The organism is Pontivivens ytuae (assembly GCF_015679265.1).
In the GTDB taxonomy this organism is placed as follows: Bacteria; Pseudomonadota; Alphaproteobacteria; order Rhodobacterales; family Rhodobacteraceae; genus Pontivivens; species Pontivivens ytuae.
Genome location: NZ_CP064942.1, coordinates 3,447,602 through 3,503,193, shown reverse-complemented (window position 1 = coordinate 3,503,193; position 55,592 = coordinate 3,447,602). Strand labels below are relative to the sequence as shown.

The window sequence follows — 55,592 nt, the reverse complement described above, 5'->3', positions numbered from 1 at the left end:
GCTGACCTCCGGCTGCCTCTCCGCCAGAGATGGGCGACCGGGGATCTCGGCGAAAGACCCGCGCGGCCTCAGGCCACGGTCAGCGCCACGCGGCCGAGCCCCTCGACCTCCATAACCGCCTCCTGCCCCGCCGCAATGGGCAGAAGCGGCGTATGCGAACCGCAGAGCACCACCTGCCCCTCGCGGAACCGCTCCCCGCGCGCGGCGAAGAGGTTGGCGAGGTAAGCCAGCGCTTCGAGCGGCGGCTGCGGCGCGGTGTCCTCGGCATCGAGCACCACCTCACCGCCGATGGTCACGCGACAGCGCCCGATCCCGGCTCCCGTCGCGGTGCCCAGCACGAGCCCCGCATTGAACACCCCCTGCGCCACGATGGTCGGCCCGTGGGTCGAGGTCACATCGCGCCGGTCCAGAACCTCGAAGGCGGGCACCAGCCGCTCGACGAACGGCGCGACACTTGCCGCATCATGCGGCCCCTCCGGCAGATCGGCGGCGAGGACCGCCGCGATCTCCGGCTCCAGGTTGAGCTGGCGGAACTCGGCGGCCTGCAGCGCGGCGCCATCGCTGCGGATCTGCGAGGCGAGCACGCGCGCCGCACCCGGCGCCTCCACCCCGAATTTTTCCATCAACGCAGGGACATTCCACGCGATCTTCCACCCGCCCGTCTCGCCCTGCAGGGCAGCGAGCCGATCCTGGATCGCGTAGGCCACGTCCATGTCCGGAATGTCGTCATAGGCCACGAAGGGGGTCCGGTCGGCGCGCGCCGCCGCGATCTCCCGCGCTCTGTCGTCAAAGTTCATTCGCCCGCATCCACCTTGAGCCGCGTCTGGTAGGCCGCCGAGATATGGGCCCGCGCCGCGTCATCCGCCGCCGTCCCGTCCCGCGCCTCGATCGCCTTCACGATCGCCTCGTGCTCCGCCATGGCATCGGGGCTGCGGCCCTCCGCAGCAAAGGAGGTAAAGGTCAGCAGCGCCATCGAGCGGCGCACGGACTCAAGCTGCCGGATCAGGAAGCGGTTGTGCGAGGCGAGGTGGATCTGCCGGTGAAACCGCTTGTTTGCCCGGCTGAGCGCCTGCGGATCGTCCATCAGCTTCCGGTCCGCGGCGATCATCTCGTAGAGCACCGCGATCTCCTCGGGTGCTGCGTGCTGCGCAGCGAGGCGCGCCGCCAGCCCCTCCAGCTCCGCCCGCACGGTGTAGAGTTCGCCAAGCTGGTCGTGGTCGAGGGAGGCGACGATCAGGCTGCGCCCGTCGCGCGCCAGCACCCCTTGCGTCTCCAACCGTTGCAGCGCCTCGCGGATCGGGGTGCGCGACATGCCCAGCCGCTCGGCCAGCTCGCTTTCCACCAGCCGGTCGCCGGGGCGGTAGTCGCCAAGGTCGATGGCCGCGAGGATGCGGCCATAGGCGTCGGACGGGGACGGGTCGGTCATCGGGGCGATCTCACGGTATGCCATCGTGAACATATGTGGATGGCGGTATGCGGCCGTGTCAACAGGCCGCACCGTTCGCGATCGCCTCCGGCGGGGATATTTGCCGGCAAGAAGAAGGGTCAGGCGCGCGCCGTCACGATCCAGCCCGCGGTGGGAATGCGCACCGCGCCCTCCCGGACCAGCGGGGCGAAAGCGGCGGCGAGGGCGTCGGCCACGGCCGCCCGCTCCTCCTCCGACCGCTCCCGCAGGCGGGAGGCGAGGATGCCGATGCGCAGGGTGAACGCTGTGGCGCGCGCGACCGGATCGGGGTCGGAGCCGGTGGAAATCGCAGCCTCGCGGTCCACCGGGGTCAGCGCGACATCGGACCAGCCCGCGCCTGTCAGCAGATCGCGGACGTAAGCCTCGTCGGCCCAACCGAAGGGTCCTGCGCCCCCGGCGGGCGGGGCCTGCGTCGCCTCCTCGCCCAGCACCGGGCGGGCGGCGGCCAGCGGGATCGTGACCCAGCCGTTGAGCGATGCCGCGCGCCAGCAGCTCACCGCGAGCTGTCCACCGGGCGTCACCTGCGTGCGCAGATGCGCCCAGCCCGCCGCCGGATCGTCGAAGAACATGGCCCCGCAGCGCGAATGCAGCGCATCGAAGGGCTGTTCGAAGGTCGCGGAGGACGCATCGGCCAGGCGCCAGGTCACCCGCTCCGCCCCAGGCTGCGTTCGCGCGACGGCGAGCAGATCCTCAGACACGTCGACGCCGGTGACCTCCGCCCCGCGCGCGGCCAGGGCCAGCGCCGTATCGCCCGCGCCGCAGCCCAGATCGAGCACCGAGTGCCCCGAAACGGACCCCAGCGCGGCCATCCCCTCCGCCCCGATCGGGCCCAGCAGCCCCTCCATCGCGTCGGCCTTGTCGGCCCACTCCCGGCCCACACGGCCCTTCCAGTCCTCGATGGTTGCCATATATTCGAACTCCTGCGGTGTGCGCTGCAGCAAACCGGCCTTCCGGGGCCGCGACGGCAAGTGAGGCGGATGAAACAGCATTTCAACCATGTGCGCGAGTGGGTCTTCGACCTCGACAACACGCTCTACGCCCCCACGGCCGGGATCTTCGACCAGATGGACGACCTGATGACGCTCTGGATCACGCGCGAGCTGAAGATCGGCGTGGCGGAGGCGGAGGCGCTGCGGGGCCACTACCTCGCCGAATACGGCACGACGCTGGGCGGGCTCATCAAGCATCATGGCATCGATGCCGATGATTTCCTTGAGAAAACCCATGCGCTGGACCTCACGGTGCTCTCCCCCGACCCGATCCTGCGCGAGGGGATCGAGGCGCTGCCCGGCCGCAAGATCGTCTTCACCAACGGCTCCCGCGCCCATGCGGAGCGGGTGGTGCGCGCCCGTGGCCTGGAAGGGGCCTTCGACGTGCTCTATGGCATTGAAGATGCGGGCTATATCTCGAAGCCCGACGGGCGGGCCTTCAAGACCGTGTTCGACGAGGCGCGGCTCGATCCGGACGCGGCGGCGATGTTCGAGGATACGCTGGTGAACCTGCACATCCCGCACCGCCTCGGCATGCGGACGGTGCTGGTCGGCGAGGATGCCCATGACGCGCACGATCACGTGCACCATGCGACCGACGACATCACGGACTTTGTGTCGCGTCTGATCGCGACCGCGCAGGTATAGATAAGCCCCATGGACCAAATAGACGTGATCGTGGCCGGTGGCGGGGTTGCCGGCCTGATGGCCGCCATGGCCTTCGCCCATCGCGGACAATCGGTGCTCTGCGTCGATCCGGTGCCGCCGGTGACCGAACGGGATGCCGAGGGCTCCGACCTGCGCTCCACCGCCTTCCTGATGCCGGCGGTGGAGATGATGCGGGAGGTCGGGCTCTGGGACCGGCTGGCGCCCGAGGCGGCGGAGCTTGCGGTGATGCGGCTCTGCGATTCCGGCGGCGAGATCAACGAGATACGCGAGAGCGCGGATTTCGTGGCGACGGAGATCGGGCAGGATCTCTTCGGCTGGAACGTCCCCAACTACGTGCTGCGGCGCGAGATGACGGCCCACGCGGAGGCGATGGAGGGGCTGGAGCTGCGGCTCGGCACCGGGGTCGCGAACGTGCTGCCGCGGACGGGCCACGCACTGGTCTCGCTCGACGACGGCTCACGCTGGCGCTGCGATCTGCTGGTGGGTGCGGACGGGCGAAATTCCCTTGTGCGCGAGGCACTTGGCATCGATGTGCGCACGGTGCGCTACGGGCAGAAGGCGGTCGTCTTCGCCGTCGGGCACGACCTGCCGCATCAGGGGATCTCGACCGAGCTGCACCGCACGGGCGGGCCGTTTACTTTGGTTCCCCTGCCCGATGACCCCGAGGGGGGCCACCGCTCCGCCGTGGTGTGGATGGAGACCGGGCCGAAGGCGGCGGCGCTGATGGAGATGGACGCCGAGACCTTCGCGGCCGAGGCGACGGCCCGCTCCTGCCACGTGCTCGGGCCCCTGACGCTGGAAAGCCCGCGGCGGGTCTGGCCGATCGTTTCTCAGGAAGCACAAGAGCTTACCGGGCCGCACACGGCGCTGATCGCCGAGGCGGCGCACGTGATGCCCCCGATCGGCGCGCAGGGGCTCAACACCTCCTTCGCCGATATCCGCGCGCTGATCGAGGCGGCGGGTCGCCATGCGCTTGGCTCCGACGAGATGCTGGAGGACTATGCCAAGGCGCGCCGCGCCGACATCGCGCTGCGCGAGCGGGGCGTCGAGCTGCTGAACCGCGCCGCGATGACCGACGTGCAGGCGCTGCGCGATCTGCGGCGGCAGGGGCTTCGGGTTCTCGCGGGACTGGGTCCGGTGAAGCAGGTGGCGATGCGGACCGGGATGGGGCTGTGATGCGTTACAGGTTTTCGGGCGAGGGCTCGAAGCTGTAACATGAAGGTCCCAGCGCGGTGTTTCTGCTTGGGACCACCCCGGACCCGATCCGGGGTCTTTCTCCATTCACGCGACATGTGACAGATTTCGCGCGAAGCCCAAAAATCTGTAACACGTCGATGGGCGAGCGGTCCCGGCTCGGCGGCCGGGACGGTCGTTTCGGGATGCAACCGCCTGCACCCCGGTCCGGGGCGGTTCAGAGCCGCGCAGCGACCTTCGAAACGGACGGCTCCGACACGCGGCCGCCGCTGACCGACGCGCGGCAGCCGGTGGTCCCGGGCGCGGAGGTCGGCAGGCCGCGCAGGACGCGCACCGCGAGATAGGCGAAGGCCTGCGCCTCCAGCATGTCGCCGTCGAGGCCGATAGCCTCCACCGGTTCGACGGGCACGTAGAGCGCTTCGGCGAGGCCCTGCATCATCCGCGTGTTGTGCCGCCCGCCGCCGCAGATCAGCCAGCGCGACGGCAGGCTCGGCAGATGGGGCAAGGACTCGCGGACCGAATGGACGGTGAAGGCGGTGAGGGTCGCCGCCCCGTCGCCGTCGCTCATCGCCTCCACGGCATCGACCAGCCAGCGGAAACCGTTTCGATCCAATGACTTGGGCGGTGACTCGGCGAAGAAAGGTTCGTCATGGGCCGCGATCAGCTCCATGTCCGGCAGGCCGGAAGCGGCCAGCGAGCCGCCGATATCCATGCGCTGCCCGGTCCGCCGCTTGGTGAAATCGTCGATCAGCGCATTCGCAGGCCCGGTGTCGAAGGCGATCATCGCGGCAGGGTCCGCCGGATCCTCGATCCGCGGGTCGAGCCAGGTCACGTTGCCCACGCCGCCGAGATTGAGGAAACACACCGGCTCCTCCAACCCCGCCCACCGGGCGCAGGCGTGGTGGAAGAAGGGGGCGAGCGGCGCGCCCTGCCCGCCCGCCGCGATGTCGTCGGAGCGGAAGTCCCAAACCACCGGCACGCCCGCCGCGGTCGCCAGCCGCGCCCCGTCGCCGAGCTGGTGCGTGCGCCCCTCGCGCGGGGCATGAACCAGCGTCTGCCCGTGAAAGCCAATGACCTCAGCACCTTGCAGGCCCGCCACCGCCTCCGCATGGCCGTGGTGCACGACCTCGGCCGCGGCGGTCAGCACATTGGCATTGCCGCCGGGCCAGAGCCCCTGGGCCGCGGCCAGCACCTCCCGCTCCTCGTCGGAGAAGGCGCGAAAGCCACTCTCGCCGAAACCGAAGATCGTCTCGCCGTCGGTGTCGAGCATCGCGGCGTCCACGCCGTCCATCGACGTGCCGCTCATCAGGCCCAATGCGCGCATGTCACCCTTCCCTTCCCGGATTCCAACGGGCATACATCGCGGGCCTTTTGCGATGCAATGGATGAGAGCGATGACCTACCAGCCCAGAAGCGACTTCCTGCAGGTGATGCTGCAGCGCGGCTTCCTGCAGGACTGCACCGATATGGAGGGCCTCGACGAGGCGCTGCTGGAGGGTGTGGTTCCGGGCTATATCGGCTTCGACTGCACGGCGGACTCCCTGCATGTCGGCTCGCTGATCCAGATCATGATGCTGCGCTGGCTGCAGAAGACCGGGCACAAGCCGATCGCACTGATGGGCGGCGGCACGACGAAGATCGGCGATCCGTCGGGCAAGGACGAGGCGCGGATGCTGCTCACCAGCGAGCAGATCGACGCGAACATGGCCGGGATCCGCAAGGTCTTCGAGAAGTACCTGGCGTTCGGCGAGGGTGCGACCGACGCGCTGATGCCCAACAATGCCGAATGGCTGGACGAGCTGAACTACGTGAGCTTCCTGCGAGATTATGGCCGGCACTTCACGATCAACCGCATGCTGACCTTCGACAGCGTGCGGCTGCGGCTGGATCGGGAGCAACCGCTGACGTTCCTTGAGTTCAACTACATGCTGCTGCAGGCCTATGACTTCATGGAGCTCAACACGCGCTTCGGCGTGGCGCTGCAGATGGGCGGGTCGGACCAGTGGGGCAACATCGTCAACGGGATCGACCTGACGCGGCGGATCAACCAGGCGCAGGTCTTCGGGCTGACGACACCGCTGCTCACGAAGGCGGACGGGTCCAAGATGGGCAAGTCGGCGGCGGGGGCGGTCTGGCTGAACGCGGAGCGGCTCAGCCCCTACGAGTTCTGGCAGTTCTGGCGCAACACGCTGGACGCGGATGTGGAGAAGTTCCTGAAGCTCTTCACCGAGCTGCCCCTGGACGAGTGCGCCCGGCTCGGCGCGCTGGAGGGCTCCGAGATCAACGCGGCCAAGATCCGGCTCGCCAACGAGGTCACGACCCTCTGCCACGGGGCCGAGGCGGCCGCGGCGGCGGAGGCGACGGCGCGCGAGGTGTTCGAGAAGGGCGGCGTCGGCGACGACCTGCCCACGGTGAACCTGCCGGGCGGGGAGATGGGCGTCGTCCAGCTCTTCGTAGCCGCGGGCCTCGCCAAGTCGGGCAAGGAGGCCAAGCGCCTGATCGCGGAGAACGGCGCGCGCATCGACGACACGCCCGTGCGCGATCCCGCGGCGGGCGTGCTGGTCGCGGGCACGCTGAAGCTCTCCGCCGGCAAGAAGCGGCACGTGCTGGTGAAGGCGGAGTAGCGCTTCCACCTTGTCGAAATATCCCCGCCGGAGGCGCCTGCGATCTATCAAGGGAGCCTCCGGCGGGGATACTTTTCGGACAGATGAAAGCCTATTCGCCAAGCATCCACTGGCCCTGGGGGGCGAAGGCGTGGAAGGCGAAGGCGAAGACGACCTCGTGGATCACGTCGGCGCCGGTTTCGGCATCGGTCACCCGGACGAAGCCCACATCGCGGCTGCCCGCGATCGAGCGCGCGTCGAGGGCGGAGGCCATGCCGGGGCGCCATTCGATGCGCAGGCCCGCCTCCTCCACCGGGCCGTCCATCAGGCGCATCAGCGGCCAGGCGCGGTTGCCGACGCGCAGCACGCGGGCGAGCGGTTCGATATCATTGGGCGGCATGTCGCCGGTGAAGAGGAAGGGGCGCGCCGCGCTGTCGTAACTCTCGTAGGGGTTCAGGCCGTAGGGGCGGGCGGCGCGCGGTTCGGCCATGACGAGGCCCTCGGGATGGCGCGCGGCGAAGGCGGAGACGGGCTCCATCCAGCTCACGACCTGGGTGAGCTTCGCGCCGAGGAGCGTGCCGACGATGGCCTCGCCGGTGAACTGCTGCCACAGCGTCTCGGTCTCCCGGTCGTACATCACCATGTCGGAGTGGCGCAGCAGGCCCGAGACGCCGAATTCCAGCACCCGGTCCCCGGCGCGGCGGTCGAAGACGAGGCCGGAGTTGCACAGGGGGCAGTAGGTCACGGCGATGGGGCGGCCTGCGACCGTGTCGTTCACGATCTCATGCCAGGTGAGGTAGCGCAGCGGGTAGGCGCGCGGTTCGGCGCCCGGGAGCTCCACGGTCATCACCGGCTCGTTGCCCGGCAGGTCCGCCGTGCCGACCGGGATCATCTCCGGATCGGTCAGCGCCGGGATGCCGTCGCGGGGCACGCCGCCGGACATGATCTCCTCGACCGGGACGGAGGCCCGCTCGAAATCGGTGTTGGGCCAGGCGTGGCGGAAGGACTGGGCCGCGAGGGGTGTCGCGAGCAGCATGAGGGCGAGGACGAGGGCGCGCATGAAAACCTCCGGGACTGATCGGCCCGAGCCTGCCAGCCCCGTGCACGCCGCGCGAGGGCCGCTCCGCCAACGTGAACGCCTCACACGGCGGCGTGAGCGATTGTCATGATGTTTCAAGGGCTCACGGGGCGCGCGCGCAGCGTCAACCCCGCTTGAGACCCTGCAACATGGGGTGGTTTGCCGCACCCGGCGGCCTTTATCGAAGGGCATCAGACGCGCAACCGACACCCACAGGAGAGACGAGATGACCTTCAAGGACCACCTGCCCGCCCCGACCCTCGACACCGTGGCCACCGTGCTGATCGCCGGGGCCCTGAGCCTCGTGGCCTTCGACTTCTACGGCCAGAGCATCAGCCCGATGCTGGGCCAGGCGACGCTGGCGCCGGTGCCGCTGGCCAATGCCGTGATCTCCACCATTTTCGGCACGGGCTACCGGCCGGGGGCGGAGTTCCTGCACTACTTCGCGGGCATCATCGCCTATCCGCTGGGCTGGCTTCTGGTCGCCCGCCCCATCGCGAAGACGGTCGCCCCCTGGCTCGGCTGGGTCGTGCCGGCGGTGGCCTACGGCGTCGTGCTCTGGATCTTCGCGCTCTACGTGATGGCGCACCTGATCGCGGGCAATCCGCCCTTCCTGGGCTTCACCGGGATCACGTGGGTGGCGCTGTGGGGGCACATCCTCTTCGCCCTCGTCACCGCGGGCGTGGTCGCACAGCGGGAGCGGTCGGGCCAGTTCGTGACCATGGCCGAGGCACAGCCTGCCTGAACGACGACATGGCCGCGCGGGATGACGCGGCGATGGGGAGGGGCCGCCCGAGGGGAACCGGGCGGCCCTTCTGCGTTTACTCGACCGAGGCGCTCTCGATCCGGTCGGGATTGGCGACGGCGCCGGACTGGCCCGCGCCCTTTTCCAGCGCGTTGACCGCATCCATGCCGTCGAGCACCCGGCCCACGACCGTGTACTGGCCGTTCAGGTGCGGGGCGGCCTCCGTCATGATGAAGAACTGGGAGTTCGCGGAGTTCGGATCGGCGGTACGGGCCATGCCCACGACGCCCACCTCGTAGGAGATGTCGGAGAACTCGGCGGGCAGGTCCGGCAGGTCGGAGCCGCCGGTGCCCGCCGGGCAGGTCGCGTCGACCGTGCCGCAGCCCACATCGCCGGTCTGGGCCATGAAGCCCTCGATCACGCGGTGGAAGGCGACGCCGTCGTAGGCGCCCTGCTCCGCAAGCGTGGTGATGCGCTCCACGTGCTGGGGCGCCACTTCGGGCAGGAGCTCTATGCGGACGGCACCTTCGCTGGTGTTGAGCACCAGCGTCGGGTTGTCCTGGGCCGCGAGCGGGGCGGCGAAGAGCGTCAGGGCCAGCGTCAGGCGTTTCATGCGGCATCTCCCATGCGGACGGAAACCATGCGGTCGGGGTCGGTCACGGCGCCGGAGCCGCCGGCCCCGCGCTTGATCTTGTCGACGAGCTCCATCCCGCTCGTCACCTGGCCGAACACGGTGTACTGGCCGTTGAGGTGCGGCGTGGCGCCGAAGCAGATGAAGAACTGCGAGTTGGCGGAGTTCGGGTTCTGCGAGCGGGCCATGCCGAGCGTCCCGCGCTCGAACGGCACCTTGGAGAACTCGGCCTTGAGATCCGGGTAGGAGGAGCCGCCGGTGCCCGCGCGGTTCGGATTGCCGCCTTCCTTGCCGTGCTCCACATCGCCGGTCTGGGCCATGAAGCCGTCGATCACCCGGTGGAAGGCGACGCCGTCGTAGGCGCCCTCCTTCACCAGCGTCTTGATGCGCTCCACATGGCCCGGGGCCACGTCGGGCAGGAGGGCGACCTGCACCTCCCCGTCCTTGAGCGTGATGATCATCGTGTTTTCGGGGCTTGCCTCGGCCATGCGGGCTCCTCTCGCTGAATGGTGAGGGAGATATACGCCGCCGTGACGGCAATGGCCAATGCGCGTTCTAGCCGCCGGTGCGGCGCAGCACCCACTGGTTGGTGCCGGTCTCCAGAAGCAGCGTGTCGAAGCGGACGAGGCAGCCGCGCACCTCCGCCCAGTCGCCGCCGCCGAAGCGCTGGCGCCCGTCGCGGCATTCGTCTTCCGTCGCCGGAAGGCGCAGCACCACGTCGCCCTGCGAGAAGACCGCGGAATCGGCCTGGGTCACGATCCCGATCTCACCGAAGATGCGGATCGCATAGTCGAATTCCGGGTTGCGCCAGTCGCCGTCGAAGACAGGCGTCTCGGCCAGCGCGGGGGTAAGGGAGGCGGACACGAGGAGAGCGGTGAGAAACGCACGCATGGTTCAGATCAACCTGTCTTTCAAAGCCCGCTCCACCGCGGGCGGCACAAATGAGGAAATGTCCCCGCCCAGCCGGCAGATCTCCTTGACGAGGCGGGAGGCGATGGCCTGGTGATGGGCGTCGGCCATGAGGAACACCGTCTCGATCTCGTCCTCCATCGCGCGGTTCATGCCGACCATCTGGAACTCGTATTCGAAGTCGGAGACGGCGCGCAGGCCCCGCACGATCATGGAGGCGCCCACGTCGCGGGCGCACTGGATGAGGAGATTCTCGAACGGATGGACGACCAGCTCGCAGCCCGAGGCATCGGCCAGCGCGCGGGCCTCGCCCTCGATCATCGCCACACGCTCGTCGAGGGAGAAGAGCGGCCCCTTGTCCCGGTTGATCGCCACACCGATCACGAGGCGATCGACCAGCGTCATCGCGCGGCGGATGACATCCATGTGGCCGAGCGTGACCGGGTCGAACGTTCCGGGGTAGAGGGCGGTGCGGAAACGATTGGAGGACATGACGCTCGCAGGGTCGTTAAGGTGCTGCGGAGCCTATCGGATCGGACCCCGCGTACAAGGTCGAAAGTTGCGCATCGGGCACCGGAAACGGCCCTGCGCGGATTGCAGGCCACGGGTTTTCAACCGTAGGCCTGCATGCACTTTGCCAATACCAGCACAGCGAGCACGAGGAGTGCGACCGTGCGGATGGACGGCACCTGTTCAGTAGCCGCGGATCATGTCGGCGAGGGCCGTGTTCTCGCTTTCCACCTCGCCGAGGCGCGCCTTGACCACGTCGCCGATCGAGATGACGCCGATCACCCGCTCGCCATCGGTGACGGGCATGTGGCGGAACCGGCCCTGGGTCATGCGGGTCAGCACCTCGACGGCCTTGTCAGAGGGGCTGCAACTCTGCACCTTGGCCGTCATGATATCGACGACGTTGTCCGAAAGCGCCGCGGCGCCCCGTTGCCCGATCTCGCGGACGATATCCCGCTCCGACAGGATGCCCCGGATCGAGGCCCCGGCATCGTCCGACACGATCAGCGCACCGATCTTGCGATTGGACAGGATCTCCGTGGCTTCCAGCACCGTTGCATCGGTGCCTATTGTCTCCACGGCCGAGCCCTTGCCGGACAGGATGTGTTGTACGAGCATTCCGCGGCCTCCCCTTGGTCCTGCGATCTGGTTAATGTGGGGCCCGGCATGGGCAACCGTCAAGAAACCGTGATCAAAGTGCGACGCATCAACCCGGGATCCAAAGCGCAACATGTGCGTTTGAAAGACATGCGCCCGCTTGGAAGTCTCAAATTTGCACTATTTTTCGCCGTCGCGATGCCCGCCCTGCCCGAGGTGGCAGCGGCGCAGGAGGCCGCGTGCCCGCTGCCGCGGCTGCAGACGAATGGCGGCTGCATCTATCCCGAATTGCTGGGCTTGCATCTTGCGCTCGGCGAGCCGCTGCGGGGCCAGGCGACGCTGCACCCCATCGAGCCCGAGGAGATCGGCCGCGCCGCCCCGCCCGAGGGTCAAGGCTATTTCCGCCTCGCGGCCAGCCGGATGATCCTGCTGGTGGAGGTCGAGAACTACGTCGTCATGGACATCTTCACCGACCCGCGAAACGACCAGTGACCGGCGTCAGCCGCGCTGGAAGCGGATGACATGCGCCATCAGGTCCGGGCTGCGTCCGGCCCGGATCACGCGGCGCACCTTCCCACGTTCCCCCGCCACGCGGTCCAGCATCCGGCAGAGCGGGTCGAGCTCGATCCCGAACGGGTCGAGGACGTTGGCCTGGGCGGACCGGTGCGCCGGCGTGAAGTCGAGGAGCATCGCGCCGCCCGGCCGGAGCTGGTCGATCCAGGTCGAGAAGGCCCGCTCGGGATCGAAGGCGTGGTCCCAGGAATTCGAGTAGACGAAGTCGAAGCGGCCGATCCAGTCGGGGTTCGCGTCGTGGAAATCCCACTGCACGGTCCGGGGAAACTGCGTGGCGCTGTCGGCAATTTCGGTCCCGATGATATCGGGTTCACCGGCCAGATGCTGCGCGAACCAGCCCTGCTCCGCCCCGCGCCGGGTGCCGTGGCAGAGGCCTGAGCTGACCTGCCCGACCCATTTCGGCAGCGCCTGGGCGAGCCAGCGGATATGCGGCTCGGTCACGAACTGGCGGTTGAGCTTGGCGGCGTTGCCGAGGTTCTGGACCTCGCGGTAGAGGTCATAGCGAAAGCCAGTCTCGTCTTCGTAGAGGACGCGGCGGGCGCCGTCCTCCTCCACCACCTTCATGTCGCCCACGGCGTCGCGGTAGGCGCGGTTGGGTCCGTCGAGCTTCGGCGGCGAGCCGGTCATGGCGAGCCCCTGCATGGCCTTCATCCGCCGCGAGCATAGGGCACGCGGCGGTTGAGCGCCATCAGCGCCGCACTACTCCGCCGCGACGCGCCGCTTTCCCAGCATGTCGCGCAGGTAGTGGCCGGTGTGACTGCCCTCGACCTCGGCCACCTGCTCGGGCGTTCCTTCGGCGACGATGGTGCCGCCGCCGTCGCCGCCCTCGGGGCCGATGTCGATGATCCAGTCGGCGCATTTGATGACGTCGAGATTGTGCTCGATCACCACGACGGAGTTGCCCTGGTCGACAAGCTCCTGGATGACCTCCAGCAGCTTTCTCACATCCTCGAAATGCAGGCCGGTGGTCGGCTCGTCGAGGATGTAGAGCGTGCGGCCCGTGGCGCGTTTGGAGAGCTCCTTGGAGAGCTTCACCCGCTGCGCCTCGCCGCCCGAGAGGGTCGTCGCCTGCTGGCCCACCTTGATGTAGCCGAGGCCCACGCGCTTGAGCGTCTCCATCTTGTCGCGGATGGCCGGGACGGCGGCAAAGAACTCGGCGGCGTCCTCGATGGTCATGTCAAGAACGTCGGCTATGCTCTTGCCCTTGAAGAGAACTTCCAAGGTCTCGCGGTTGTAACGCTTGCCCTCACAGGTCTCGCAGGTGACGTAGACATCCGGAAGGAAGTGCATCTCGATCTTGATGACGCCGTCGCCCTGGCACGCCTCGCACCGGCCACCCTTCACGTTGAAGGAGAAGCGGCCGGGCTTGTAGCCGCGGGTCTTCGCCTCCGGCAGGCCGGCGAACCAGTCGCGGATCGGGGTAAAGGCGCCGGTATAGGTCGCGGGGTTGGAGCGCGGGGTGCGCCCGATCGGCGACTGGTCGATGTCGATGACCTTGTCGAGATGCTCCAGCCCCTTGATTGTCTCGCAGGGTGCAGGGGTCTGGCGCGCACCGTTGAGGCGCATGGAGGCCGTCTTGAACAGCGTCTCGATGGTCAGGGTCGACTTGCCGCCGCCGGAGACGCCGGTGACACAGGTCAGCGTGCCGAGCGGGTACTCGGCGGTCACGTTTTTCAGGTTGTTGCCGGTGGCGTTGACCACGGTGACCGCCTTGCCGGTGCCCTTGCGCCGCTCCGCCGGCACCGCGATCTCGCGCTCGCCGGTGAGGTACTGGCCGGTGATCGACTCCTTGGTCGCGGCGATCTGGGCGGGCGGGCCGGAGGCGATGATCTGGCCGCCATGCACGCCCGCGCCGGGGCCGATGTCGAGCACGTAATCGGCCTCGCGGATCGCCTCCTCGTCATGCTCCACGACGATCACGGTGTTGCCCTGGTCGCGCAGGTTCTTGAGCGTGGTCAGCAGCCGGTCGTTGTCGCGCTGGTGCAGGCCGATGGAGGGTTCGTCGAGAACGTAGAGCACGCCGGTGAGGCCGGAGCCGATCTGGGAGGCGAGGCGGATCCGCTGGCTTTCCCCGCCGCTCAGCGTGCCGGAATTGCGGGAAAGCGTCAGGTAGTCGAGACCGACATTCACAAGGAAACCAAGCCGTTCGCGGATTTCCTTGAAGATGGCGCGCGCGATCTCCTGCCGCTGCTTGGTCAGCGTCTCGGGTGCCTTCTCGATCCAGTCGAGGGCGTCGCGGATCGACATCTCCACGATCTCGCCGATATGCTTGCCATCGATCTTGACCGCGAGCGCCTCGGGCTTGAGACGGTAGCCGCCGCAGGCCCCGCAGGCGCGGTTGTTCTGGTAGCGCTCCATCTCCTCGCGGCTCCACGAGGAGTCGGTCTCGCGGTAGCGGCGCTCCATGTTCGGGATCACGCCCTCGAAGATGCGGGAGATCTCGTAGACCCGGCCGCCCTCATCATAGCGGAACTTGATCTTCTCCCCGCCGGAGCCGTGGAGGATCAGTTGCTTGACGTGGGCTGGCAGGTCGCGCCACGGGGCGTTCTTGTCGAACTCGTAATGCTTGGCGAGCGCATCGATGGTCTGGCGGAAATAGGGGCTCTTCGACTTCGACCACGGGGCGACGGCGCCCTTGTAAAGGCTCAGCCCCTCGTCCGGGACCACCAGCCGCTCGTCGAAGAAGAGCTCGATGCCGAGGCCGTCGCAGACCGGACAGGCCCCAAACGGCGCGTTGAAGGAGAAGAGGCGCGGCTCGATCTCCGGAATCGTGAAGCCGGAGACCGGGCAGGCGAAGTTCTCGGAGAAGGTGATGCGCTCGGGCTCCGGCGCGTTGCCGTCATCGTCGGCCTTCGGCGCGGTTTCCAGCACCGCGATGCCGTCCGCGAGGTCGAGGGCGGTGCGGAAGCTGTCGGCGAGCCGCGTCGCGAGCCCGTCCCGCACCACGATCCGGTCCACGACCACGTCGATGTTGTGGCGGAACTTCTTGTCGAGGGTCGGCGGCTCGTCCAGTTCGTAGAACTGCCCGTCGACCTTCACCCGCTGGAAGCCCTGCTTGCGCAGCTCGGCGAATTCCTTGCGGTACTCGCCCTTGCGGTCGCGGATGATGGGGGCGAGGAGGTAGGCGCGGGTCCCCTCCTCCATCGCCATGACGCGATCCACCATCTCGCTCACCTGCTGCGCCTCGATGGGCAGGCCGGTGGCGGGGGAGTACGGGACGCCGACGCGGGCGAACAGCAGGCGCATGTAATCGTAGATCTCGGTCACCGTGCCGACGGTGGAGCGCGGGTTCTTCGACGTCGTCTTCTGCTCGATGGAGATCGCGGGGGAGAGGCCGGTAATGTGGTCCACGTCCGGCTTCTGCATCATGTCGAGGAACTGACGCGCATAGGCCGAGAGCGACTCGACATAGCGGCGCTGCCCCTCGGCATAGATCGTGTCGAAGGCGAGGGAGGACTTGCCGGAGCCCGAGAGGCCCGTGATGACGATCAACTCGTCGCGCGGCAGGTCCACGTCGATGGACTTCAGGTTGTGCTCCCGCGCGCCACGAATGGAAATCGTCTTCAGTTCGGCCATGCCACCCTCCGCCTCGCGCGTTCGTTTGCCCAAGCGCTACATCTAGACATCCGAGGCGGCGTTACCATAGAACATATGCGGAACACTCGCAATCGCGTCGTAAGGTCCCGTTAACCCTGCCCCGGCATCCTGCCGCCTCCTGTCAGAGGCGCTTACGCATGGCAGGCCGAAACGGTTTTGGTTAACGTCCGGCAACGCGAGATTCGGAGGAATGCATGGCAGGCAGCGTCAACAAGGTCATCCTGATCGGCAATCTGGGGCGCGACCCCGAGGTCAGGAGCTTCCAGAACGGGGGCAAGGTCTGCAACCTGCGCATCGCCACGTCCGAAACCTGGCGCGACAAGAACTCCGGCGAGCGGCGGGAGCGGACGGAGTGGCACACTGTCGCCATCTTCTCCGAACCGCTGGTGCGCGTGGCCGAGCAGTACCTACGCAAGGGCTCGAAGGTCTATATCGAAGGCCAGCTCGAGACGCGGAAGTGGCAGGACCAGTCCGGTCAGGACCGCTATTCGACCGAGGTCGTGCTGCGGCCCTACACCTCCACCCTCACCATGCTCGACGGTCGCGGCGAAGGCGGCGGCGGAGGCGGTGACTACGGCGGAGGCGGCGGCTCCTATGGCGGGGGCGGCGGAGGTTCCTACGGCGGCGGCGGCTCCGGCGGAGGCGGCCAGGGCGGCGGCGGAGGCGGCTTCGGCTCCGACATGGACGACGATATCCCGTTCTGATCGGATGGCGCGACCCGATCTCAGACCGGTCGCCAGCCTCTGGATCGGCGACCGGCTGACATGGTTCGAGCGGGTCGCCATCCAGTCCTTCATCGACCACGGCCACCGCTTCATCCTCTACGCCTACGACCCGATCGAGGGCGTTCCGGCGGAGGTCGATCTGCGCCCGGCCGACGAGGTCCTGCCCCGGCCCGAGCGCGACCTGTCGGACCGGGCGCGGCGGGCGATCTTCTCCGACACGTTCCGGATCGAGATGATCCTGAAGACCGACGCGATCTGGGTGGATACGGACGCGCTGTGCGTGGCGCCCTTCGAGCCGGTGGACGACTGCTTCTTCGGGATCGAGAAGCATACCGGCGTCGTCTCCAATGCGATGCTGCGGCTGCCCTCGGACGCAGCGGTGACGCGCGACCTGCACCGTCTGCTGACCGCGAGCGAGCCGATCCTGCCCTGGCTGCGCAAGGCGAAGCGCATCGAGCTACGCCACGCGCGGCACCGGGGCGAGCGCTGGGACATGACGCGGTTCCGCTGGGGCGAGTCCGGTCCGCGTGCGCTGACCTTCTACCTGCGCCATCACGGGCTGCACGGGCGGGCCTTCGCGCGGCACGTGCTCTACCCGCTGAACTTCCCGTTGAACACGGTGCTGTTCGAGCCGTCCTACACCCTGTCGGCGATCGAGCAGCCGGGTTCGCTGAGCGTGCATTTCTATGGCGGGACGAAGCACCGGATGCGCGAGCTCGGCCTGCTCACCCCGCCTGCGGGCAGCTATTTCGAGGCGATCTGCGCGCGGCACGGGATCGACCCGGCGGCACATCCCCTGCCCGCCCTCCCGGCGGAGGAGCGCGCCGCACCCTGACCCGCGGATCTGCGACATAAAGTCGAACCGTTCGCCCTGAGGTTGCGTTGGTGTCCCACGAAGCGGCGCCCGTCCGGTGCGCCGGACATCCGGGAGGTTCAGCCGCGCCATGCCGAAGCCATGATCGAGACGCCCCCGTCCCGCCTGCGCCCGCGCCCGTCCTGGGCGATCGTCGGCATCTTCCTGCTCCTGCTGACCGCCGCCGTGGCGGAGGCGCGGGACTTCCTGATGCCGGTGGTGCTCGCCCTTCTGCTCTCCCTCGTCTTCCGTCCGGTGCGGCGGGGCATGAACAGGGCGGGCGCCGGGGACGGTGTCGCGGCGCTGGTGATCTGCACGGGGCTGGTGCTGGCGGTGACCGCGCTGGTGATGCTGCTCGCCCAACCGGTGAGCACCTGGGTCGAGGACGCGCCGCGCATCGCCTGGCGGATCGAGCAGCGCCTCGCCTCGCTGGAGGGGACGGTGGAGGCGGTGACGCGCGCCGCCGAACAGCTCGACAACCTCGCCGAAGGGGCCGAGGACAGTGCGCGGGCGAGCGCCGCGACGCAGGGCGCCGAGGTCGCGGTCGAGGTCCGGCAGGGCGGCGGGATCCTGGCGCAGGTGGCAGCCGCGGCACCGCTCCTGCTGGGTCAGGCTGTGTTCACGCTGGTCCTGCTCTTCTTCCTGCTCGCCTCCGGCGACATGTTCTACCAGCGCATCGTGGAGGTGACGCCGCGGCTCGGCGACAAGAAGCGGGCGCTGGCCATTGCGCGCGACATCGAACGGCGGCTGGCGCGCTACCTCTTCACCATCACGCTGGTCAATGCGGGGCTCGGCGTGGCGGTGGGGCTCGCCATGTGGGCGATCGGGATGCCGGATCCGCTGATGTTCGGGGTTGCGGCGTTCCTGCTCAACTACATCCCTTACGTGGGGGCGATCGCGGGAACAGTGCTCGCCACCGCGATCGGGATCGTGGCGCTGCCCGAGCTCTGGCTCGCCTTCGCGGCGGGGGCGGCCTACTTCGCGCTCACCTCGCTGGAGGGGCAGGTCGTGACGCCCTATTTCGTGGGCCGCTCGCTGAAGCTCAACACGGTGGTGGTGTTCCTGTCGGTCGCGTTCTGGGCCTGGATGTGGTCGGTCGTCGGCATGATCATCGCGGTGCCGGTGCTGGTCGTCGTCCGCGTCTTCAGCGAGCATATCCCGGCGATGTCCTCCGTCGGCCGGTTCCTCGCCGCAAATGACGCGCCACCGCCCGAAAACCCGTCCGCGGCGGCCTGATACGGCCCGCGCCATTGCACACCCGGTCGCATCCGTCCTATAAGAAATCCACCATATCTGGTGTTTTTCCGCGCAGGACGAGAGACCTTGAACGATACGCCCGAGACCCCTGAGTCCGACGACGACGAACCGCGCCGCCCGGCCTATGACGGCCCGCAGGTGACCATCGAGGAGGAGATGCGCCGCTCCTTTCTCGACTACTCCATGTCGGTCATCATCTCCCGCGCGATCCCGGACGTGCGCGACGGGCTGAAGCCGGTGCATCGCCGGATCCTCTACGCGATGCACGAGACGGGAAACACCTCCGACAAGGCCTACAAGAAGTCGGCCCGCCCGGTCGGCGACGTGATCGGTAAGTATCACCCGCATGGCGACACCGCGATCTACGACGCGCTGGTGCGCATGGCGCAGGACTTCTCCATGCGGCTTCCGCTGCTCGACGGTCAGGGCAATTTCGGCTCGATGGACGGCGATGCGCCCGCGGCGATGCGGTATACCGAGGTTCGGATGGCGCCGCCCGCCGATGCGCTGCTCGCCGATATCGAGCAGGACACGGTTGACTTCCAGCCGAACTACGATGGCAAGGATCAGGAGCCGGTGGTCCTGCCCGCCCGCTTCCCCAACCTCTTGGTGAACGGCACGGAAGGCATCGCGGTCGGCATGGCGACGCGGATCCCGCCGCACAACCTCGGCGAGGTGCTGAACGCCGCCGAGGCGCTGATCGACGAGCCGGACCTGAGCTCCGAGGCGCTGACGGAGTACGTCCCTGCCCCCGACTTCCCGACCGGCGGGATCATCATCGGCCGCGCCGGTGCGAAGAAGGCGTATCTGGAGGGGCGCGGGTCGATCATCATCCGCGCGAAGACCAAGGTGGAGGAGATCCGGAAGGACCGCTTCGCCATCGTCGTCGAGGAAATCCCCTACCAGGTGAACAAGTCCACGATGATCGAGCGGATCGCGGAGCTTGCCCGCGAGAAGAAGATCGAGGGCATCGCCCATGTGCAGGACGAGAGCGACCGCTTCGGCGTGCGCGTGGTCATCGAGCTGCGCCGCGATGCGACGGCGGACGTGGTGCTGAACCAGCTCTACCGCTTCACCCCGATGCAGACGAGCTTCGGCGCCAACATGCTGGCCCTCAACAACGGGCGGCCGGAGCAGCTGACGCTGCGCGGCTTCCTGACGGCCTTCCTCGCCTTCCGGGAGGAGGTCGTGGCGCGCCGTACTGCCTTCCTGCTGATGAAGGCGCGGGAGCGGGCGCACATCCTGTCCGGTCTCGCCGTGGCGGTGGAGAACGTCGACGAGGTGGTCGCCACCATCCGGGCGTCGGCCGACCGGGGCGAAGCGCGCGAAAAGCTGATGACCCGCCGCTGGCCCGCGGCGCAGATCGCGGATTACATCCGGCTGATTGACGATCCGTCGCACACGATGAACGAGGACGGGACCTACAACCTCTCGATCGAGCAGGCGAACGCGATCCTCGAGCTGCGGCTGCAGCGCCTCACCGCCCTCGGCGTCAAGGAGATCACGGACGAGCTGGAAGAGCTCGCGGCCAAGATCACCGACTATCTCGACATCCTGCGCTCCCGCGACCGGATCATGGCGATCATCCGCGCCGAGATCACGGAGGTGCGCGAGAAATACGCCACCCCGCGCCGGTCCGAGATCGCCGATTTCGTCGGCGACATGGAGGACGAGGACCTGATCGAGCCCGCCGAGATGGTCGTGACCATCACCAATGGCGGCTACATCAAGCGCACCCCGCTCGACGAGTTCCGCGCCCAGCGGCGCGGCGGCAAGGGGCTGGGCGGCATGAACATGAAGGATGACGACTTCGTCACCCGCCTGTTCGTGGCCAACACCCACACGCCGATCCTGTTCTTCACAACCGACGGCATGGTCTACCAGCTCAAGACCTGGCGCCTGCCGCAGGGCGGGCGGAACGCGCGGGGCAAGGCGCTGGTCAATATCCTGCCGATCCAGAACGGAACCGGGATCGCGGCCACCATGCCCGTGGACCGGGACGAGGCGGATTGGGGCGACCTGCAGATCGTCTTCGCCACCTCGGCGGGCGACGTGCGGCGCAACCGTCTGTCGGATTTCACCAACATCATGCGCAACGGCAAGATCGCCATGCGCCTGCCCGACGACGGCACGCGGCTGGTGAATGCGCGGATCTGCGGCGAGGACGAGGACGTGATGCTGGTCACGGCACAGGGCCGCGCGATCCGCTTCCCGGTGACGGACGTCCGGGTCTTCGCCGGCCGGAACTCCACCGGCGTGCGCGGCATCCGGCTGGCCCAGGGCGACGAGGTGGTCTCGGCTTCCGTCATCCGGCATTTCGAGGCGGATCCGGCGGAGCGTGCGGCCTACCTCAAGATGCGCCGCGCGGTGGCCGGGCAGACCGAGGATGACAGCGCGGACGAGGACGACGCAGCCCCGGGCTCGATCACCCAGGAACGCTATGCCGAGATGTCGGCGGCCGAGGATCTGATCCTGACGCTGACCGAGATGGGGGCGGGCAAGCTCTCCTCCTCCCACGACTATCCGGTGCGCGGCCGCGGCGGCCAGGGCGTCATGGCGATGGATAAGGCGCTGCGCGGCGGGCGGCTGGTGGCGTCCTTCCCCGTGGAGATCGACGATCAGATCATGCTGGCCACGAATACCGGCCAGTCGATCCGGACGCCGGTCGCCGACATCTCCTTCCGCTCCCGCTCCGCCGGTGGTGTGCGCGTCTTCAACACCCGCAACGGCGAGAAGGTCGTCAGCGTCGCCTGGATCGCCGATCAGGGCGAGGAGGGCGGCGCGGAGGAGTGACGCCGCGCGCTGTGAGCAGTGTTGCCGTTTTGCGTATTTGAAGAGAGTGATGAGGCCGGGCGCGCGCCCGCTCCATCACTCTCGCCCAATACGCCCGCCGGAGGCAGCTACCGCAGTCGGAAGGACGCGGTGGCGCTCAGCGGCCCGTCGGTGGCCACGATCCCGCGCTGATGCAGGTCGATGAGATGGGCGAGCACGTTGCGGGCCGCCGCCGGGTGCAGGCGCGGATCGACATCGGTGTAGATCGCCGCCGTGAGCGCCGCCACTGTGGCCGGGCGGTCGAGGCCGGCGAGGATCTGGGCCTCGCGGCTCTCGCGATGGGCGATGAGCTCGGCCACGCGGGCCTCCCCCTCCTCCACCACGTCGCCGTGGCCGGGCAGCAAGCGGTGGCGCGCGGCCCCGCCCTGCATCCGGCGCAGGGAGCTCATGAAGGCGGTGAGATCGCCGTCGGGCGGTGAGACCAGCGTGCTCGCCCAGCCCATGACGTGATCGCCGGTGAAGGCGACGCCGCCCTCCTCCCACACGAAGCTCAGGTGGTTGGCCATGTGGCCGGGGGTATGGAGCGCGGTGAGGGACCAGCCCTCGCCTGCCACGGTGTCGCCATCGGCGAGGGTCACGTCGGGGGTGAAGTGCGGGTCGACGCCCTCTCCTCCGCCGAGCGCATCGCTCTCAGCCAACTGCCGCATGATCGCGCTGCGCCCCGCCTGCGCGTCACCGAAGGCGTGGACCGGGGCGCGGAGCCGGGGGGCGAGCGGCGTGTGGTCGATATGGGCGTGGGTGATGAGCACATGGCTGATCCGCTCGCCGGGGGTCAGCGCCGCTTCGATGGCCGCGAGGTGGCGCGGATCGTCGGGGCCGGGGTCGATAACGGCGACGGCGCCCTCCCCCACGATGTAGGTCTGCGTCCCGGTGAAGGTCATCGGACCCGGATTGGGCGCGGTGATGCGGCGCACGCCCTTCGCGACGATCTCCATGCCCGGCTCCCTTGCGCGGGGCGGGCGGCTTGCCTACCCCTTTCATCATGTTGAATTTCAGATGGCTCAAACGCTGGATGCCGCGCAACCTGTTTTCGCGTGCGCTCTTGATCCTGCTGGTGCCGGTGGTGGGCATCCAGCTCGTCACCGCCGCGGTCTTCGTCCGGCGGCATATCGAGGGGGTGACCGAGCAGATGGCGCAGGCCGTCGCCTCGGAGCTCAACTACGCCATCACCACCATCGAGACGGCGCCGACGCAGGCCGCGCGGGATGCGCAGATCGAGACGGTGAGCGGGCTCTTGAACCTCACTGTGCTGCTCGATCCCGAGGGGCAGATCGCGGCGGAGGATGATTTCGCGTTTCTCGACATCTCCGGCAATGCGGCCGCCGAGGAGCTGCGCAGCGTGATCCGGCGCGATCTCAGCGTGGACGGGGTGGCCATCGACAAGATGCTGCTGGTCGAGGTGCAGACCTCCGCCGGGGCGCTGACGGCGCTGTTACCACGGCGGCGGCTGATCGCGTCGAACCCGCACCTGCTGCTCACCTGGATGATCTTCGCCGCGGCGATCTTCGCCACCATCTCGACCCTGTTCCTGCGCAACCAGATCCGCCCGATCCGGGAGCTCGCCCGGGTGTCGGAGGCGTTCGGCAAGGGGCGGTCGGAGCCGTTCCGGCCGAAGGGGGCGGAGGAGGTGCGGCGCGCGGGCGCGGCGTTTCTCGCCATGCGGGGGCGGCTCGAGCGGCAGATCGAGCAGCGCACCTCGATGTTGTCAGGGGTCAGCCACGACCTGCGCACGCCGCTCACCCGGATGCGGCTGGCGCTCGCGGTGGCCGAGCCGGGGCCGGAGACGGACGAGCTGGTCCACGACGTGACGGAGATGGAGCGGATGCTCGACGGCTTCCTCGCCTTCGCCCGCGGCGAGGGGACGGAAGAGACGGTGCCGGTGGAGCCGATCACGCTCGCCCGCACGCTGGTCGATCGCGCCCGGCGCGACGGGGCCGACATCAACCTGATCGTGGAGAACGAGACGCCGGACGAGTGCATCGTGCAGGTGCGGGAGATGGCGCTTACGCGGGCGGTTCAGAACCTGCTCTCGAACGCCATCCGCTATGGCGACCGGGTGCGGCTGCGGGTGCGGCTCACGCGGTTGGCGCTGGAGTTCACGGTCGAGGATGACGGCCCCGGCATTCCGGAGGACCAGATGCTCGCGGCCCTCAAGCCGTTCTCCCGCCTCGACAGTGCGCGCAACCAGGACGCGGGCGGCTCGGTCGGGCTGGGCCTGTCGATCGCGGCGGACGTCGCGCGCAGCCACGGCGGCTCGCTCCGGCTGGAGCGGAGTGCGGCGCTCGGCGGGTTGAGCGGGATCCTGAGGATCCCGCGCTAGGCGGGGGCGAGCGGGAAGAGGACGCGGACGGTCAGGCCATCCTCCCGCAGCTCGCGCTCGAGCTCGGCGCTCAGGATGCGGGCGGAGCTGCGCATCAGGACCTCGCCGAAGCCCGCCTCCTCCCCCGCTTCCAGATCGGCGCGGCGGCCCGGTGGCATGGTCTCCGACCAGATCAGGACGGCGCGGCCCTCCCCCTCCCGATCCAGGGTGACGTCCAGGCGGCCGCCGGGGGCGCAGAGCGCGCCGTACTTCGCGGCATTCGTGGCGAGCTCGTAGAGCAGCATGGCGAAGGCGGTGGTGCGGGTGCCGTCGACCATGATGTCCGGGTCGAGATCGGTGCGCAGGTCGAGATCGACGCGGCCATTGGCCCAGGGCGTGAGACCGGCTTCGATGATGCGGGCGAGCGGGACGTCGCCCAGCCGCCCCTCGTCGGCATATTCGAGGGTCAGCGAATGCGCGTCCGACAGGGCGGTGATCTGGCCGCGCAGGAAGCTTGCGAAGCTGCGCACGTCGGTCATGCGACTGCCGACGAGGCGGATGAGGGCCGCGATCATCGCGAAGTTGTTCTTGACGCGGTGGTTCATCTCGCGCGCCATCAGGGCGATGCGCTCGTCGGCGCGCTTGCGCTCGGTGATGTCCCAGTTCACGCCCATCATGCGGACCGGGGCGCCCGCCTCGTCCCGCTCGATGACGCGGCCGCGCCCGGCGATCCAGCGGTGGCTGCCGCCGGGCAGGACGACGCGGAACTCCATCTCGTAGTCCTGATCGCCGATCGTAGCGCGGGAGATCGCGGCCTCCACCTTCGGCCGGTCCTCCGGCAGGATGGTGGAGAGGACCCGGGCGCCGCAGCGCTCCTCCTCCGGCCCGATGCCGAAGAGCGACACAAGCTCGGGATCGCAGGTCAGCACATCGGTCTGCACGTTCCATTCGAAGCTGTGCATGTTGCCCGCGGCCAGCGCGAGCTGTGCGCGGAGCTGATCCGCCGCCAGCCGCGGCGAACGGATGGCGGGCGTGTGTTCGTGGCGCCGGAGCTTGGCGATGAGATCAGCGGTGGAGCCGTCGCCCGCAGCGCGGGCAGCCGGGTTCTGTCCCTCTTCGGGCGGGAGCGGAATCGGCGCGGAATTCGTCATGGTGCAACGCCTTGGTCATGGCACCCTGTTTACGCCGTTCTCACGCCGGTGCCCTGGCCGACGGCTTCCTACCGCCACCTCCTGCGTAGCCCTCGGGGGATTAACAGGAGCTTACCGGCTCGAGATGGTTCCAGAAAAAATGCATCGCGAAGAGATGGCACAAAGAAATTAGGGCCGCGGCCGACCTGGAGGGCGCTTTTGGAACGATTTTGATGGGTCCGCGCCCTGAAGCATTGATGTCGTTAGTTCGACGTCCGAGATCGCCAACGCGCCCTCCGGGGGGAGGTCGGGCGCGGCCCGGCGTGGCCGCCGGGCGGGACAGATGGTCAGTATGAGGACAAAAAATGAGGGGCGGTTGGTTCCGCCCCTCTAGTGCCCCTCGTTTTCAGGCTGTTCGCGGTCTGGTTGACTGCCCGGTTTCTCGCCCGCTGGCCTGAACTCTAGGAACGCCAACTAAAGGCGCTCGAATCTCATTCGGTTTCTAATCTTGGCGCTTGGAACTTTGAACACGTTCGCCAGTCGGCCAACATCACGGCCGTGAAGTGATACTGCCGCCTTCAAAGCGCCATCACCAAAAAACAAGTCTTCGGCAAAGTTCTCAGCCCTTTGTTCGTTCGAATCGTCACTCTCCAAGTACAAAAACGCAGCTTGCTCCGCATCATGTGCATCTCCCATAAGGATGAAATCCGCATCGACACCTTCGAGAAAATGATGACCAAGCTCGTGACCAACGACCCATCGCTTCCAAGCCTCACTTAGATGCCTTCCAACAACGACGGTCGGCACGTAGCCTTTCTCGGTGGAGCGATAGTCTAGATATCCTCTATGACCGTAGGACATGGCTTCTTGAGTAACGCGAACACCAAGACGGTTTGCTAAAACACCAATCCTATTTGGGGGATTCGAGCGGAAACTCACGATCTCTCTGTAAGCTCCTGGAGGCAACAGACGGCGGAATTCACTACGCATCGCACCTTCCTCTGCTTATATTCACTAAACGTGGAGCGAGCCTTGGAACTCGCTCCCTCAATCTCAGCTGCAGCCGCTCGTCGCGCCGCAGGTGTTGCACTTCATGCAGGTGCCGTTGCGCACGAGGGTGAAGTTGCCGCACTCGCCGCACGGGTCGCCCTCGTAGCCCTGCATCTTCGCCTTGGTCCGGTCGTCCATCGTGGTTACGGCGGCGACGGAGGTTTCGGTTTTCGCGACCACCGTCACGCCCGGGGCCGGAGCGGCGGCACCGCCCTGGAGCACGGTCAGTTCCTGGGGCAGCCGCTTGCGCAGGTAGCCGGTGGAGCTGATCTGGCGGATCATGTCGATGGAGCTTGCGGCCGTCTCCTCGTCCGCCTTCCGGATGTTGGAGACACCCTCTTCCACGCCGCGGCCCATGTCGGCGAAGGCCTCGCCGGAGGGCTTCACGTGGGCAAGGTCCGTCCGGTCGAGGTAGCTCACCGCCAGCTCGCGGAAGATGTAGTCGAGGATCGAAGTCGCGTTCTTGATCGAGTCGTTGCCCTGGACCATTCCCGCCGGCTCGAACCGGGTGAAGGTGAAGGCCTCGACGAACTCCTCGAGCGGGACGCCATACTGGAGCCCGACCGACACCGCGATGGCGAAGTTGTTCATCATCGCGCGGAAGGCGGCACCCTCCTTGTGCATGTCGATGAAGATCTCGCCGAGCGAGCCGTCCTCGTACTCGCCGGTGCGCAGGTAGACCTTGTGCCCGCCGACGATGGCCTTCTGGGTGTAGCCTTTGCGGCGCTCGGGCAGCTTCTCACGGCCCTTGGCGACCTCCTTGACGACGATCTTCTCCACGATCTTCTCGGCGAGGATAGTGGCCTTTTCGCCGGCGGCGGCCTCGATCAGCGCCTCCTCCAGATCATCCTCGTCCTCCTCGATCAGCGCGGCCGAGAGCGGCTGGCTGAGCTTGGAGCCGTCGCGGTAGAGGGCGTTCGCCTTCACGCCGAGGGAGTGGGAGAGCTCGTAGGCCTCAAGGCAATCCTCGATCGTCGCGTCGTTCGGCATGTTGATCGTCTTGGAGATCGCGCCGGAGATGAAGCTCTGCGCCGCCGCCATCATGGTGATGTGGCTGTCGACGGAGAGGTAGCGCTTGCCGATCTTCCCGCAGGGGTTAGCGCAGTCGAAGATGCCGTAGTGCTCTTCCTTGAGGTGCGGCGCACCCTCCAGCGTCATGGTCCCGCAGACGTGGTTGTTCGCGGCCTCAATCTGCTCCCGGGTGAAGCCGAGATGGCGCAGCAGGTCGAAGGACGGATCGTTCAGCTTCTCCTCGGGGATGCCAAGGGTGCCGGTGCAGAACTCCGCGCCCAGCGTCCACTGGTTGAAGACGAAGCGGATGTCGAAGGCGGTGGCGAGCGCGCCCTCGATCTTCGCGATCTCCGCCTCGCCGAAGCCGTGGCCGATCAGCGCCGTGTGGTTGATCGCCGGCGCGTTGCCGATGGAGCCGTGGCCGACCGCGTAGGAGGTGATCTCCTCGATCTGGGCAGAGCCGTAGCCGAGCTTCGAGAGGGCCGCCGGAACCGACTGGTTGATGATCTTGAAGTAGCCGCCGCCGGCGAGCTTCTTGAACTTCACCAGCGCGAAGTCCGGCTCGATGCCCGTGGTGTCGCAGTCCATGACGAGGCCGATCGTGCCGGTGGGCGCGATGACGGAGACCTGGGCGTTGCGGAAGCCGTGCTTCTCCCCCTCGCTCAGCGCCTCGTCCCACACGGCGTGGGCCATGTTGATCAGGCGGCCGTCCGGGCAGTTGTCGTGGTCGAGCGGGACGGGCGGGACCGCGAGGCCCTCGTAGCCCTTCGCCTCGCCATAGGCCGCGCGGCGGTGGTTGCGGATGACGCGCAGCATGTGCTCGGCGTTCTTCGCGTAGCCCGGGAAGGCGCCCTGCTCCGCCGCCATCTCGGCCGAGGTCGCGTAAGACACGCCTGTGAGGATCGCGGTCAGCGCACCGCAGAGCGCGCGGCCCTCGTCGCTGTCATAGCCGTAGCCCATGTTCATCAGGAGGCCGCCGATATTGGCGTAGCCGAGGCCCAGCGTACGGAACTCGTAGGAGCGGCGGGCGATCGCCTCAGACGGGAACTGCGCCATGAGCACGCTGATCTCCAGCGTCACGGTCCACAGGCGGGAGGCGTGCACGTAGCCGTCCACGTCGAACTGGCCGTCCTTGAGGAAGGTCAGCAGGTTCATCGAGGCGAGGTTACAGGCCGTGTCATCGAGGAACATGTACTCCGAGCACGGGTTGGAGCCGCGGATCTCACCGTCCTCGGGGCAGGTGTGCCACGCGTTGATCGTGTCGTGGAACTGGATGCCGGGATCGGCGCAGGCCCAGGCGGCGTGGCCGATCTGGTCCCACAGCTCGCGGGCGGACACGGTCTTGGCCACTTTGCCGTCGGTGCGGCGGATGAGCTCCCACGGCTTGTCGTCCTTCGCCGCCTTGAGGAAGGCGTCGGTCACGCGCACCGAGTTGTTGGAGTTCTGGCCCGCGACGGAGTTGTAGGCCTCGCTGTCCCAGTCGGTGTCGTAGGTCGGGAACTCGATGGAGGCGTAGCCCTGCCGTGCGTAGTCGAGCACGCGCTTGACGTAGGTCTCGGGGATCGCGGACTTCTTCGCGCCCTTGATCGCGGTCTTCAGTGCCGGGTTGCGCTTGGGGTCGAAGGCGTCCTGCTCGTAGCCGTCCCATTCGCGGATCGCAGCGAAGATGTCGTTGAGCTTCGCCTCGTGCATCTTGGAGCCCGCGACGAGGGAGGCGACCTTCTGCTCCTCCTTCACCTTCCAGTTGATGAAGGCCTCGATGTCGGGGTGATCCATGTCGCAAATCACCATCTTGGCCGCGCGGCGCGTTGTGCCGCCCGACTTGATGGCGCCCGCGGCCCGATCGCCGATCTTGAGGAACGACATCAGGCCAGAGGAACGGCCGCCGCCGCCCAGCGGCTCATCGGCGGCGCGCAGGGACGAGAAGTTGGTGCCGGTGCCCGAGCCGTACTTGAAGAGGCGCGCCTCGCGCGTCCACAGGTCCATGATCCCGCCCTCGTTCACCAGGTCGTCGGTGACGGACTGGATGAAGCAGGCGTGAGGCTGCGGGTGCTCGTAGGCGGACTTGGACTTGGTGAGCTTGCCGGTCTCGAAATCGACGTAGAAGTGGCCCTGGCTCGGCCCGTCGATGCCATAGGCCCAGTGGAGGCCGGTGTTGAACCACTGCGGGGAATTCGGCGCGGACATCTGCGCGGCGAGCATGTAGCGCATCTCGTCGAAATACGCTTGCGCGTCGGCCTCGGTGGAGAAGTAGCCGCCCTTCCAGCCCCAGTAGGTCCAGGCACCCGCCAGCCGGTCGAAGACCTGCTTGGCGGACGTCTCCCCGCCGAAGCGCTCTTCCTCCGGCAGCTTCTTGAGCGCCGCCTCGTCGGGGATAGAGCGCCACAGGAAGGCGGGCACGCCCTTTTCCTTCACCTTCTTCAGGCGCGCAGGCACACCGGCCTTGCGGAAGTACTTCTGCGCCAGCACGTCGGAGGCGACCTGCGACCAGGCGGCCGGCACCTCGAGGTTGTCGAGCGCGAAAACGACGGAGCCGTCCGGGTTGCGGATCTCGCTCGACGTCGTGCGGAATTCGAGCGCCGCGTAGGCGTCGGCGGCATCGGTGGTGAAGCGGCGGTCGATCTTCATGGGGCCCTGTCCTTCTCGTTGTATCGGGCGCACGGCAAAGGGGGCTCCTCCCTCCCCACGAGGGAAGGCTGCACGCTCGACAGTGGTGGTTCATCTGGACCGGGCGGTTGGTGATGCCTGCGCCGCATCTTGTGTCCGCCCTGGTGACGAAGCCCAAGATGCGGTGGTTCGCTCACCATCGTCAACGAAAAATTCACGAAGGAACACCACATATTGTGCTTGCAATATGGGCCCGCCACAGGAGAGCGGAATTAACAAACGAGTCGTTGCAGGCTCAACCATAACGTGAAGATGACGGCGTTTTTCGAGCGTGTTCAGGGGCTTTCGGAGCGTGCTTTTTGCACCGGCGGAAAGCCGCCGACCCGTAGCGCCCCGCTTCGCCGTCGGACCTGTGACTAAATGTTGTATCTCGCGCGGCGGCAAACACAGCGAATCCCGGCATCCGGAAACGACGCGGGAGGTCGCATTTCCGCACGACTGGCGCGGCATTTGAGCGCGAGAGTGGAGGGGTCAGCGACGGAGGTCCCCATGCTCGATCTGTCCACCCTCGCCCACGATCTCGACGCCGTGCGCCGCCCGGTGGAGGCGGCCCGCGGCCTGCCCTCGGCGCTCTACACCGATCCGGACGCGCTTGTGCTGGAGCGTGCGCGCATCTTCCACGCGGGCTGGACCTGCATCGGCTTCTGCAAGGACGTGCCCGCCCCCGGCGACGCGCGCCCCGTCGACCTGCTGGGGGCGCCGCTCCTGCTGCTGCGCGATCACGCGGGCGCCGTTCAGGTCTTCGAGAACGTGTGCCGCCACCGCGGGATGATCCTGGTGGAGGAGGCGCGCAATTTCGGCGGCGTGATCCGCTGCCCCTATCATTCGTGGTGCTACAGCCTCGACGGCGCGCTGCGCGCCACGCCGCACGTGGGCGGGCCGGGGATCAACCGGAGCGAGGCTCTGGATCCGGCGCAGACGGGGCTGACGCCGGTGCGCAGCGCGGTGTGGATGGACATGGTCTTCGTCAACATCTCGGGCGACGCGCCTGACTTCGCCGACTGGATCGCCCCGCTCGCCGCCCGCTGGGCCGACTTCGCGGACCGGCCGCTTCATGCGGGCCAGGGGTCGAGCTTCACGCTGGAGGTGGGCTGCAACTGGAAGCTGGCGGTGGAGAACTACTGCGAGAGCTACCACCTGCCCTGGGTCCATCCCGGCCTGAACGCCTATTCCCGGCTGGAGGATCACTACCATATCGAGGCGCCCGGCGCCTTTTCCGGTCAGGGGACGGAGGTCTACGCCCCCCGCCTGCACGACACGCTCGCCTTCCCGGATTTCGAGGGCCTGCCCGCGCGCTGGGACCGGGCGGCGGAGTACGTCTCGCTCTATCCCAACGTGATGCTGGGCGTGCACCGCGACCACGTCTTCGCCATCCGGCTCGACCCGGTGGCGGTGGACCGGACGGTGGAGCATGTGGAGATCTGGTACACCACCGAAGCCGCCGCGACCGGGGCGGAGCTGGCCGAGTTGCGGGCGCTCAACGCGGCGCAGTGGAAGGGCGTCTTCGTCGAGGATATCGGCGTGGTCGAGGGGATGCAGCGCGGTCGCCATGCGCCGCATTTCGATGGCGGACGCTTCTCCCCGGTGATGGACAGCCCCACCCACCTCTTCCACGCGTGGGTGGCGGAGCGGCTGGCGTGACGCCGCACGCTCTGGACGCGGAGATGCGGGCGCTACACCCGGACGGCGACCCGGCCCGCCGCGCGGCGCTGCACGAAGCGGCGGCGGAGCTGTCGAAGGATCCCGCCGCGCGCCGCTTCGAGCTGACCCACGCCTGGGTGCATGCCCTCGTTGCGGGCGAGCAGACGCGGGTGGTCGAGCTGGAACATCGGCTGCGCCGGCTCGGCGGCCTCTGACGCTCTCTCTTCTTCAAACATCCCCGCCGGAGGCGCAGGTATGCTACCCGCGCGCGATCTCCACTCCGAGCACCTGTTTGTAGGGCCGGTCGGGGCTGTAGATGATCGAGGGCCAGTCGGGGTTGTTGAGGCTGTCGGGGAAGTGCTGCGGCTCGACGGCGAAACCCTGGTAGCCCTCGGTCCTGAGCCCGTCATGGTGATCGACGTCGAAGCGGAAATGCCAGGTGTTGAAGACCTGGAGGCCCGGCTGATCGGTCCACATCCGCATCCGCACGTCGTTGGCGGGGTTGAGGAGCGTACAGCACTCGACCTCCGCCGGGCGGCCGTCGGCCAGCACCATGTTGATGTCGATGCCCTGCTCGTCCGGGTCCGCTTCGCGCGAGGAACGGGGCGTGCGGAAGTCGTAGCGCGTGCCCGCGACCGCCGCGATCTCCCCGGTGGGCAGCAGGGTGTCGTCGGTGGGCGTGAAGCGGTCGGCGGCAGCGTGGAAGACGTGATCGCGCACGCCGGTCGTTGCCCCCAGCGTGTAGTAGTTGTGCTGGGCGAGGTTGATCGGCGTGCGCCGGTCGGGCTGCCCTTCCATCGTCAGTGTCAGCCGCGGCCCGTCGAGCTCGAAAAGGGCGGAGAAGGCGACCTCGCCCGGATAGCCCATGTGGCCGTGCGGCGAGGTGTGGGTGAGGCGCACGGCGCGGTCGCCGTCGGGCTCCATCTCCCAGACGACCTTGCCGAGCCCCTCGCCGCCGCCATGCAGGTGGTGCGGCGGCTTCGCGACGTCGAGCTGGTGCGCGGTCCCGTCGAGGGTGAACCGGCCAAAGCCGGTGCGGTTCGCCACGCGGCCCGCGATCACGCCGTGGGCGCGGGACTGGGTCAGATATGTCTCGAAGTCGGGGAAGCCGAGCACCATGGCCTCGGCCACGCTGTCAATGCGCCAGTCGCGGATCGTGGCACCGTAGCTCAGGATGCTGACGCGGGCCGCGCCGCTGTCGAGGATGTGCTCATGGACGGGCGTGCCGTTGACGCTGCCGATCTGCTGCATGGGGGCCTCCTAGCGTGTGGTTCGCGACATGCGCCCGGCGCGCAGGCGGTCAAGCGGCGGATTTGCGTATTTGGACAAAGAAGAAGATCAGCCCTGACCCGCGATCGCGCGGATCTTGTCGAGCAGGGTGGTGTCCATCGTGATCCCGTCGCGGGCCGCGGCTTCGCGGGCGGCGAGGCGGCGGGTGCCGGGCAGGCGCGCGCCCTCCATCCCTTCGTAGAGGGCGGCAAGGGCCGTCATGCGGGCCGCGAAGGCGCCGCCTGAGAGGGGGCCGGGATCGAGGGCGATGATGCTCTGGCCGAGATCGGGCGGGCCACCTTCGTCGTCGAAGAGGGAGGAGGCCTCGGTGCCGAAGGCGGCGCCGGCGAGGGCCGCGGACATGACCTCGACCATCAGCGCGAGGGCCGCGCCCTTCGCGCCGCCCATCGGGGCGACGGTGCCTTTGAGGGCGGTGGCGGGATGCGTCGTCGGCTTGCCGTCGGGGCCGAGGGCCCAGCCTTCGGGAATGCTCTCCTTCCCAGCCTCGCGGGCGGCGAGGATCTTGCCGCGGGCGACGGTGGTGGTGGCCATGTCGATGACGAGCGGCGCAGGCTCCATCGGGGCGGCGAAGGCGATGGGGTTGGTACCGAGGAGGGCTTGCGTGGCGCCCCACGGGGCCATGGCCTTGGGCGCATTGCCATAGACGAAGGCGATCAGGCCCTGCTCGGCCAGCGTCTCGCAATGGTGGCCCGCGACGCCGAAATGGTGGGAGCGGTGGAGGGCGCAGGCGGCGATGCCCTGGGATTTCGCGCGCGCGGCGAGCTCCGGCAGGGCGAGGTCGTAAGCGGGGTAGGCAAAGCCGTAGCCCGCATCGACGCGGAAGAGGCCGGGGCGGATGTCCTCGATGGCCGGGACGGCGTGGCCCTTCACCTTTCCGGCGGCGGATTGCGCGGCGTAGGACGGGATGCGGGAGAGGCCGTGGCCGCCCTGCCCGTCGGCCTGCGCGCGGATCAGGGCGCGGGCGGTGCTGGCGGCGTTCTCGGGGCTCGTGTCGGCGGCGATCAAGGCGGCGGAGGCGAGGGCCTCGGCCTCGGCGAGCGTGAGGGTCTCGGTGGTCATGTGGCCTCGCTGCGGTTGGGCGGCTTTGGGGGGAGGCTTAGCGGGTCGGGGCGGTCGTGGCACCCCGTCTTGCTGTGTGGGTACATGTTTTGGGAGCGGCTGCCCCCTCCCCGGCCCTCCCCCGGATCGGGGGAGGGGGCGAAATGCGCCACCTTTGTTCTTAAGGCAGCGACCGGAACGGTTTGGCCTCCTCCCCCCGGCCGGGGGGAGGAAGGAGGAGGGGGGAGATCAGGCCGAGCGGTAGAGCTTCGTCATCACGAACTCGCGGTGGCCGAGCGCCTCCGCCGCCGTGGCGCGGCCGTTCGCCGTGCGCCGGATCATCTCGATCAGCGCATCGCCCGCCTGGTCGATGGTCATCTCGCGGGTCAGCACGCCGGTCACGTCCACGTCGATATGCTCGGACATGGTACGCAGCGTGCGCGGGTTGCCGGAGATCTTGATGACCGGAACGATCGGGTTGCCCACCACGTTGCCCTGCCCCGTGGGGAAGGTGTGGATGACGTAGCCCGCGGCGGCCATCAGCGTCACGCACTCCGCCGCCGCCGAGGACGTGTCCATGAAGTAGAGACCGGCCCCCTTCTCAGGCGCCTCCGCCGGGCCGAGCGCGTCGATATAGGTGCACTCGCGACCGATCTTCTCCAAATTGCCGAGGGCCTTTTCCTCGATGGTCGTGAGACCGCCGAGGATGTTGCCCTTGGTCGGCTGGCTGTCGGACAGGTCGTTGGTCTGGTGGGCGAAGATCACGTCGTCCTGGTAGGCCTGGAAGATCTTCATGAACTTCTCGGCCGCCTCGGGCGTCGCGGCACGCTTTTCGCAGATATGCTCGGCGCCCGTGATCTCGGAGGTCTCGCCGAAGACGCCGTAGAGCCCTTCGGGGATCAGCTTGTCGTACATGTTGCCGACGGTCGGGCAGGACGAGAGGCCGGTGGTCGTGTCGCTCTCCCCACACTTGGTGGAGACCCAGAGCTCGGTGAGCGCGCACTCCTCCTTCGGCAGTTCGGTCGCCCAGTGGACGAATTCCTTGGCCTTCCAGCTCGCGGCACGGATCGTCTCGAAATCGCCGTTCTGCTCGATGGAGAACTCCGCGACGGGCTTGCCGGTCTCGCGGATGCCGTCGGCGATGACCTTGGTCCATTCGGGCTCGATCCCGATGACGACCACGGCGGCGACGTTGGGGTTTGCGCCGGTGCCGATCATGGTGCGGAAGTGCAGGTCCAGATCCTCGCCGAATTGCAGGCGGCCATAGGCGTGGGGTAGCGCCATCGTGCCCTTCACGTTGTTGGCCACCGCCTCGCACGCCGCGTTCGAGATGTCGTCCACCGGCAGGATGATCACGTGGTTGCGCACGCCCACGCGGCCGTTCTCCCGCCGCCAGGCCGTCACACTCATGTTGCTCGCGTCAAACATGGCTTACCACCTCTTCGTCTTGCAATTGTGGGTATGGACATGGCCGCCGGTCTCGGCAGGGCCCACCATGCGGCCGATATCCTCGCCATATTTTATCACGGTATCGCCCTCGGTGAGATCCTTGAGTGCCACCTTGTGACCGATCGGGATATCGGCCTTGGCCGTGAGGCGGAAATCGCTGTTATCATGGGTGACGACGCAGAGCATGTCGGTGCCCGCGCTCAGGCCCTCGACGACGACGACGCCGACATTGTCGGCCGTGTCGTGGACAAGGAGATGGGGTTTCTGACTCATGGGCAGGTCCTCCGTGGAATGGGGCCGTCAAATGGGGCCATCTGCGGCTCTGTCGGCGGCTTGACGATGAGTCTTCTATAAGACATCTTCTAGAAGAGTTGCAAGGGAAGGCTGATGTCGGACGCACCGCTCTATCTTCAGGTCCGCGAGACCCTGATCTCGCGCATGGCGTCCGGGGCGCTGAAACCGGGCACGGCGCTGCCGTCGGAGTTCGCGCTGGCCGGGGAGCTGGGGGTGAGCCAGGGCACGGTGCGAAAAGCGCTCGACACGCTAGCGGCCGACAACCTGGTGCTGCGCCGCCAGGGCCGCGGGACCTTCGTGCCGGAGGCGACGACGGAGCGCGCGCTCTTCTCCTTCTTCCGGCTGACGGGGGAGAACGGGGAGAGCCTGATCCCCGAGCCCGTGACCGAGGAGATCCGCCACCGACCCGCCCCCGCACGCATTGCCGAGCGGCTGGGGCTGGAGAAGGGTGCGATCATGATCCGCATCCGGCGCACGCGGGCGCTGATGGGGCGGGTGGCGGCGCTGGAGGACATCTTCCTCGACCCCGCACTGTTGCCGATCGGTGAGGAGGACGGCCCGCTGCCCAACGCGCTCTACACCCACTACCAGCGCGCGCACGGGCTGTCGGTGACGCGGGCCGAGGACTTCATGCAGGCCGTCGGGGCGCCGGCGAAGGCGGCGAAGGCGCTGGGGCTGGCGGAGGGTGCACCCCTGCTGCTCGCCCGTCGCGACGCCTTCGACATCACCGACCGGGTCGTGGAGACGCGGGAGAGCTGGTTCCTGACCGAGGGCCTCGGCTACGGCGTGACGCTGCGCTGAGGGCGCGCCTGCGGCCACCGTCGGATCTTGCGTATTTCGGGAAAGATGAAAGCGGGGGCGTTGCGCTTCCGAGGCGGGCCGCGTCATATCGGGCGCGACAGGAGACAGACATGACCGACCGCCCGACCCAGTTGAAGCTCGCGCCCGAGACGCGCGCCGCCCAGGCGCTGCATTACATCCACCCGATGCATGGCGCGGTGGTGCCGGGGATCGAGCCCGCCTCGACCTTCGCCCGCGATGCGGATTACGCGCCGATGGGCGACGCGGTCTATGCGCGCGACGGCGGCCCCACGACGCAACATGCGGAGGCGGTTCTGGCTGACATGGAGGGGGCTGCGGCGGCCATGGCCTTCACCTCCGGCATGAGCGCGGTGGTCTGCCTCTTGGAGACGCTGGAGGCGGGCGATCACGTCGTCTGCCCGGTGGTCGGCTATCACGGGACGATCGGCTGGCTGCACCGGATGGCGGAGAAGCGGGGGGTAAAGGCCACCTTTTACGACGCGACGGAGCCGGGGGCGCTGGAGGCGGCGGTGACGCCGGGCACCAAGCTCGCGTGGATCGAGACGCCGACCAATCCGAACTGGGACGTGACCGATATCGCCCATGCGGCGGAGGTGGCCCATGCGGCGGGCGCGCTGCTTGCGGTAGACTGCACCGTGGCGCCGCCCTGCACGACGAAGGCGCTGGAGCTGGGGGCGGATATCGTCTTCCATTCCGCGACGAAGTACCTGAACGGGCATTCGGACATCACCGCGGGCGTGCTGGCGGTGACGGAGACGGGCGCGCTGTGGGACGAGATGCGGATGATCCGCACGCTGCAGGGCACTGCGCTCGCCGCCTTCGAGGCGTGGCTGCTGATCCGGGGGATGCGGACGCTGCACCTGCGCTTCGAACGGGCGTCGGAGAGTGCGCTCGCGATCGCGCGGCATTTCGAGGGGCATCCGGGGGTGGAGGCCGTGCTCTATCCGGGGCTCGAGAGCCATCCGGGCCACGAGATCGCGCGGCGCCAGATGACCGGCGGCTTCGGCGGGATGCTCTCGCTGCTGGCGCGGGACGAGGCGGCGGCACGGACGATCGCCACCTCGACGCAGGTGTTCCTGCCCGCAACCTCGCTGGGCGGGGTCGAAAGCCTGATCGAGCACCGGATCGCGGTGGAGGGGCCGCACTCGGTCGTGGCCCCCAACCTGCTGCGCCTCTCCGTCGGGATCGAGGCCGTGAGCGACCTGATCGCGGATCTGGAGCAGGCCATCGAGCGCGCCTCGTGAGCCTTCTTCTTTGTCCAAATACGCCCGCCGGAGGCGGTCCTGCCGCATGACCCTGCCGAGCTTCGCCCAGTCGCCCCGCGAGCCCGGGTTCGTGCAGGACCCCTACCCCGCTTATGCGGAGCTGCGCGCCCTCGGCCCGCTCGTCCGTTGGGAAGAACTCGACCTGATCGTCGCGCCGCGTCATGCGGAGGTCTCGGCCCTATTGCGTGACCGGCGGTTCGGGCGGGAGAACCCGTTTCCGCAACCCGTCCCGGAGCATCTGGAGCCGTTCTACGCTGTCGATCGCCTATCGATGCTGGAGCGGGAGCCGCCGGAGCATACGCGGCTGCGCGGGCTGGTGTTGCGCGCCTTCACCTCCCGCCGGATCGCGGCGCTAGGGCCGGAGATCGCAGCGCTTTCGCATGAGCTCATTGATGGGCTGTGCGATGGGGACGACCTGATCGCGCGGTTCTGCGAGCGGCTGCCGGTGATCGTGATCTGCCGCCTGCTCGGCGTGCCGGAGGAGAAGGCGGACGACCTGCTTGCCTGGTCGCATGCCATGGTCGCGATGTACCAGGTGCGCCGCGATGCGGAGGTGGAACGGCGGGCCGTCGAGGCGACGCAGGCATTCTCCGCCTACCTGCGCGACTACATCGAGCGGCGGCGGGCGGAGCCGCGCGACGATCTCATCAGCCACCTGATCGCGGCGGAGGCGGATGGCGACCGGCTGTCGCCCGAAGAGTTGATCGCCACCTGCATCCTGCTGCTCAACGCGGGGCACGAGGCGACGGTGCACGCGCTCGGCAATGGGGTGCGCACGCTGCTGAGCAAGGGGCTCTGGCGCCCGCATAATCCTGACACGCTGACCGAGGAGATCCTGCGCCACGACCCGCCGCTGCACCTCTTCACCCGCTACGCGATGGAGGACGTGGAGGTCGCGGGGCACCGCTTCGCCAAGGGGGAGCAGGTCGGGCTGCTGCTCGCCTCCGCCAATCGCGATCCGGCGGTCTTCGCCGATCCCGGCCGCTTCGATCCGGGGCGCGACGCGAAGGCGCAGGTGAGCTTCGGCGCGGGGCTGCATTTCTGCGTCGGCGCGCCGCTCGCGCGGCTGGAGATGGCGACGGCGCTGCCGATCCTGATCGAGCGGCTGCCGGAACTGGCGCTCGCCGCCCCGCCCACCTTCGCCGACCGCTGGCATTTCCGCGGGCTCGAGGCGCTGCGGGTGCACCTCTGACTCGCGAAATGCGCCAGAAGATTGCGCCGCCTTGCCGCGCCGCACAATTTCGTGACCCTTGATTGGCGGGCAAATCCGTCGCTCCCAGACAAGTGGATGTCGCAAATGCGCCGCGTTTTCCGCCGCGGGCTGTTGACCTTTGTCAGGAGATTTTCCTCAATGAGGGTGGGCACTGCACAAAAGATGAAAACGAAGCCCGCAGGGAACGGTGTCGCGAGAAGCATCAAACCGCTTCGAATGACCGAACGAGATTTCAGCCCGCCGTCTCGGCGCGCGGGCCCTATGGTCGGTTAGGGAGAACCAAATGACCAAGCAAACGCTGAACGACAAGCCTGTCCATGCGCGAGTCGCGGGCCTGGCGGAGGACGCGAAGTCCGGCAAGCTGGACCGCCGCGAGTTCCTCGCCATGGCGACCGCACTCGGCATGAGCACGGCCGGCGCCTACGCGATGCTGGGCACGAAGCCTGCCTTCGCGCAGGAGCGGTCAGGCGAGATGGGCGGCACGCTCCGCGCCTCGATGAACGTCATGCCGATCGACGATCCGCGCGTCTTCGACTGGTCCGAGAAGGGCAACGTCACGCGCCAGTTCTGCGAGAGCCTGGTGCGCTACACCCGCGACTTCACCTTCGAGCCGATGCTGCTGGAAAGCTGGGAGGCCAACGAGGACGCGACGGTCTACACGCTCAACGTCCGCCAGGGCGTGACCTGGAACAACGGCGACACCTTCACAGCCGAGGACGTGGCCCACAACATCACCCGCTGGTGCGAGCGCGATGTCGAGGGCAACTCGATGGCCGGCCGCATGGCGACGCTTATCGATGACGAGACCGGCCAGATCGCCGACGGCGTGCTGGAGATCGTGGACGACTACACCGTCCGCCTGACCCTGCCCACGCCCGACATCACGATCATTCCGGGCATGTCCGACTACCCGGCCCTGATCGTGCACCGCTCCTTCGACGGCAGCCAGCCGATCAGCGAGGTGCCGATTGGCACCGGCCCGTTCCTGCTGACCGACTTCCGCGTCGGCGACGTGGCCGTGGTCGAGAAGCGTGACCCGTCCGAGTACTGGGGCGAAGAGGTCTATCTCGATTCGATCGAGTTCTACGACTACGGCACCGACAAGTCGGCGGAGATCTCGGCCTACGAGGCGGAGGAGATCGACGTGAACTACCAGACCCAGTCGGAGTTCGTGGAGATCCTCGACGATCTGGGCCTGGTGAAGAACGAGGTCGCAACGGCGGCCACGATCTGTATCCGGATGAACGTCAACAACCCGCCCTACGACAAGAAGGAGGTGCGCAACGCGATCCAGCTCGCCGTGGACAACTCCGTGGTGCTCGAGCTCGGCCAGTCCGGCTTCGGCATCCCGGCGGAGAACCACCATGTCGGCCCGATGCACCCGGAATACGCGGAGCTGCCGCCGATCGGCCGGGACCCCGAGCGGGCCATGCAGATGCTGGAGGAAGCGGGCGAGGCCGACACCGAGTTCGAGATCATCTCGATCGACGGCGACTGGCGCACGATCACGACCGACGCGGTGGCCGCCCAGATGCGCGATGCCGGCATGAACGTGACGCGCACGGTGATCCCCGGCGCCACCTTCTGGAACGACTGGACGAAGTACCCGTTCTCCTCAACCAACTGGAACCAGCGTCCGCTGGGCGTCCAGGTGCTCGCGCTTGCCTACCGCTCCGGCGAGGCGTGGAACGAGAGCGGCTATGCCAACCCCGAGTTCGACGAGAAGCTGAACCAGGCGCTCGAGATCCCGGACGCGGATGCGCGGCGTGAGCTGATGGCGGAGATCCAGGCGATCCTCCAGGACTCCGGCGTGATCATCCAGCCCTACTGGCGCTCGCTCTTCAACCACACGACGGACCGCGTGCAGGGCTACGGCATGCACCCGACCTTCGAGATGTACTTCAACGACACCTGGCTCGGCTGAACCGCGCCATGCGATTGCCGCGTCCCTCACCAGGGGCGCGGCCACACCCATAGAACGCCACCAGCGACAGGACTTACATGCTGATCTTCATCCTTCGACGCCTCGGCGTGATGCTGCTGACCATGTTCGCCCTGACGCTTGTCGTCTTCTATCTCACGAACCTCGAACCCAACCTGATCAAGCTCGCCCTGTCCGAGGGCAACATGCGCATGACGCAGGAGGAGGTTCAGCTCTGGCTGGAGAACCGCGGCTACACGCGGCCTTTCCTCGAACGCTATTTCGACTGGCTGCTCGGCGTGGTGCAGGGCGATTTCGGCCAGTCCACCCGCTTCAACGAGGATGTGGGCGTGCTGCTGGGCGAACGGCTCAAGGCCACCGGCGCGCTGATGTTCTGGGTGATGATCGTGATGGTCCCCTCCGCCCTGCTGGTGGGCGTGCTTGCGGGCATGCGGGAGGGATCGCGCACGGACCGGTCGCTGTCGTTCTTCGCGATCTCGTCCACGGCAACGCCGGAATACGTGTCGGGCATCATCTTCACGGTGATCTTCGCGAGCCTTTTCCGGGAGTGGTTCGGCGATTTCCACCTGAACGGCTCGGCCGCCTCGGCCACGGGGCGCAATGGGCTCAACATCACCTTCTACAATTTCACCCTGCCGGTCATCACCATGGCGTTCTACGGCATGGGCTACATCGCGCGGATGACGCGGGCCTCGATGGCGGAGGTCATGACGGCGCAGTACATCCGCACCGCGCGGCTGAAGGGCGTGGCGTTCCGGACCATCGTGATCCGCCATGCGCTCCGCAATGCGCTGATCGCGCCCTTCACCGTCATCATGCTGCAGTTCCCCTGGCTGCTGACCGGCGTCGTGATCGTGGAGAGCATGTTCAACTACAAGGGCTTCGGCCTCGCGCTGGTGCAGGCGGCGGAGAACAACGACATCGACCTCCTGCTCGCCTGCTCGATCGTGTCGGTGGCCGTGGTGCTGATCACGCAGCTCATCTCCGACATCGGCTATGTCTATCTCAACCCGCGCATCCGCGTGAAGTAAGGCGGAGGGCGCAATGGAAGACGTCATCGGTTTCGGAAGCATCTTCGCGCGCGCGGGCGTCCTGCTCTGGCCCGTCTGGCTGGCGCTGGCGGTGGTGATGGGCACGAGCTTCGTGGTGCGCAAGCGGCTGGGGCTCTACGGTCAGCTCTACGATAGCTGGGTGGGGATCCTGGGGCTGTTCCTGATCTTCTTCTGGGTCTTCACGGCGCTGCTGGCGGATGTGGTCGCCCCGTTCGATGCGACGCAGACCGTGATCTCGGGCATGAAGAACGCGGTGCCCGGCACCCCGACGCCGGAGGGGGAGGCCTACGGCTACTACCTCTTCGGCGGGGACACGCTGGCGCGCGACGTGTTCTCGCGCCTGCTCAAGGGCTCCCAGACGGTGTTGGCGATCGCGCCGGCGGCAACGATCTTCGCCTTCATGGTGGGGATCACGCTGGGCCTGCCGGCGGGCTTCTACGGCGGGCGCGTCGATACGGTGCTCACCTTCCTCGCCAATCTCGTGCTCGCGTTTCCGGTGATCCTGCTCTTCTACCTCCTGGTCACGCCGGGCATTCGGGAGACGCCGATCCCGGTTGCGATGGCCGCGATCCTGTTCCTGTTCCCGATCATCTTCTTCGTGATGTTCTTCTACTCGCGCTATGCGACGCGGCCGGACATCCTGTGGATCCAGCTTGCCTGCGTCATCGGCTTCGGCGGATGGATCTATGCAGGGCTCGCGTTCAACGCGGATCCATTGGGCATCTTCTCGATGGATCCCAATACGCTGAACATCTTCGTCTCGGTCGTGTTCGTGAACTCGCCCACGGTGTTCCGCATCGTCCGGGGCCTGACCATGGACATCAAGACGCGGGACTACGTGGCCGCGGCCCAGACGCGGGGCGAGCGGCCCTGGTACATCATGCTGTGGGAGATCCTGCCCAATGCGCGCGGGCCGCTGATCGTCGATCTTTGCCTGCGCATCGGCTACACCACGATCCTTCTGGGCACGCTGGGCTATTTCGGCCTCGGCGTCTCGCCCGAGAGCCCGGACTGGGGCCTCTCGATCAACGAGGGCCGCAAGGTCTGGCGCTCGGTCGAGCACATCGCCCTGCCCCCCGCACTGGCACTGATGAGCCTGGTGCTGGGGCTGAACCTGCTGGCGGACTCGCTTCGTGAGCAATCATTGAAGGACTGACGCCATGTTCCGTGCATTCAGAGAAAGCGACGAGGGTCTGGTCGAGATCGAGATGCTCCAGCTCTACTTCGACCGAAAGGGCCTCGAGCAGTTCGCGGAGTTCGCCGCCGAGGCATCCAGGGAATTCGATCATGTTCGAGACAAGATGCTCAACCACGTGCATTTCCGAGACATCATGGATACACGGGAATACTACCGCGAGCAGTCCGACGTGATCTCGAAGGACATCCTGATCCGCACGCTTCCCGATGCGCCTGCAAAACCCGAAGAGGGCGGATCATGACCAAATGGGACTATGACGGCCCCGTCCTCGAGATCGAGAACCTCTCCATCTCCTTCTTCACTCGTGCGGGGGAGATCCCGGCGGTCATGGATTTCTCCTGTACGGTCCAGCCGGGCGAGGCGATGGGGCTGGTGGGCGAGAGCGGCTGCGGCAAGTCGACGGTCGCGCTCGGCGTCATGCAGGACCTCGGCGTCAACGGGCGCATCGTCGGCGGCTCGATCAAGTTCAAGGGCCGCGACCTCGGCCAGATGACGTCGGAGGAACTGCGCGACATCCGCGGCTCCGAGATCGCGATGATCTACCAGGAGCCCATGGCCTCGCTGAACCCGGCGATGAAGATCGGCAAGCAGCTCATGGAAGTGCCGATGATCCACGAGGGCGTCTCGAAAGACGCGGCGTGGAAGATGGCGCTGGAGGTGGTGGAGGCCGTGCGCCTGCCGGACCCGGAGCGGATGCTGCGCTCCTACCCGCACCAGCTTTCGGGCGGGCAGCAGCAGCGCATCGTCATCGCCATGGCGCTGATGTCGAAGCCGAGCCTGCTGATCCTCGACGAGCCGACCACGGCGCTCGACGTGACGGTGGAGGCCGGGATCGTCGATCTGGTGAAGGACCTCGGCGAGAAGTTCGGCACCTCGATGCTTTTCATCTCCCACAATCTGGGCCTGGTGCTGGAGACCTGCGACCGGCTCTGCGTGATGTATTCCGGCGAGGCGGTGGAGACGGGCTCCATCGCGGATGTCTTCGACAAGATGCGGCATCCCTATACCCAGGGCCTCTTCCGCTCGATCCCGCTGCCGGGCGCGGACAAGAACGCGCGGCCGCTCATCGCGATCCCCGGCAACTTCCCCCTGCCCCACGAGCGTCCGCCGGGTTGCAATTTCGGGCCGCGCTGCGACTATTTCGAGGCCGGGCGCTGCGACGCACAGGCGATCCCGATGGACACGGTGCCCGACGCCGACCGGCACGAGACGCGCTGCCTGCGCTGGCAGGAGATCGACTGGGCCGCGAAACCCGAGGGCGCGGTGGAGAGCGAGGGGGCGACCTCCGGCGACGTGGTCCTCAAGGTCGACGGGCTCAGGAAGTACTACGAGGTCGCCGCCAACAAGATGTTCGGCGGCGGCGAGCTGCGCGTGGTGAAGGCCAACGAGACGGTGAGCTTCGAGGCGAAGGAGGGCGAGACGCTCGCCATCGTCGGCGAGAGCGGCTGCGGCAAGTCCACGCTGGCCAAGGTGCTCCTGGGGCTGGAGACGGCGACGGATGGCGAGGTGGTGCTCGGCAACAAGCCGATCGGCGATACGGAGATCGAGCGGCGGGACGTGAAGACCATCTCCGACGTGCAGATGGTCTTCCAGAACCCCTTCGACACGCTCAACCCTTCCCACACAATCGGCAACCAGATCGTGCGCGTGCTGGAGAAGTTCGGCATCGGGGAGACGGTGGCCGAACGCGAGCAGAAGATGCTGGAGCTGCTCGACCTCGTGAAGCTGCCCCGTGCCTTCGCCACCCGCAAGCCGCGCCAGCTTTCGGGCGGGCAGAAGCAGAGGATCGGCATCGCCCGGGCCTTTGCCGGGACGCCCAAGGTGGTGGTGGCCGACGAGCCGGTCTCCGCCCTCGATGTGAGCGTGCAGGCGGCGGTCACGCAGCTTCTGACCGACATCCAGAACGAGAACCGCACGACGATGCTGTTCATCAGCCATGACCTCTCGATCGTGCGCTACCTCGCCGACCGGGTGCTGGTCATGTATCTGGGCCACGTGGTGGAGATCGGGACGACCGAGCAGGTATTCGCGCCCCCCTACCACCCCTATACCGAGGCGCTGCTCTCGGCCGTGCCCATCGCCGACACGCGGGTGGAGAAGAAGCGGATCGTGCTGGAGGGCGACATCCCCTCGGCGATGAACCCGCCCTCGGGCTGCCCGTTCCAGACCCGCTGCCGCTGGAAATCGGAGGTGCCGGGCGATCTCTGCGAGACCGAGGTGCCGCCGATGCGCGACCTCGCCGCCGGGCACCAGGTGAAATGCCACCTGGCGCAGGAGATCCTCGACCGGATGGAGCCGGTGATCGAGATCCACGCCGCCGAATAGGCGGGCCCTCCGGGGGCCGCTTCGCGGGAGGATATTTGGACAAGGTGGAAGGGGCGGGCCTGCGCCTTTCGGCTTCGCGTCAATATCCCCGCCGGTGGCGGCGCCCCGGACTGATCTGGATCAACACGGCCCCTCACCGAATCGCTGCAGGCTCGCGGGCAACGTCACGCAGGACGAGGCCCCCCAATGACCGAGATGAAAGCCGAACGGCCCGCTGCGGCCGTCGACACATCGCTGATCGAGGTGCGCGACCTGTCGCTGTGGTATGGCGAGAAGCAGGCGCTCGACCGGGTGAGCTTCGACCTCTACCGCACGGGCTGCCTCGCCTTCATCGGGCCGTCGGGCTGCGGGAAGACGACGGCGCTTAAATGTCTCAACCGGATGCATGACGAGGTGCGCGACGTGCGGATCACCGGCAGCATCCGGCTGGAGGGGCACGACATCCACGCCCGCTCCGTCGATCCGCCGCTTTTGCGCCGGCGCTTCGGCTGGGTCGCGCAGAAGCCGAACCCCTTCACCTCGACGATCTACGAGAACGTAGCCTATGGCGCGCGGCTCCACGGCGTAGCGCGGCCGGGGGCGGAGCTCGACGCCCTGGTGCGGCACTGCCTGGAGGAGGCCGACCTCTGGGACGAGGTGAAGGATCGCCTGCACCGGATGCACGGGACGGAGCTGTCGGGCGGGCAGCAGCAGCGGCTCTGCATCGCGCGGGCACTGTCGACCCAGCCGGATGTGCTGCTGATGGATGAGCCGACCGGCTCCATCGATCCGATCTCGACCGGGCATGTGGAGGATCTGATCCTGCGGCTGAAGGCGCGGATGGCGATCATCGTGGTCACCCATGCGATGGAGCAGGCGAAACGGGTGGCGGACCGGACGGCCTTCTTCCATCTGGGGCGGTTGCGGGAGCTGGGGCGGACGGCGCGGGTCTTTTCCAATCCGCACGATCCGGCCTGCGCGGCGTTCATCGCGGGGAAATACGGCTGATCCGCCGGGGATCGCGCCGAAGGCGCGCATTGATTTCGGGGTGCTGCGCGCCGGAGGCGCGCCCGGCCTAACGCCGAGCGGCGCGGCAGCGTCGGGAGGGGGCGGGAGCGGCCCCGGTTCAGTCGGGCGTGCCGCGGAACCCGGTTGCGACCACGAATTTCTCGGAACTGTCGGAGCGGGAACTCGGCGGCTTCACATGCACGACCTTGGTGAACCGCTTCTTCAGGAGCGTCAGCAGTTCCCCCTCCGCCCCGCCGGCGAGGACCTTGGCGACGAAGGTGCCGCCCTCCTCCAGCACGTCGAAGGCGAGATAGGCCGCGGCCTCACAGAGCGCGATGATCCGCAGGTGGTCGGTCTGCTTGTGGCCCGAGGCGCTGGCAGCCATGTCGGACATCACAACGTCCGCCGCGCCGCCAAGCCACGCCTTCACCTTGTCGTCGGCGCCCTCATCGAGGAAGTCGAGCACGTGGATCTCGGCGCCGGGGATCGGATCGACCTCCTGCAAATCGATGCCGAGCACGGTGCCCTGCTTCTTCGACGGGCGGTCGGCGAGGGCGTTGACGCGGCGCACCGCGACCTGGCACCAGCCACCCGGCGCGCAGCCGAGGTCCACGACCCGAGCGCCGGGCACGAGGAAGCGGTACTTGTCGTCGAGTTCCAGGATCTTGTAGGCGGCGCGGCCGCGATAGCCGTCGCGTTTGGCCGCCTGCACGTAAGGGTCGTTGAGCTGGCGTTCGAGCCAGCGTTTGGACGAGAGCTTGCGCCCCTTCGCCGTCTTCACCTTCACGTGCAGGTCACGCTGGCCGCGGCCGGAGGTGTTCTTGGCCTTCATGCCGCGCCCTCCCGCTTCAGCACGCCGTCCGCGCCCATCATGGCGTAGAGCATGCCCTCGCGCAGGCCGCGGTCGGCGACGCGGAGCTGGTCGGTGGGCCAGATGCGCAGCAGGGTCTGGAGGATCGCGGCGCCCGAGATGACCAGGTCCGCGCGGTCGAGCCCGATGCCGAGCTGGCCGATACGGCCCTTGAACTCCTCACCGAGGAAGCTGTCGATCACCGCGTTGATCTCACCGCCCGTCAGGCGCATGCCGTCCACCGCGTTCCGGTCATAGCGGGTGAGGCCCAAATGCGCGGCGCCCACGGTCGTCACGGTGCCGGAGGTCCCGATCATCTGGAAATTGGAGAGGTAGTCGGGGAGCTCCGCATCGATATAGGGCGTGAACTCCGCCATCTGCTCCTCGAAATACCAGCTCATCAGTGCGAAGCGGGAGCGGTTGTCCTCCACATCCGAGAAGCGCTCGTGCAGGGTCGCCACGCCCAGCGGGACGCTGATCCAGTCCACCACGCGCAGGCCGTTGCCGGTGCGGGTGTCGGTCCCGCGGGAGCGGGCGAGCTTAAGTTTCATGATGGCGCGGCGGCGCTCCAGCGGGTCGACCTCGCCGACATCGAGCCAGACGAGCTCCGTCGAGCCGCCGCCGATATCGATGACCAGGACCTGGCTGGCATTGGGATCGACCAGCGGCGCGCAGGAGACTACGGCGAGGCGCGCTTCCTCCGCCGGGTCGATCAGTTCGAGCTTCAGCCCCGTCTGGCGCTGGACCTGCCGCAGGAAGAACTCGCCGTTGGACGCGCGCCGGCACGCCTCCGTCGCGACGAGGCGGGTGCGGCGCACGCCGTGGCGGCGGATCTTGGAAGCGCAGACCTGAAGGGCCGACAGCGTCCGCCCGATGGCGGCGTCGGAGAGGGCTCCGGTCCGCTCCAACTCCTTGCCGAGCTTCACCGATTTGGAAAACGCATCCACGATCTGGAAGCTGTCGGCACTTGGCGCTGCGATCAGCATCCGGCAGGAATTGGTACCGAGGTCGAGTGCCGCATAGAGCGGGCGGCCCTTCCTCGAACCGGAGGGGCGAGCCTGTGCGCTGCGCTGCCCTTTCCGATTCTGGTTCTGCCGCTGGGCGCGCATCTGCGGGGGTACTCCTATCAGTCCCGGCCTCGTGCCGGAGACGACCTAACCCCGATGTATCTGCCCGCCGCGTCAGGTGCAACCTTGGCCAAAAGATGGCGCGCGATCAGGGGGATCGCCCGGGCGCAACGAGTGTTGCAGAACGGCCTCTACCGAGGCCGCGCTGCCATAGTTCGATGGTGTTGAGCCGCTGGAGCGGGGCGTCAGGCGCCGCCGGCCACCGCGTTCACGCCCGATGCCTCGATCCCCAGCGCGTGGCAGATGTCGAAGGTCAGGTCGGGATTGTTGAGCGTGTAGAAGTGGAGGTGCTCGACCCCCTCCGCCATCAGGTCGCTCGCCTGCTCCGCGGCGATGGAGACGGCGAGAAGATGCGCCTCCTCCTCCGTCTGTGCGTTGCCGAAGGCGGTGTCCATCCAGCCGGGCACGCCCGCGGCACAACGCGCGGCGAAGCCCTTCATCTTGGTGAAGTTCTCCACCGGCAGGATGCCCGGAACGATCGGACCCGGGACACCGGCGGCAGCCGCGGCGTCGCGGAAACGCAGGAAGGTCTCGGTCTCGAAGCAGAACTGGGTGATGGCCGAGGTCGCGCCCGCATCGAACTTGGCCTTCAGCGCGTCGATATCGGTGGCGAGCGATGCGGCCTCCGGATGCTTCTCGGGATAGGCGGCGACGGCGATCTGGAAGTCGCCGACGCTGCGCAGGCCCTCCACGAGCTCGGCGGCGGAGGCGTAGCCGTCGGGATGGGGTTCGAACTTCTCCGCGCCCTTGGGCGGGTCGCCGCGCAGGGCCACGATGCGGCGAACGCCGAGGCGGGCAAACTCGCGGGCGACGTCCAGCGTCTCCTCCCGGCTCGCGCCGACGCAAGTGAGGTGCCCGGCCACGTCGAGGCGCGCGCGCTCGCGGATCGTCGCGATCGCCGTGCGCGTCCGCTCCCGCGTGGTGCCGCCCGCGCCATAGGTCACCGAGACGAATTTGGGGCCGAGCGGGGCCAACCGCTCCACCGAGCGCCAGAGCCGCATCGAGGCCGCCGGGCTGTGCGGCGGGAAGAATTCGAAGGAAAGCTGCGGGCGCGTCATCACGGAAAATCCATCTAACGAAGGGTGGTTGTGAACGGAGCTAGACCACTATATCCGACATAACAAGGACGGAAAACGACGCAATCGTATGCAAGGCCGCGCGGGATGTCGGGAAAACGCCATCGCGCGTCGCGGCACGGCATATGAATCGCCTCCGCGGCTGTCAAAACGCCGCAATGATCAGAGTGAAGGAGCCTCCGACGATGCCTGACGTGACCGTGGTCTTCTGGCGCGACATTCCAGCGCAGGTGATCGTGGGCAAGGGGCGTCGCGGCGCGAAGGTGCAGTTGCCCGAGCGCTTCGAGCAGGCCATCGACCGGGCCGCCATGAAGGGTGGCGCGGCGGGCACCGACGACTATCTGGCCGAATGGCGGCGGGCCGAGCCCTATGCCGTCGACGGTGAGCAGTCGGACGTTGCCGCGGCTGAGGCCGCCCGGCTCGACGCGGAATACGACGCGGACCGGCTCCGCACCCTGATCGCCAACGAAGGATGGGCGGAGGCGCGGTCATGAGCAACATTCTGAGCTTTCGGCGGAAGGCCCCTGCTCCTGCGGGGCTTGCGGGCTTTCTAGACGGGTTTTCCATCGAAGTGATGCCGCGCACGGCGGAGAAGATCGCCGATTTCCGCGATCTGCTGCCCGCGGGCACCCGCGTCTACATCGCCCATATCGACGGCACGCCGATCGAGGAGATGCGCGCGACCGCCGCCCGGCTGGTGAACGAAGGCTTCGAGGTGATGCCGCATGTTCCCGCGCGGATCGTGGCGAACAAGGCGGAGTTGAACGATTGGCTCGCGGGCTATGCCGATCTGGGCGTGCATCAGGCACTGGTGCTTGCGGGCGGCGTGGCGGAGGCGAAGGGCGACTTCGAGACCTCGATGCAGCTGCTGGAGACCGGGCTGTTCGATGCGCACGGTTTTACCCGACTGCATGTCGCGGGACACCCGGAGGGCAACAGGGACATCGATCCTGACGGCTCGGACGCGAATGTCAGCGCCGCGCTCGGCTGGAAGCAGGCGTTTTCGGAGCGGACGGACGCGCGCATGGCGATCGCGACGCAGTTCTGCTTCGAAGCGAAACCCGTCATCGCCTGGGCCGAGCGGCTCGCGGCCGAGGGGATCGACCTGCCGATCCATATCGGCGTGGCGGGGCCCGCGAAGCTGCAGACCCTCATCAAGTTCGCCATGATGTGCGGTGTCGGCCCGTCTCTGCGCGTGCTGCAGCGCCGTGCGGCGGACCTCACCAAGCTGGTGCTGCCCTTCACGCCGGAGGACTTCCTGCGCGAGCTTGCAGCGCACAAGACCGCCAATCCCGCCTTCGGCATCGAGGCCGTGCACTTCTTCCCGCTGGGCGGTATCACCACGACCGCCGAGTTCACGTCCGCGCACGGGGCCGCCCCGACCCGCGCGGCTCAAGCCTGAGGACAGACAGCCCATGACGCAGACCGTCGTCGAGTCGAAGTCGAAAACCGCAATCATCGGCTTCGATCAGCCCTTCTGCGTCATCGGGGAGCGGATCAATCCCACGGGCCGCAAGAAGCTCGCGGCGGAGCTGGAGGCTGGCGACTTCTCGACGGTGGAGAAGGATGCGCTGGAGCAGGTGGCGGCGGGTGCGACGATGCTCGATGTCAACGCGGGCGTTGTCTACAACTCCAACCCCAACCCGAACGAGACCGAGCCGCCGTTGATGCGGCAGATGATCGAACTGGTGCAGGGGCTGACCGACGTGCCGCTCTGCATCGACTCGTCCGTGCCCGGCGCGCTGGAGGCCGGGCTGGAGGCGGCCGAGGGTCGTCCCCTGCTCAATTCGGTGACCGGCGAGGAGGAGCGGCTGGAGGCGATCCTGCCGCTGGTCAAGAAATACAACGTGCCGGTCGTCGCGATCTCCAACGATGACACCGGGATTTCCGAGGATCCCGAGGTCCGCTTCGCCGTCGCGAAGAAGATCGTGGAGCGCGCGGCCGATTTCGGCATCCCGGCGCACGACATCGTGGTCGATCCGCTGGTGATGCCGGTGGGCGCGATGGGCACTGCAGGCCTCCAGGTCTTCGCGCTCGTGAAACGGCTGCGCGAGGAGCTGAGGGTGAATACGACCTGCGGCGCCTCCAACATCTCGTTCGGGCTGCCGAACCGGCACGGGCTGGGCGCGGCCTTCCTGCCGATGGCGATCCAGGCGGGGATGACGTCCGCGATCATGAACCCGATCCGCCCGCAGGAGATGGAGGCGGTGCGCGCCGCCAACTTCCTGATGAACAACGACCCGCACGGGGCGGAGTGGATCCGCACCAACAAGGCGCCGGGCGAGGCACCCGCTGGCGCCCGCGGCGGGCGTGAGGGCCGGCGGCGGCGGCGCGCGTCCTGATTTAGCACGCATCGATTGGCGGGACCGCCCCCTCCCCCTATCTGTGAGGGGAGGAGGCGTCCCATGCGTATCACAGTCTTTGCCGGTCTGGCCCTGCTGCTGGCCGCCTGTGGCGGACCCACGGCCTATGCCCCTGCGAGCGGCGGGACGGGCTATACCGACACCGCGCTGGAGGACGGCCGCTACCGCATCGCCTTCTCCGGCAACTCGCTGACGCACCGCTCAACGGTGGAGTCCTACATGCTCTTCCGCGCGGCGGAGGTGACGCTCGCCTCCGGTCACGACTGGTTCCGGATCGCTGATCGCGGGACGGAGGCGGAGACGTCGTTCCGCAGCACCAGCACGGGCTTTGACCGGTTTGGCTATCCGTTCCATCGCCCGGGCCTCGCCGGGCTCGACACCGTCACGACGCGGCCGATCACGCGCTACGAAGCGTTCGCCGACATCGTGGTCTTCGACGGGGAGAAACCGGCGGAGGACGTGATGGCCTACGACGCCCGCTCGGTGATCGCGACGCTGGGCCCGCTGGTCACTCGGCCGGCGCCATAGCGTCGATCCGGGCGCGCACATCGGCGACGCGGGCGCGGTTGAGCGGGAAGTTCCACATCATCGCGACCGCCGTGAGCTTCAGCGCGACGGGGGCGAGGGCGTAGAGGGCGGCGACCCAGATCAGCGCCGTCTCGTCATTGCCGCCCTGCCCCGAGAAGCCGACCATGTCGAGGATCAGGAGCGCGACGCCCCCCGACACGGCCACCGCCGCCTTGGTCGCCACCGACCACAGCGCGAAGAAGGCGCCGGTCCGCGCCTTGCCGCTGCGCGCCGTGTCGAGGTCCACCACGTCGGCCTGCATCGCGGGCGGCAGCGCGAGATCGGCGCCCAGCGCCAGTCCTGCGAGGCCCGAGATCACGGCGAAGAGCATCACGTCGCCCTCCCCCAGCAGGAACGCCCAGGTGAAGACCGTCGCGGCGTAGATCATGGCGAGGCACCAGACCCGGTGCTTGTCGAAGCGGCGGGCCGACCAGATCCAGATCGGCGCGCCGAGCATGGCGGCCCCGAAATAGAGGATAAGGAGCGGGCCCCCGGCCTCCGGCGCGCCGAGGCGGAACTCGACGAAGAAGAGGAACAGCGTCGCCGACAGCCCGTTGGCCGCCCCATTGATGAGGTAGGCGACGATCAGGCGGGCGAAGACCGGCTCCTCTCGCATCACGCGGAGCAGCGTGCGGGCGGCGGGAGTGCCGCGGCCGGCCTTGGGCTCGGGCGCCTTCCAGATCGCGATGAGCGTCAGGATCGGCAGGCCCACGGCCACCAGCAGGGCGACGCGCGCGAGGCCGGAGCCCGGATCTGCGGTGCCATAGAGCAGCATGGCGCAGACGGTGCCGAGCAGGCCCACCGTCTCCCGCCAGACGGTGATGCGGGAGCGTTCGGAGTAGTCGCCGGAAAGCTCCGCACCCCAGGAGAAGTAAGGCGTCAGGAACATGGTCCACGACACGGTGAGCATCAGCAGGAAACCCGCGAACCAGCCGATCCCGACGCCGTCGGGCGGGGCGAGCAGCGCCCAGCTTGCCACCGCGATGCCCGGCACGGCAACGACCAGCCACGGCTTGCGCCGCCGCCCGCCGATGGGCAGCCGGTCGCTGAGCCAGCCCATGGCCGGGTCGCTGAAGGCATCGAAGAGGCGGATCGCGATGAACACGGCACCGATCGCGCCGACGGAAAGACCCATCTCACCCGACCAGAACGGGGCGAGGAACACGAAGACCGGCAGGTAGATCGCCGCCAGCGGCAGCGCAGGTGCTGCATAGGCGGCGAGGACGCTGCGCGGCAGTCTCATGGTCAACCCCCCGGTGATGTCGGCGGCCGGACCGCGCGAACTCGCATTCTATGTGGGCCGCGCGAGGCCGATGGGAAGCGCTCGCGCCTCACATCGGCTCGGGCGCATTCAGCGGGGGCGGGTCACCGTGAGCTGGACCACATCCGTGGTGCGCTGCTGGAAGGTCGCGGCACAGCTCGTGAGGTAGAAGTTCCACATCCGGCGGAAGCGGTCGTCGAAACCCTGGGCCGAGATCTCGTCCCACTTCGCGTTGAAGGTCTCGTGCCAGCGGCGCAGCGTCTCCGAATAGCTTTGCCCGAACTCGATATTGGTGACCTCGGCGAGGTCCGCCTTCGCCACCTGCTCCCGCAGGGCGCTCATCGAGGGGAGCATGCCGCCGGGGAAGATGTATTTCTGGATGAAATCCACGCCCTTGCGGTATTCGGGGAAAAGGCGGTCGGCGATGGTAATGATCTGGAAGGTGCCCTTCGCGCCGGGCTTCAGCCGCTCGCGCACGCTGTCGAAATAGGCGGGCCAGTAGCGCTCACCCACCGCCTCGAACATCTCGATGGAGGCGATGCCATCGTAGGTGCCGGTCTCGTCACGGTAGTCGCGCAGCGCGATCTCCACCTGCCCTTCGAGCCCGGCGCGGCGGATGCGCTCCACCGCGTAGTCGTGCTGCTCCTTCGAGATGGTGAGGCCGGTGACGCGCGCGCCGCGTTCCTTCGCCGCGTACTCGGCGAAACCGCCCCAGCCGCAGCCGATCTCCAGGATATGATCGCCGGGCTTCACCCCGATCTGGTCGCACATGGAGGCGTATTTGGCGGTCTGCGCGTCCTCCAGGCTCTGCTGCGGCTCGGTGAAGATGGCGCTGGAATAGCTCATCGTGTCGTCGAGCCAGAGTGAATAGAAATCGTTGCCGAGATCGTAGTGGTAGCTGATGTTCTTCTTCGCCTGCACCTTGGAGTTCCGGCGCAGGAGGTGGTTGATCCGCTCCCAGACGCGGACCAGCGCCATGCCGGGCGTCTGCCGCCCGATCTCGTCATTGTTGAGGAGCAGGACATCGAGCAGCGATTGCAGGTCGGGCGTGTCCCACTGGCCGTCCATGAAGGCCTCGGAAAACCCGATCTCCCCGTCTCGAACGACGCGGGAGAACATCGCGCCGTCCTTGACGTCGATGCGGCCGTAGGGACCGGGTTCCGGCCCCGCGGCACGGAACACGCGGCCATCGGGCAGCTCAATATCGATGGTGCCGGCGCGGATGCCGCAGAGCGTGTCGAAGGCACGGGCGAACCAGCGCGGCAGATCGGTCTGTCCGGCGGTGGAGGTGAGGTGAGTCATGGGTGAAGCCTCCCGTCGGTCTTCATGCCGACTGTAAGTGGTTCGGGTGTCGAGTAAACCTGTCAGCGGGTCGCGGGGTCGGAGGTGCCGAGGAACTTCACGCCCTTCAGCGCCAGCCGCAGCGCCTGCCAGTGGATCGCGGCGATCACCTTGAGCGTCATCAGCGGGTGGGCCGCGACGGCGCGGGCGAGGGCCGCGTCGGTCGCGGGCTCGCCGATAGCCGTATGGGTCGCGATCAGAATCTCGCCGTCGTCGCCGTTCTGGCGAATGCGGAGCGCCAGCTTCTCCCCCGGGGCCGCGAGATCGAAGCGGTAGGTCTGCTCCATCGGGATGAAGGGCGAGACCCAGAAGGTCTTGTCCTGCCGCTGGCGGACCATGCCGTCCCGTGCCTCGGCCGGGAGGACATAGACCTCCTGCCCGCCATACGTGTTCTTCACCTCGTAGAGCGTGGCGTAGAGCGCGCCGTCGCGGTAGCAGAAATAGACAGAGAGCGGGTTGAAGACATAGCCCCAAAGCCTCGGGAAACAGTGCAATTCGATCCGTTCGGGTGGGGCTAGCCCGATCTCGGCCAGTCGCCGCTCCACCCACGGGCGAAGGGGCGAGCCGTCGCGCGCGCCGTGGTCGCGGTTGTCGAAGCGCAGCACGCGGTCCCAGATGCGGGAGCCAGCCATCGCCTCCTCCATCCGGTCAATGTCGAAGAGGCAGGAGAACACGCGGTAGCGGAAGCGGTGGCGCTTCGGTTGCAGCCGCATGTGCATGACATGCCCGCGATATAGGGTGATCGCGCTCATTCCGCCGCTGCGGCCAGCGGTGTGGCCATCGGTTCGATCGGCTCGCCCGCCCAGGAGGGGGTCGCACCCAGTGCCGCGGCGACGCGCAGACCGGCGCGCAGCCCGTCCTCGTGGAAGCCGTAGCCCAGCCATGCCCCTGCATACCACACGCCGCCGCGGCCCTGGATCGTGTCCATCCGGCCCTGCGCGTCGAACGCGGCTTGGGTGAAGAGCGGGTGCGCGTATTCAAAGCGGGCATGGGCCCGCTCCGGCGGCTGGGCGGGGTTGAGCGAGACGAAGTAGTCGCGGCCCTCGATCCCCTGCAGCCGGTTCATCCAATAGGTGATCGGCGCGGGCCGGTCGGTGTCGTTACCGT

Annotated in this window: 52 protein-coding genes (1 of these 52 cut by a window edge); 25 read left to right on the top strand and 27 right to left on the bottom strand. The window is 67.8% G+C overall.

What is annotated here, in order from left to right:
• Positions 1–68: 68 nt before the first annotated feature.
• The 3 genes from I0K15_RS17410 to I0K15_RS17400 all read right to left on the bottom strand — a co-directional run bounded on the left by I0K15_RS17410 (position 69) and on the right by I0K15_RS17400 (position 2,373).
• Positions 69–797 carry a 2-keto-4-pentenoate hydratase gene (locus I0K15_RS17410; protein ID WP_196102746.1) on the bottom strand — a complete coding sequence of 243 codons (729 nt, stop codon included), beginning with the start codon at positions 795–797 and terminating at the stop codon, positions 69–71.
• Positions 794–1,426, bottom strand: a complete 633-nt coding sequence (locus tag I0K15_RS17405) for a GntR family transcriptional regulator (protein WP_196105517.1) — start codon at positions 1,424–1,426, stop codon at positions 794–796. Before I0K15_RS17405 ends, I0K15_RS17410 begins: the two co-directional genes overlap by 4 nt.
• Before the next feature lie 119 nt (positions 1,427–1,545).
• Entirely contained in the window at positions 1,546–2,373 is an 828-nt protein-coding gene (locus I0K15_RS17400; RefSeq protein ID WP_196102745.1) for a class I SAM-dependent methyltransferase, read from the bottom strand.
• A 69-nt stretch (positions 2,374–2,442) separates the two neighbouring features.
• Here I0K15_RS17400 and I0K15_RS17395 point away from each other — a divergent pair, with 69 nt between their 5' ends.
• Positions 2,443–3,102, top strand: a complete 660-nt coding sequence (locus I0K15_RS17395) for a pyrimidine 5'-nucleotidase (protein WP_196102744.1) — start codon at positions 2,443–2,445, stop codon at positions 3,100–3,102.
• Positions 3,103–3,111: 9 nt separating this feature from the next.
• Entirely contained in the window at positions 3,112–4,299 is a 1,188-nt protein-coding gene (locus I0K15_RS17390; RefSeq protein WP_196102743.1) for an FAD-dependent monooxygenase, read from the top strand.
• 235 nt (positions 4,300–4,534) lie between these two features.
• Here I0K15_RS17390 and I0K15_RS17385 read toward each other — a convergent pair whose 3' ends face one another.
• A complete protein-coding gene (locus I0K15_RS17385) occupies positions 4,535–5,641 on the bottom strand; it encodes an anhydro-N-acetylmuramic acid kinase (protein ID WP_196102742.1) in 1,107 nt (368 codons plus the stop codon).
• Positions 5,642–5,711: 70 nt separating this feature from the next.
• Here I0K15_RS17385 and tyrS point away from each other — a divergent pair, with 70 nt between their 5' ends.
• The gene (gene tyrS, locus I0K15_RS17380) at positions 5,712–6,941 is read left to right on the top strand and encodes a tyrosine--tRNA ligase (RefSeq protein WP_196105516.1); all 1,230 of its coding nucleotides are present in this window, start codon (positions 5,712–5,714) and stop codon (positions 6,939–6,941) included.
• Positions 6,942–7,032: 91 nt separating this feature from the next.
• On the opposite strand, the gene I0K15_RS17375 is transcribed toward tyrS, so the two are convergent.
• Complete coding sequence (locus I0K15_RS17375; RefSeq protein WP_196102741.1) at positions 7,033–7,980, bottom strand: DUF3179 domain-containing protein; 948 nt, start codon at positions 7,978–7,980, stop codon at positions 7,033–7,035.
• 244 nt (positions 7,981–8,224) lie between these two features.
• Between I0K15_RS17375 and I0K15_RS17370 the strand changes: the two genes are divergently transcribed.
• Positions 8,225–8,743, top strand: a complete 519-nt coding sequence (locus I0K15_RS17370; RefSeq protein WP_196102740.1) for a hypothetical protein — start codon at positions 8,225–8,227, stop codon at positions 8,741–8,743.
• A gap of 76 nt (positions 8,744–8,819) precedes the next feature.
• On the opposite strand, the gene I0K15_RS17365 is transcribed toward I0K15_RS17370, so the two are convergent.
• From I0K15_RS17365 to I0K15_RS17345, 5 genes are all read right to left on the bottom strand, one after another.
• Positions 8,820–9,356, bottom strand: a complete 537-nt coding sequence (locus I0K15_RS17365) for a peptidylprolyl isomerase (protein WP_196102739.1) — start codon at positions 9,354–9,356, stop codon at positions 8,820–8,822.
• The gene (locus tag I0K15_RS17360) at positions 9,353–9,862 is read right to left on the bottom strand and encodes a peptidylprolyl isomerase (RefSeq protein ID WP_196102738.1); all 510 of its coding nucleotides are present in this window, start codon (positions 9,860–9,862) and stop codon (positions 9,353–9,355) included. The genes I0K15_RS17365 and I0K15_RS17360 overlap by 4 nt, the downstream gene beginning before the upstream one ends.
• A gap of 67 nt (positions 9,863–9,929) precedes the next feature.
• Positions 9,930–10,265 (bottom strand): hypothetical protein, encoded by a 336-nt coding sequence (locus I0K15_RS17355; protein WP_196102737.1) that lies wholly within the window; start codon positions 10,263–10,265, stop codon positions 9,930–9,932.
• 3 nt (positions 10,266–10,268) lie between these two features.
• Complete coding sequence (gene coaD / locus I0K15_RS17350) at positions 10,269–10,775, bottom strand: pantetheine-phosphate adenylyltransferase (protein ID WP_196102736.1); 507 nt, start codon at positions 10,773–10,775, stop codon at positions 10,269–10,271.
• A 201-nt stretch (positions 10,776–10,976) separates the two neighbouring features.
• Entirely contained in the window at positions 10,977–11,411 is a 435-nt protein-coding gene (locus I0K15_RS17345) for a CBS domain-containing protein (RefSeq protein WP_196102735.1), read from the bottom strand.
• Positions 11,412–11,459: 48 nt separating this feature from the next.
• Here I0K15_RS17345 and I0K15_RS17340 point away from each other — a divergent pair, with 48 nt between their 5' ends.
• Complete coding sequence (locus I0K15_RS17340; RefSeq protein WP_196102734.1) at positions 11,460–11,882, top strand: hypothetical protein; 423 nt, start codon at positions 11,460–11,462, stop codon at positions 11,880–11,882.
• 6 nt (positions 11,883–11,888) lie between these two features.
• Here the strand turns inward: I0K15_RS17340 and I0K15_RS17335 are convergent, their stop codons facing one another.
• Together I0K15_RS17335 and uvrA are read right to left on the bottom strand one after the other, a co-directional pair.
• Complete coding sequence (locus I0K15_RS17335; protein WP_196102733.1) at positions 11,889–12,614, bottom strand: class I SAM-dependent methyltransferase; 726 nt, start codon at positions 12,612–12,614, stop codon at positions 11,889–11,891.
• A gap of 48 nt (positions 12,615–12,662) precedes the next feature.
• On the bottom strand, positions 12,663–15,539 hold the full coding sequence (gene uvrA, locus I0K15_RS17330; protein WP_196102732.1) for an excinuclease ABC subunit UvrA: 2,877 nt from the start codon (positions 15,537–15,539) through the stop codon (positions 12,663–12,665).
• 215 nt (positions 15,540–15,754) lie between these two features.
• Here uvrA and I0K15_RS17325 point away from each other — a divergent pair, with 215 nt between their 5' ends.
• From I0K15_RS17325 to gyrA, 4 genes are all read left to right on the top strand, one after another.
• On the top strand, positions 15,755–16,264 hold the full coding sequence (locus tag I0K15_RS17325) for a single-stranded DNA-binding protein (protein WP_196102731.1): 510 nt from the start codon (positions 15,755–15,757) through the stop codon (positions 16,262–16,264).
• Between the two features lie 4 nt (positions 16,265–16,268).
• Positions 16,269–17,120 (top strand): hypothetical protein, encoded by an 852-nt coding sequence (locus I0K15_RS17320; protein WP_196102730.1) that lies wholly within the window; start codon positions 16,269–16,271, stop codon positions 17,118–17,120.
• 120 nt (positions 17,121–17,240) lie between these two features.
• Positions 17,241–18,374 (top strand): AI-2E family transporter, encoded by a 1,134-nt coding sequence (locus I0K15_RS17315; protein ID WP_230374170.1) that lies wholly within the window; start codon positions 17,241–17,243, stop codon positions 18,372–18,374.
• A gap of 87 nt (positions 18,375–18,461) precedes the next feature.
• On the top strand, positions 18,462–21,188 hold the full coding sequence (gene gyrA, locus I0K15_RS17310; RefSeq protein WP_196102729.1) for a DNA gyrase subunit A: 2,727 nt from the start codon (positions 18,462–18,464) through the stop codon (positions 21,186–21,188).
• A 107-nt stretch (positions 21,189–21,295) separates the two neighbouring features.
• Here the strand turns inward: gyrA and I0K15_RS17305 are convergent, their stop codons facing one another.
• Positions 21,296–22,162 carry an MBL fold metallo-hydrolase gene (locus I0K15_RS17305; protein WP_196102728.1) on the bottom strand — a complete coding sequence of 289 codons (867 nt, stop codon included), beginning with the start codon at positions 22,160–22,162 and terminating at the stop codon, positions 21,296–21,298.
• 47 nt (positions 22,163–22,209) lie between these two features.
• Here I0K15_RS17305 and I0K15_RS17300 point away from each other — a divergent pair, with 47 nt between their 5' ends.
• On the top strand, positions 22,210–23,547 hold the full coding sequence (locus I0K15_RS17300; protein ID WP_230374169.1) for an ATP-binding protein: 1,338 nt from the start codon (positions 22,210–22,212) through the stop codon (positions 23,545–23,547).
• Here I0K15_RS17300 and I0K15_RS17295 read toward each other — a convergent pair.
• From I0K15_RS17295 to I0K15_RS17285, 3 genes are all read right to left on the bottom strand, one after another.
• Positions 23,544–24,677, bottom strand: coding sequence for a sensor histidine kinase (locus tag I0K15_RS17295; RefSeq protein WP_196102727.1), 1,134 nt, complete (start codon positions 24,675–24,677; stop codon positions 23,544–23,546). The genes I0K15_RS17300 and I0K15_RS17295 overlap by 4 nt on opposite strands.
• Positions 24,678–25,130: 453 nt before the next feature.
• Entirely contained in the window at positions 25,131–25,646 is a 516-nt protein-coding gene (locus I0K15_RS17290) for an ImmA/IrrE family metallo-endopeptidase (RefSeq protein ID WP_196102726.1), read from the bottom strand.
• A gap of 63 nt (positions 25,647–25,709) precedes the next feature.
• Complete coding sequence (locus tag I0K15_RS17285; RefSeq protein ID WP_196102725.1) at positions 25,710–29,345, bottom strand: vitamin B12-dependent ribonucleotide reductase; 3,636 nt, start codon at positions 29,343–29,345, stop codon at positions 25,710–25,712.
• Positions 29,346–29,873: 528 nt separating this feature from the next.
• Here I0K15_RS17285 and I0K15_RS17280 point away from each other — a divergent pair.
• Positions 29,874–31,025 (top strand): aromatic ring-hydroxylating oxygenase subunit alpha, encoded by a 1,152-nt coding sequence (locus I0K15_RS17280; protein ID WP_196102724.1) that lies wholly within the window; start codon positions 29,874–29,876, stop codon positions 31,023–31,025.
• Positions 31,022–31,240 carry a hypothetical protein gene (locus tag I0K15_RS17275; protein WP_196102723.1) on the top strand — a complete coding sequence of 73 codons (219 nt, stop codon included), beginning with the start codon at positions 31,022–31,024 and terminating at the stop codon, positions 31,238–31,240. Before I0K15_RS17280 ends, I0K15_RS17275 begins: the two co-directional genes overlap by 4 nt.
• A 43-nt stretch (positions 31,241–31,283) precedes the next feature.
• On the opposite strand, the gene I0K15_RS17270 is transcribed toward I0K15_RS17275, so the two are convergent.
• From I0K15_RS17270 to I0K15_RS17255, 4 genes are all read right to left on the bottom strand, one after another.
• A complete protein-coding gene (locus I0K15_RS17270) occupies positions 31,284–32,276 on the bottom strand; it encodes an aldose epimerase family protein (protein WP_196102722.1) in 993 nt (330 codons plus the stop codon).
• Between the two features lie 87 nt (positions 32,277–32,363).
• Positions 32,364–33,374, bottom strand: a complete 1,011-nt coding sequence (locus I0K15_RS17265) for an Ldh family oxidoreductase (protein WP_196102721.1) — start codon at positions 33,372–33,374, stop codon at positions 32,364–32,366.
• A gap of 228 nt (positions 33,375–33,602) precedes the next feature.
• Entirely contained in the window at positions 33,603–34,781 is a 1,179-nt protein-coding gene (locus I0K15_RS17260) for a UxaA family hydrolase (protein ID WP_230374168.1), read from the bottom strand.
• A gap of 3 nt (positions 34,782–34,784) precedes the next feature.
• On the bottom strand, positions 34,785–35,075 hold the full coding sequence (locus tag I0K15_RS17255; protein WP_196102720.1) for a UxaA family hydrolase: 291 nt from the start codon (positions 35,073–35,075) through the stop codon (positions 34,785–34,787).
• Between the two features lie 114 nt (positions 35,076–35,189).
• Between I0K15_RS17255 and I0K15_RS17250 the strand changes: the two genes are divergently transcribed.
• The 9 genes from I0K15_RS17250 to I0K15_RS17210 all read left to right on the top strand — a co-directional run bounded on the left by I0K15_RS17250 (position 35,190) and on the right by I0K15_RS17210 (position 45,900).
• Positions 35,190–35,897: a GntR family transcriptional regulator gene (locus I0K15_RS17250; protein WP_196102719.1), complete on the top strand. Its 708-nt coding sequence runs from the start codon at positions 35,190–35,192 to the stop codon at positions 35,895–35,897.
• Positions 35,898–36,007: 110 nt separating this feature from the next.
• On the top strand, positions 36,008–37,162 hold the full coding sequence (locus I0K15_RS17245; protein ID WP_196102718.1) for a trans-sulfuration enzyme family protein: 1,155 nt from the start codon (positions 36,008–36,010) through the stop codon (positions 37,160–37,162).
• A gap of 52 nt (positions 37,163–37,214) precedes the next feature.
• Positions 37,215–38,375: a cytochrome P450 gene (locus tag I0K15_RS17240; RefSeq protein ID WP_196105512.1), complete on the top strand. Its 1,161-nt coding sequence runs from the start codon at positions 37,215–37,217 to the stop codon at positions 38,373–38,375.
• A 304-nt stretch (positions 38,376–38,679) separates the two neighbouring features.
• Complete coding sequence (locus tag I0K15_RS17235) at positions 38,680–40,320, top strand: ABC transporter substrate-binding protein (protein ID WP_196102717.1); 1,641 nt, start codon at positions 38,680–38,682, stop codon at positions 40,318–40,320.
• Between the two features lie 77 nt (positions 40,321–40,397).
• Positions 40,398–41,369 (top strand): ABC transporter permease, encoded by a 972-nt coding sequence (locus tag I0K15_RS17230; protein WP_196102716.1) that lies wholly within the window; start codon positions 40,398–40,400, stop codon positions 41,367–41,369.
• A gap of 13 nt (positions 41,370–41,382) precedes the next feature.
• Positions 41,383–42,546, top strand: a complete 1,164-nt coding sequence (locus I0K15_RS17225; RefSeq protein ID WP_196102715.1) for an ABC transporter permease — start codon at positions 41,383–41,385, stop codon at positions 42,544–42,546.
• Positions 42,547–42,550: 4 nt separating this feature from the next.
• Positions 42,551–42,829, top strand: coding sequence for a hypothetical protein (locus I0K15_RS17220; protein WP_196102714.1), 279 nt, complete (start codon positions 42,551–42,553; stop codon positions 42,827–42,829).
• Entirely contained in the window at positions 42,826–44,913 is a 2,088-nt protein-coding gene (locus I0K15_RS17215; protein WP_196102713.1) for a dipeptide ABC transporter ATP-binding protein, read from the top strand. Before I0K15_RS17220 ends, I0K15_RS17215 begins: the two co-directional genes overlap by 4 nt.
• Positions 44,914–45,099: 186 nt before the next feature.
• Positions 45,100–45,900: a phosphate ABC transporter ATP-binding protein gene (locus I0K15_RS17210; RefSeq protein WP_230374167.1), complete on the top strand. Its 801-nt coding sequence runs from the start codon at positions 45,100–45,102 to the stop codon at positions 45,898–45,900.
• A gap of 118 nt (positions 45,901–46,018) precedes the next feature.
• On the opposite strand, the gene I0K15_RS17205 is transcribed toward I0K15_RS17210, so the two are convergent.
• The 3 genes from I0K15_RS17205 to metF all read right to left on the bottom strand — a co-directional run bounded on the left by I0K15_RS17205 (position 46,019) and on the right by metF (position 48,935).
• Positions 46,019–46,732 carry an RlmE family RNA methyltransferase gene (locus I0K15_RS17205; protein ID WP_196102712.1) on the bottom strand — a complete coding sequence of 238 codons (714 nt, stop codon included), beginning with the start codon at positions 46,730–46,732 and terminating at the stop codon, positions 46,019–46,021.
• Positions 46,729–47,859 (bottom strand): Ppx/GppA phosphatase family protein, encoded by a 1,131-nt coding sequence (locus I0K15_RS17200; protein WP_196102711.1) that lies wholly within the window; start codon positions 47,857–47,859, stop codon positions 46,729–46,731. Before I0K15_RS17200 ends, I0K15_RS17205 begins: the two co-directional genes overlap by 4 nt.
• Before the next feature lie 203 nt (positions 47,860–48,062).
• Positions 48,063–48,935, bottom strand: a complete 873-nt coding sequence (gene metF / locus I0K15_RS17195; RefSeq protein WP_196102710.1) for a methylenetetrahydrofolate reductase [NAD(P)H] — start codon at positions 48,933–48,935, stop codon at positions 48,063–48,065.
• A 203-nt stretch (positions 48,936–49,138) separates the two neighbouring features.
• Here metF and I0K15_RS17190 point away from each other — a divergent pair, with 203 nt between their 5' ends.
• From I0K15_RS17190 to I0K15_RS17175, 4 genes are all read left to right on the top strand, one after another.
• Positions 49,139–49,447 carry a virulence factor gene (locus I0K15_RS17190; RefSeq protein ID WP_196102709.1) on the top strand — a complete coding sequence of 103 codons (309 nt, stop codon included), beginning with the start codon at positions 49,139–49,141 and terminating at the stop codon, positions 49,445–49,447.
• Positions 49,444–50,355 carry a methylenetetrahydrofolate reductase gene (locus I0K15_RS17185; protein ID WP_196102708.1) on the top strand — a complete coding sequence of 304 codons (912 nt, stop codon included), beginning with the start codon at positions 49,444–49,446 and terminating at the stop codon, positions 50,353–50,355. Before I0K15_RS17190 ends, I0K15_RS17185 begins: the two co-directional genes overlap by 4 nt.
• 13 nt (positions 50,356–50,368) lie before the next feature.
• The gene (locus I0K15_RS17180) at positions 50,369–51,295 is read left to right on the top strand and encodes a methyltetrahydrofolate cobalamin methyltransferase (protein WP_196102707.1); all 927 of its coding nucleotides are present in this window, start codon (positions 50,369–50,371) and stop codon (positions 51,293–51,295) included.
• Positions 51,296–51,358: 63 nt separating this feature from the next.
• Positions 51,359–51,844, top strand: coding sequence for a CC0125/CC1285 family lipoprotein (locus I0K15_RS17175; RefSeq protein ID WP_196102706.1), 486 nt, complete (start codon positions 51,359–51,361; stop codon positions 51,842–51,844).
• Here I0K15_RS17175 and I0K15_RS17170 read toward each other — a convergent pair.
• The 4 genes from I0K15_RS17170 to I0K15_RS17155 all read right to left on the bottom strand — a co-directional run.
• Positions 51,825–53,126, bottom strand: a complete 1,302-nt coding sequence (locus I0K15_RS17170; protein ID WP_196102705.1) for an MFS transporter — start codon at positions 53,124–53,126, stop codon at positions 51,825–51,827. The genes I0K15_RS17175 and I0K15_RS17170 overlap by 20 nt on opposite strands.
• A gap of 108 nt (positions 53,127–53,234) precedes the next feature.
• Positions 53,235–54,446, bottom strand: coding sequence for an SAM-dependent methyltransferase (locus I0K15_RS17165; protein WP_196102704.1), 1,212 nt, complete (start codon positions 54,444–54,446; stop codon positions 53,235–53,237).
• A 62-nt stretch (positions 54,447–54,508) separates the two neighbouring features.
• Positions 54,509–55,237, bottom strand: coding sequence for a DUF1365 domain-containing protein (locus I0K15_RS17160; protein WP_196102703.1), 729 nt, complete (start codon positions 55,235–55,237; stop codon positions 54,509–54,511).
• Positions 55,234–55,592, bottom strand: partial view of an NAD(P)/FAD-dependent oxidoreductase gene (locus I0K15_RS17155; RefSeq protein WP_196102702.1) — the 3' end only. Its footprint extends 928 nt past the window's final position; the window shows 359 of its 1,287 coding nt (coding positions 929–1,287); the start codon falls outside the window, past its right edge; the stop codon is at positions 55,234–55,236. Before I0K15_RS17155 ends, I0K15_RS17160 begins: the two co-directional genes overlap by 4 nt.

What these genes read in the sequence shown, in the direction of transcription:
- I0K15_RS17355 (WP_196102737.1), bottom strand. Translation starts at nt 10,265, where the DNA reads ATGCGTGCGTTTCTCACCGCTCTCCTCGTGTCCGCCTCCCTTACCCCC.
- I0K15_RS17230 (WP_196102716.1), top strand. Translation starts at nt 40,398, where the DNA reads ATGCTGATCTTCATCCTTCGACGCCTCGGCGTGATGCTGCTGACCATG.
- I0K15_RS17385 (WP_196102742.1), bottom strand. Translation starts at nt 5,641, where the DNA reads ATGCGCGCATTGGGCCTGATGAGCGGCACGTCGATGGACGGCGTGGAC.
- I0K15_RS17305 (WP_196102728.1), bottom strand. Translation starts at nt 22,162, where the DNA reads ATGGAGATCGTCGCGAAGGGCGTGCGCCGCATCACCGCGCCCAATCCG.
- I0K15_RS17285 (WP_196102725.1), bottom strand. Translation starts at nt 29,345, where the DNA reads ATGAAGATCGACCGCCGCTTCACCACCGATGCCGCCGACGCCTACGCG.
- tyrS (WP_196105516.1), top strand. Translation starts at nt 5,712, where the DNA reads ATGACCTACCAGCCCAGAAGCGACTTCCTGCAGGTGATGCTGCAGCGC.
- I0K15_RS17370 (WP_196102740.1), top strand. Translation starts at nt 8,225, where the DNA reads ATGACCTTCAAGGACCACCTGCCCGCCCCGACCCTCGACACCGTGGCC.
- I0K15_RS17360 (WP_196102738.1), bottom strand. Translation starts at nt 9,862, where the DNA reads ATGGCCGAGGCAAGCCCCGAAAACACGATGATCATCACGCTCAAGGAC.
- I0K15_RS17340 (WP_196102734.1), top strand. Translation starts at nt 11,460, where the DNA reads ATGGGCAACCGTCAAGAAACCGTGATCAAAGTGCGACGCATCAACCCG.
- I0K15_RS17160 (WP_196102703.1), bottom strand. Translation starts at nt 55,237, where the DNA reads ATGAGCGCGATCACCCTATATCGCGGGCATGTCATGCACATGCGGCTG.
- I0K15_RS17165 (WP_196102704.1), bottom strand. Translation starts at nt 54,446, where the DNA reads ATGACTCACCTCACCTCCACCGCCGGACAGACCGATCTGCCGCGCTGG.
- I0K15_RS17200 (WP_196102711.1), bottom strand. Translation starts at nt 47,859, where the DNA reads ATGCGCGCCCAGCGGCAGAACCAGAATCGGAAAGGGCAGCGCAGCGCA.
- I0K15_RS17400 (WP_196102745.1), bottom strand. Translation starts at nt 2,373, where the DNA reads ATGGCAACCATCGAGGACTGGAAGGGCCGTGTGGGCCGGGAGTGGGCC.
- I0K15_RS17290 (WP_196102726.1), bottom strand. Translation starts at nt 25,646, where the DNA reads ATGCGTAGTGAATTCCGCCGTCTGTTGCCTCCAGGAGCTTACAGAGAG.
- I0K15_RS17315 (WP_230374170.1), top strand. Translation starts at nt 17,241, where the DNA reads ATGATCGAGACGCCCCCGTCCCGCCTGCGCCCGCGCCCGTCCTGGGCG.
- I0K15_RS17265 (WP_196102721.1), bottom strand. Translation starts at nt 33,374, where the DNA reads ATGACCACCGAGACCCTCACGCTCGCCGAGGCCGAGGCCCTCGCCTCC.
- uvrA (WP_196102732.1), bottom strand. Translation starts at nt 15,539, where the DNA reads ATGGCCGAACTGAAGACGATTTCCATTCGTGGCGCGCGGGAGCACAAC.
- I0K15_RS17280 (WP_196102724.1), top strand. Translation starts at nt 29,874, where the DNA reads ATGCTCGATCTGTCCACCCTCGCCCACGATCTCGACGCCGTGCGCCGC.
- I0K15_RS17335 (WP_196102733.1), bottom strand. Translation starts at nt 12,614, where the DNA reads ATGAAGGCCATGCAGGGGCTCGCCATGACCGGCTCGCCGCCGAAGCTC.
- I0K15_RS17180 (WP_196102707.1), top strand. Translation starts at nt 50,369, where the DNA reads ATGACGCAGACCGTCGTCGAGTCGAAGTCGAAAACCGCAATCATCGGC.
- I0K15_RS17175 (WP_196102706.1), top strand. Translation starts at nt 51,359, where the DNA reads ATGCGTATCACAGTCTTTGCCGGTCTGGCCCTGCTGCTGGCCGCCTGT.
- I0K15_RS17375 (WP_196102741.1), bottom strand. Translation starts at nt 7,980, where the DNA reads ATGCGCGCCCTCGTCCTCGCCCTCATGCTGCTCGCGACACCCCTCGCG.
- I0K15_RS17210 (WP_230374167.1), top strand. Translation starts at nt 45,100, where the DNA reads ATGACCGAGATGAAAGCCGAACGGCCCGCTGCGGCCGTCGACACATCG.
- I0K15_RS17225 (WP_196102715.1), top strand. Translation starts at nt 41,383, where the DNA reads ATGGAAGACGTCATCGGTTTCGGAAGCATCTTCGCGCGCGCGGGCGTC.
- I0K15_RS17390 (WP_196102743.1), top strand. Translation starts at nt 3,112, where the DNA reads ATGGACCAAATAGACGTGATCGTGGCCGGTGGCGGGGTTGCCGGCCTG.
- I0K15_RS17235 (WP_196102717.1), top strand. Translation starts at nt 38,680, where the DNA reads ATGACCAAGCAAACGCTGAACGACAAGCCTGTCCATGCGCGAGTCGCG.
- I0K15_RS17295 (WP_196102727.1), bottom strand. Translation starts at nt 24,677, where the DNA reads ATGACGAATTCCGCGCCGATTCCGCTCCCGCCCGAAGAGGGACAGAAC.
- I0K15_RS17170 (WP_196102705.1), bottom strand. Translation starts at nt 53,126, where the DNA reads ATGAGACTGCCGCGCAGCGTCCTCGCCGCCTATGCAGCACCTGCGCTG.
- I0K15_RS17215 (WP_196102713.1), top strand. Translation starts at nt 42,826, where the DNA reads ATGACCAAATGGGACTATGACGGCCCCGTCCTCGAGATCGAGAACCTC.
- I0K15_RS17300 (WP_230374169.1), top strand. Translation starts at nt 22,210, where the DNA reads ATGTTGAATTTCAGATGGCTCAAACGCTGGATGCCGCGCAACCTGTTT.
- I0K15_RS17185 (WP_196102708.1), top strand. Translation starts at nt 49,444, where the DNA reads ATGAGCAACATTCTGAGCTTTCGGCGGAAGGCCCCTGCTCCTGCGGGG.
- I0K15_RS17205 (WP_196102712.1), bottom strand. Translation starts at nt 46,732, where the DNA reads ATGAAGGCCAAGAACACCTCCGGCCGCGGCCAGCGTGACCTGCACGTG.
- I0K15_RS17405 (WP_196105517.1), bottom strand. Translation starts at nt 1,426, where the DNA reads ATGACCGACCCGTCCCCGTCCGACGCCTATGGCCGCATCCTCGCGGCC.
- I0K15_RS17245 (WP_196102718.1), top strand. Translation starts at nt 36,008, where the DNA reads ATGACCGACCGCCCGACCCAGTTGAAGCTCGCGCCCGAGACGCGCGCC.
- I0K15_RS17270 (WP_196102722.1), bottom strand. Translation starts at nt 32,276, where the DNA reads ATGCAGCAGATCGGCAGCGTCAACGGCACGCCCGTCCATGAGCACATC.
- coaD (WP_196102736.1), bottom strand. Translation starts at nt 10,775, where the DNA reads ATGTCCTCCAATCGTTTCCGCACCGCCCTCTACCCCGGAACGTTCGAC.
- metF (WP_196102710.1), bottom strand. Translation starts at nt 48,935, where the DNA reads ATGACGCGCCCGCAGCTTTCCTTCGAATTCTTCCCGCCGCACAGCCCG.
- I0K15_RS17325 (WP_196102731.1), top strand. Translation starts at nt 15,755, where the DNA reads ATGGCAGGCAGCGTCAACAAGGTCATCCTGATCGGCAATCTGGGGCGC.
- I0K15_RS17320 (WP_196102730.1), top strand. Translation starts at nt 16,269, where the DNA reads ATGGCGCGACCCGATCTCAGACCGGTCGCCAGCCTCTGGATCGGCGAC.
- I0K15_RS17410 (WP_196102746.1), bottom strand. Translation starts at nt 797, where the DNA reads ATGAACTTTGACGACAGAGCGCGGGAGATCGCGGCGGCGCGCGCCGAC.
- I0K15_RS17365 (WP_196102739.1), bottom strand. Translation starts at nt 9,356, where the DNA reads ATGAAACGCCTGACGCTGGCCCTGACGCTCTTCGCCGCCCCGCTCGCG.
- I0K15_RS17190 (WP_196102709.1), top strand. Translation starts at nt 49,139, where the DNA reads ATGCCTGACGTGACCGTGGTCTTCTGGCGCGACATTCCAGCGCAGGTG.
- I0K15_RS17250 (WP_196102719.1), top strand. Translation starts at nt 35,190, where the DNA reads ATGTCGGACGCACCGCTCTATCTTCAGGTCCGCGAGACCCTGATCTCG.
- I0K15_RS17260 (WP_230374168.1), bottom strand. Translation starts at nt 34,781, where the DNA reads ATGTTTGACGCGAGCAACATGAGTGTGACGGCCTGGCGGCGGGAGAAC.
- I0K15_RS17395 (WP_196102744.1), top strand. Translation starts at nt 2,443, where the DNA reads ATGAAACAGCATTTCAACCATGTGCGCGAGTGGGTCTTCGACCTCGAC.
- I0K15_RS17345 (WP_196102735.1), bottom strand. Translation starts at nt 11,411, where the DNA reads ATGCTCGTACAACACATCCTGTCCGGCAAGGGCTCGGCCGTGGAGACA.
- I0K15_RS17255 (WP_196102720.1), bottom strand. Translation starts at nt 35,075, where the DNA reads ATGAGTCAGAAACCCCATCTCCTTGTCCACGACACGGCCGACAATGTC.
- I0K15_RS17220 (WP_196102714.1), top strand. Translation starts at nt 42,551, where the DNA reads ATGTTCCGTGCATTCAGAGAAAGCGACGAGGGTCTGGTCGAGATCGAG.